Below are 55,449 nucleotides of genomic sequence, written 5' to 3'. Positions count from 1 at the left end.
TGCACGAGACCCCGGCCGCAGGGCCGGGGTCTCGTGAAGCGTCGGGCTGCTGATCAGCTGACGGTGATCCAGTAGGTGCGGGTGACCCGCTTCCACGGGGTGTTCTTGTTCGGGATCAGCTTGACGGTCACCTTGTACCTGCCGGGGGCCAGGCCCTTCGGGCCCTGGATGGTGACGGCGCCGTTCTTGTCGATCTTCTTGACCTTGTTCGAGACGACCGGGCCGCCGACGGCCTTGATGATCATCCGGGTCTTGCCCTTGACGACCGCGTCGCCCTGGGTGCCCCAGACGATGTTGACCTTCGGGCGCTCGCCCTGGTCGACGTTCTTGTCCTTGACAATCTCGGGCTTGGGCTTGATGCAGACGCCGTAGCGGTCGCACTGCTCCGCGTTCGCAGCGGTGCCGGTCGCGCCGACGAAACCGGCGGCCATGAGCACGGACGCGAGCAGTGCGATGATGAGCTTCTTCATAAAGGGCTTCTCCCCATGCGGCGCCCGGGGGGACGCGGTGTGCAAGACGTTCGGCATCCTCGCACAGGTTCTTTGCCCTTATCGCATCGTTCCGCCGTTACCAACGAGTAGTTCACATGACGCGCCGAAAAGGTGCGCGGCCTCACGTCGGCGCGTGCGTGGTCTGGACGGCTCGTGATACGGCTGCGCCGTCGTCGTGGGCGGTGCAGGATCGATCCATGCGGCGGGGGCTCAAGAAGTGGCGGCGACGGGTGAAGTGCCGGATCAAGCACGGGACCTCGTGCCCGCACGTGAGCGGCTACCACTGAACTGACCTCTCGCCAGGCCAGTGGCGAGGGAGCTGATGGGCGGTGGCCAGGGCTGCCGCCGATCAGGGCGCAGTTCTCTTCCCCGGGGCCGACCCAGAGGCCCCTGCTCCCGCGAGGACGAAGCCCACGATGGCCTGGACCTGCGCGCGCAGCTCCTCGTCGCTGAGGTGGCGGCCCTCGCCAGGCAGCAGCAGCCGGTTCATGGTGACCGCGCCGTACAGGCAGAGCACGAGCGTCGTCGCCGGGAGGTCCGCGGGCACCTCGCCGCGGTCCACCGCGCGCCGGAGGATGGGGAGGATGGCGTCGGTGTGGTGGCGGGCGACCTTCTCGGTGAACGAGCCCAGCGAGGACGGCGCGCCCGCGGCGTCGACCGCCATCCGCACGGTCGCCCAGCCGGCCGGGTCGAGGTAGTGGCGGAACAGGTTGGTCGCCAGCTGCTCGAGGTCGCCGCGCAGCGATCCGGTGTCGACGTCCTCGATGCCGGCGGCGCGGGCCCCGACGGCGTCGAGGAGGAGGGCGTCCTTGTCGCGCCAGCGCAGGTAGACCGTGGACTTCCCGACGCCGGCCCGCCGCGCGACGGCGTCCATGGTGAAGCCGGCCCAGCCGCGCTCGCCGTACTCCTCGAGCGCCGCCTCGAGGATCCGCGTCTCCGCCCCGGGCGTGCGCGGCCGGCCGCGAGTGCGGCGCGGCGCGGGCTGGGGGGACGCCATGCGAACGATTCAACCACCCAGTGGGCTACTAGGTTGGGCGCCATGGCAGGGCCGACGGAGCACCCGGTTGAGGACGTGGTGGCGGGCGGGGTGGAGGGCTGGTTCGCCCGCAGCACCCACCACTGGGACGACTGGACGTTGGCCGACCTGGTCGCGGCGAAGGGCTCCCAGCGGGTCAGCCTGGTCGTGCCGGCGCGCAACGAGGCGGGCACCGTGGGGGACGTCGTCTCCCGGGTGCGCGCGGCGCTGGTCGAGACCGTCGCGCTCGTCGACGAGGTCGTGGTGATCGACTCCGACTCCACCGACGCGACGTACGCCGTCGCCAGTGACGCGGGCGCCGTGGTCCACCGCTCGGCGGAGGTGCGCCCCGACCTCGGCTCGCACCCCGGCAAGGGCGAGGCGATGTGGAAGTCGCTGTTCGTCACCACCGGCGACGTGCTGGTCTTCATGGACGCCGACCTGCTCGACTGGGACACCCACTTCGTGCCCGGCCTGCTCGGCCCGCTGCTGACCCGGCCGGAGGTCGCGCTGGTCAAGGGCTTCTACGAGCGGCCGGGGGCCGAGGGACCGTACGACGGCGGCCGGGTCACCGAGCTCGTCGCCCGCCCGCTCATCGCGCTGGAGCACCCCGAGCTGGCCGGGCTGGTGCAGCCGCTCGCGGGGGAGTGGGCGGTGCGCCGCTCGCTCTTCGAGGCGCTGCCGGTGCCGACGGGGTACGCCGTGGAGCTGGCCGCTCTTGTCGACACCGCCGGCCTGCTGGGGCTCGACGCGATCGCCCAGGTCGACCTCGGCCGGCGCGACCACGCCCACCAGGCGCTGCTCGACCTCGGCGCGATGGCCACCCAGATCCTGGCCGCGATGGCGTCGCGGCGCGACGGGGCCGGCGCTAGCGGCGCTCCCGGGGGCTCGGTGGCGCTGCGTCAGTACCGGCCCGGCCCGGCCGGCATCGCCCCCGCCGACCGGGTCGTGCTCGTGGCCGAGCGCCCGCCCGCGAGGTCCGTGGCGTGACCCTTCGACTCGGTCGGCACGCGTTCGCCGACGACGCGACGATCATGATGGCGATCGTCAACCGCACCCCCGACTCGTTCTACGACAAGGGCGCCACCTGGGCCGAGGACGCGGCCTTCGACCGGGTCGCCCAGGTCGTCGACGAGGGCGCCGAGATGGTCGACATCGGCGGCATCAAGGCCGCCCCCGGCGCGGAGATCGACGAGGTCGAGGAGAAGCGGCGGGTCGTCGACTTCGTCGCGCGGGTGCGGGCGGCGTACCCCTCGCTCGTCATCTCCGTCGACACCTGGCGCGCCTCGGTCGGCGACGCGGTCTGCGAGGCCGGCGCGGACGTCCTCAACGACGCGTGGGGCGGCGCGGACCCGCGCCTGGTCGACGTCGCCGCCAAGCACGACGTCGCGCTGATCTGCACCCACACCGGCGGCGCGGTGCCGCGGACGCGGCCCTACCGGGTGGAGTACGACGACGTCGTGCGCGCCGCGGTCGACGACACGGTGGCCTACGCCGAGCGGGCGCTCGCCGCGGGCGTCGCGCGGGAGTCGCTGGTCATCGACCCGGCCCACGACTTCGGCAAGAACACCTTCCACTCCCTGGAGATCACCCGGCGGCTCGACGAGATGGTCGCAACCGGGTGGCCGGTGCTGGTGTCGCTGTCGAACAAGGACTTCGTCGGGGAGTCGCTCGACCTGCCCGTCGGGGAGCGGCTCGTCGGCACGCTCGCGGCGACCGCGGTGTGCGCGCTGGCCGGGGCGCGGATCTTCCGGGTGCACGAGGTCGTCGAGACCCGCCAGGTCGTCGACATGGTCAACACCATCGCCGGGCGGCGGCTGCCGGCGCGAGCGATCCGGGGGCTCCAGTGACGCGGGTCGTGCTGGTGCCCGGGGTGCTGGCGCTGCTGCCGGAGCACGCCTCCCAGGTCGACCCCGTCGCCGAGCTGCGGGCGGCCGCGGTCGAGGCGGTGCGGTGGCTCGGGGACGGCGTGCAGGTGGTCGCCGACGCCCAGGGCGAGCGGGTGGCCGACGCGCTGCTGGCCGAGGCCGGGGTGGCTCGCGGCGGTGCGGCGGCGTACCTCGTCGTCGGCAACGGCTCGGCCAAGCGCTCGGAGAAGGCGCCCGGGCACCTCGACGAGCGGGCCTTCGCCTTCGACGACGCGCTGCGGGCGGCGCTGGTCGCCGGCGACCTGTCCGGTGTCGACTGGACCCTCGCCGAGGAGCTGTGGGCCTCCGTCGACGGCATCCGTCGCGCGGCCGACCTGGTCGCGGGGCCGGCGACGGTGGACTACGACGACGACCCGTACGGCGTGGCCTACTGGGTGATGCGGTGGGGCTCGTGAGGGTCCTGCTGGGGCCGCGCAACGGCGACCTCGCCGACCTGTACGCCGTGCCGCGGCGGCCGTGGCTGCGGGCGAACATGGTCGGAACGGTCGACGGCGCGGCTACCGGGCCGGACGGGCGGAGCGGGTCGATCAACAACGCCGCTGACCAGCGGGTCTTCGCCGTCCTGCGCGCGCAGGCCGACGCGGTCGTGGTGGGCGCGGGCACGGCGCGGGCCGAGGAGTACGGGCCGGCCGACGCCCCGCTGGTGCTGGTCAGCCGGCGGGCAGAGGTGCCGTCGGGGCTGCGTGGGCACGAGCCCGGCCGGGTGCTCGTGGCGACGTGTGCCACCGCCGAGCACCTCGAGGAGGCGCGGGCGCTCCTCGGTGACGAGCACGTGCTCGTCCTGGGCGAGGAGTCCGTCGACCTGGTCGCCCTGCGAGAGACGCTCGTCGGTCGCGGCTGGGAGAGCCTGCTGTCCGAGGGCGGCCCCCACCTGCTGGCCGACCTGCTGGCCGCCGGCCTGGTCGACGAGCTGTGTACGACGGTCGTCCCGCGGGTCATCGCCGGCGACGGGCCGCGGATCACGGCCGGCCCGCCCGTCGACGTACCGATGTCGCTCGAGCTGCTGCTCGAGGAGCGCGGCACGTTGCTCGCGCGGTGGTTCGTCGAGCCCTGACGTCACGCGTCCGCGCTTTCCGCCTCGATTGAGGTGGGCTCGCGAGCCAAGTTCGAGAACCTCGTCTTCGACGTCACCGACTACGGCCTCCGCGCCGAGGGTGCGACCTTCGACAACGCCGACGCACTCGAAGCGCTCATCGCCGGCAAGCCGGAGGGCAGCGCCTTCTGGTTCCCGGCGGTAGGCACCTCCTGGTATGGCTTCGGCCGCCAGGTCGTCGTAGACAAGTCCGTCTCGTTCGTTGGCCCGTCGTGGGGTCGCGGGACCATCAACGGCCCGCTAACTGGGAGCGTGCTCCGCTTCACGACCACCGCCGCCCACCTGGCAGCCCCGTCGCTGTTCAAGGTCACGAAGTCTCGCGTGACCTTCGAGGGCCTTGCGCTCGTGGGGAAGCCCACCCGCGAATCGGCAGCGACAGTGACCGTGAACGGCACCGTCATGCAGTTGTCCAGCATTACCGCCACGCCCGCCTTTGTGGGTGCGCGCGTCGAGGGACCCTACGTCCCGGCGGGCACCACCGTGTCCTCCGTCGACACGGGCGCCAACCGAGTCACGATCTCCAAGGCGTGCGCAGGCACGGCAATCACCGGCGCCACCTCGACAAGCAGTGCACTCACGATCACCTTTAAGGGACCGCACGACCTGGCCCCGGGCTCATCCATCACCCTGACCGGCTTCAGTCCGTCCGCCTGGAACGGAACCTGGGACGTCGCCGCCGTGCCGGACTTCCGGACTGTGACGATCGCCAGCACGGCCAACCCAGGCGCCGCGACCACGCTGGGTGCCTACACCGCCCCGCTCGCCGGCTCGACGGTGTGGTTCGGGGCCGATGGCGTCATCTTCGACGGCGCCGCCGGCGAGCACGCACATGAATGCAAGATGACGAAGGTCAAGGTCGAGCAGTTCAGCGAGGGCCTCGTGTTCGGCGTCGCCGACCACTTCTCCGCGATCGACTGCGAGCTCGGCGGGAACTATGACTCCGTTTGCTACCTGCCGACGAACGAGAACGACTTCATGTTCATCAACACGCTCCTCTCCGGAAACGTCCGCTCCTCGCAGCGGCTCGCCGTCGGAGCCTCGGTGACCAAGGTGCTCGCGGTCGGCTCGCATCACGGTTTCAGCCAGTTCGGAATCTTCCAGGATGTCTCCACCACCGGGCAGGGCTACGCAAGTCTCAACCTCGTCGGATCGCCCATCGAGTACGTCTCGAAGGGGCACGTCCGGATTGCCTGTGGCGGCAACATGACGTTCGACGCCGGGTCCTACTGGACGTGGACGAACGGCACTCCGGCCACGCCGCCGTTCATCATCTACGACCAGCAGAACATCGGGCCGATCCGGTTCGAGCCCCACCTCTACGGATCGAACCCGAATGCGCCCTACCTGGCCTACATCGGCGCCCAGGCTCCCGGCTGCCTGTTTGACTTCAACGCCAACCTTGGAACGTTCGCTGCCGCAGCCTTCCCCTTCAACACCTACGGCTCCAAGGACTTCCGGGGTCAGGTCTTCTTCAACGGGCCGATCTCCACCGGAGGCACGAGCGCCTTCACGGCCGGCGGCGCTGTCCGCCTGAACAACCGGCTACAGGTGCACTCTGTCGGGCGCACGAGCGCCTACGCGACCAGCAATACGACGGACCTCTGGGTCAAGTGCTCTGGGACCTGGACTCTCACCCTGTCGAGTGGAGCCAACGCCGAGCAGGTCGTCATCGCGACCAACACCAGTTCGGGGACGATCACAGTCGCCGCGTCATCGGGATCGATCCTCGGCACCGGAACGCCGACCACCCTCACTCCAGGCCAGACCAGGATGTATCTGTACGACGGGACGAACTGGTTCGCAATGTAGGCGAGACGAGTTAATGTCTGGCGATGCAAAGAGACCGCCTGCGCAAATTCCCCGGCCTGGTCGCCGCGAGCCGCGCGCTCTACTCCCTGCCCTATCGGCGCCGCGCGCTCACCCAAAGGGATGGGAGCCCGAGGATCGAAGTTGCATTTGTCCCCGAGCGACCGCACCCGCTGAACGCAGCATGGAAGATCTGCACGCTCAATGGCTACAAGATCACGAGCACCACGGGGAGTCCGGGTCGCGAGCCGGCACTTGCCGTTCACTTCTCCGGAAGCACCGAGAGGCCGGCGCCGGCCAGCCTCTCTCGCCTGTCCTGCCGCGTGCTGAATCAGGATTGTGACGACATCTCAAAGAGGGCGGTCGAGACCGCCAGTCTCAAGGCGTTCGGATACGGCCTGGCGATCGACCCCTTGACCCATGCGGGTATGTGTGTCGAGAAGTCCGACGCCAACGCCACGCATGACGGCCGGGAGCTCCTCGCACCTCTTGGTGACGACGCCGTCCGGCCGGGGCGCGTGTACCAGCGGGTCGTCGACAACATGACCGACGATGGGACAGAAGTGGTCGACCTACGGCCCGTCGTGATGGGCGACCAGATCGTCCTCGTCTACCGGAAGTACCGGCCCGTGTCTGACCGGTTCAGCAACGTCAACACCCGGACCGAGCTGCTGTCCTCGGCGGAGGCGTTCGACGAGGAGGAGCGCGCGCAGATCCTCACCTTCTGCGCCGCGATGGGCATCGACTACGGAGAGCTCGACGTGCTGCGGGATCGCAGCGACGGCCGGATCTACGTCGTGGACGCCAACCCCACGCCGAACGGGCCCGCGAACCACCTCTCCCCTGCCGACCACTGGTCTGCGCTCGACATGATGTGCGCCGCTTGGCGCGAGGAGTTCATGCCGGCGTAACGCCCCGCGCGGCAACGAGGTCGCCGCCCGCATCTTGGGCTGCGGCCTCGTTCCGCGTGCGCTGAAACTCGCCGCCTTCTTGCGGGAATGACCTGATTGAGCGACTAGTGTTTAGCCGTCCCCGAATGCGAGGTGCACCAGCAGGCGTAGGTGGGCCCTGGGCGAACGCGGAGGCCATCCGCCTGGCCGGGAGTGTGCGCAACGGCCGTGCTGGGGCTGGACGCCGGCGAGGTGGCCATGGTTCACCGGGGTGGCCCACCGCCGACGTACGGCTGTCGCTCGAGGCTCTGCTCGAGGAGCGCGGCACGCTGCTCGCGCGGTGGTTCGTCGAGCGCTGAGTGGCGCTGGTGGGCGAGTGACCGGGTCACTCCACCGTGACGAGTCGGACCTGCTTGTGCAGCGGCGTTGGGCTCCCGGGGTTGGGCACGAAACGTGCGACCAGGCGATAGGTGCCGGCCGGGAGATCGCGCTGGAACCGCGCGGCGCGGTGCTTGTTCGGTGTCTTGGTCTTGTCCCACACGACGCGGCCGCCGGTCCGGACGACGACCCGGAACGTCGCGGGCGAGGCGTCGGCGTCGGACGCGGGAAAGAACTTCATCCGCACCAGGAGGGGCTCGCCTGCCGTCCCGCGGACGTCGACCCGCATCTCCGGAGGCAGCGTCGCTCCGGCCGGCGCGCTCGCGGTGAGCAGCAGGATCGCTGCGAGGGTGGCGGCTCGCTTCATGTGCCGCATCCCTCGCAGCGGCTCTATCGCCGGGACCGAAGGTTTTACTTTGTGACCTAGTGGTCACCCTAGGAACGACGGCGCGGCGGTCTCGGGGACAGCGGCGGCTCCCCGCGCATGGGGGTTCCCGAGGCCGCCGCGTCTCGCTGCCGCCGTCGCGCCGACGCTGGTGGGTCAGCCGGCCGGCGGGGCCGCGGGGTCGGTGACCGAGAGCAGGACGGCGCCTGGGTAGGTCTCCCGGAGGGTCGCCAGGTAGCCCACGAGCACCTCGCGGGTCAGGGCGGCGGTGCCGACCACGACGACCGGTTCGTCGGCCGCGCCCAGGTCGAGCACCAGCTCGTACGCCACGCCGTCGGCGACGTCCGGCACGAGCGCGAGCAGGGTTTCCTCGTCCGCGGGGTCGGTCGGGGCGGCGTCGGTGTCGACCAGGCAGGTCCAGCCCAGCGCCAGCGCGTCTGCGCACGGATCGGCCACCGGCGTGGGCTCGGGCTGGGGGCTCGGCTGCGGCGTCGGGGAGGGGGTCGGCGTCGGGGTCGGCGTCGGGGTGGGCGTCGGCGTCGGGGTGGGCGTCGGCGTCGGGCTCGGCGTGGGGGTCGGCGTCGGCGTCGGCGTGGGGGTCGGCGTGGGAGTGGGGGTCGGCGTCGGCGTCGGGCTCGGGGTGGTCGGCTCGAAGTCGGCGCCGGGGGTGGGGGCGGGGGAGGGCTTGACCGAGTCGAAGTCGGCGCCGTACTGCTCGCCGGAGGACCCCGACGGGGCGCCGGAAGGCCCCGAGGCGAAGTCCGGCGGCGGGACGTAGGACGTCATCGGCGGGATGTAGGGCGGGGTGTACGACGACGGGAACATCAGCGGCGGCGGCGCGGCCGTCAGCCGCGGCACCTTCGCGACGACCGGCGGCGGGAAGAGCCCCATCTCCGGCGCGGCGAGGTCCGGGACGGGGAAGCTCGGGAGCTCACGCAGGGAGGTCGGCGGCACGACCACCGGCTCGACGGCGGTGGTCCTGGGCGGCGCTCCGTCGGCGTACACGACAGCGCCCCCACACCCGAGGGTGAGGGCGACCGCGACCGCCAGACGGGACCTCATGACGCAACCGTACGGGCGTCCTCGCGAGGCGGCACAGTGACCTTTGGGGGGAACACCCACCGGCCATAGGCCCAGTAGCGAAACAGCGTCGCAAGCGCTACGCCGACGAGGTTCGCCGAGACGTTCTCGGCGACCGCGGAGGTCCATCCGAGGGCGTAGGAGGTGATCGCGAGCGGCACCAGGTTGACCGCGAGGCCGGCGAGGTTGACCGCGAAGAACAGCAGGTACGCCGTCGCGAGCCGCCGCTGGTGGCGGCCCTCGAAGGTCCACTGCCGGTTGCCCGCGAAGGCGAAGGTCGCCGAGACGACGAACGCCAGCGTCTTCGAGGTCAGCGGCCCGGTCTCCAGCACCTGGCGGGCCAGGTTGTAGCAGGTCACGTCGACGATGAACGCCAGCCCGCCGACGACGAGGAACCGCCACGCCAGCCCGCCGGTGCCACGCGGCTCGGCCGGCCCCGGCTCGGCGGGCACGGGCACGGGATCGACGGCGGTGCTGGGCATGCGCGCCGGTACCCGCCCGGGCCGCGGGAACACCGAGCGACCGCTCGGTGTTGAGTTGCGCCATGACCCCAGACGACTCACGCCGCGTGTCGCTGCTGCTCGGCCTCCTCTTCGGCCTGGCCGGCATGGGGTCCTCCTCCGCGGCGGTCGCGCTGCCGCTGATGGGCGACGACTTCGGCGTGAGCGTGGGGCTGGCGACGTGGTCGATCAGCCTCTACGCGCTGATGCTCGCGGTGACCACCGCGGTCTACGGGCGGATCTCCGACCTCGTCGGGGTGCGGCTGCCGCTGGCCGTCGGCATCGGATTGATGACCACGGGCGCGCTGGTGGCGGCGTTCGCGCCGACGTACGGCATCCACCTCGGCGGCCGGCTCTTCCAGGGCGCCGGCGCGGCGGCGGTGCCGACGCTGGGGGTCGCGGCGGTGAGCGCGCGGTACGACGGCGCGATCAAGGGCCTCGCGCTCGGCCGCCTCGCCGGCATGGCCGCGTGCGTCTCGTGCCTCGGCCCCCTCGCCGGCGGCCTGGTCGAGCACGCCTTCGGGTGGCGCGCGGTGATGGCGCTGCCGATCCTCGGCGTGCTCGTGGTGCCGTTCCTGTGGCGCGCCCTGACCGGCGAGGGCAGCGGGGCGAGCCTCGACGTGCTCGGCGCCGTCCTCGTCGCGGCCACCGCCGCCGGCCTGGTGCTGCTCGTGCAGTCGCCCTCGACCGGCCTGGTCGTCGCCCTGGTCGGCGTGCTGCTGATGGTGCTGGGCGCGCCGCTCGTCGCAGTGCGGGTACGTCGCCGGCCACACGGCTTCCTGCCGCTCGCCGTGGTCCGCAACGCCACCGTCGTGCGCAGCGCGGTGGCAGCGTCCGCCGTGCCGGCGGCGTGGTTCGGGCTGCTCATCGCGGTGCCGGCCGTCCTGATCGGCCACGGCTGGGCCGCCTGGCAGGTCGGCCTGCTGCTCGTGCCGAGCGCGGTCATCGCGCTCCTCGTGCCCCGGGTCGCCGGCCCGCTGCTCACCCGGATCGGTGGCCCGGCCTCGCTGACCCTCGCGGGACTGGTCGCCTCGGCCGCGCTGGTCCTGGCCGCCGTCGGCACCGCGGCCCCCTCCCCGGTCGTGCTCGGCTCCGCGGTCGTCCTGGTGACCATCGGCTACGGGCTCGGCCAGCCCGCGATGATCGCCTCGGTCGGCGACGCGGTCGCGCTCGACGTCCGCGGGGTTGCGCTCGGGGTCGCCACCTTGTTCTTCCTCGTCGGCGGCTCGGTCGGCTCGGCCGTCGTCGGCGGGATCGGCGACGCCATCGGCACCCCCGGCGCGCTCGGCGTGCTGGCCGTCCTGCCGCTGCTCGGGCTGCTCGCGCTCATCCCCGAGCTGCGGCGGTCCGCCGCGCCCGCGGCCGAGTAGCGGGGCAGCCGGCGGCGGGTCGGCCGGGAGGTCCGCCGGCGGGCTGCGGAGCCCGGTCGCTCGCCCCGTGTCTGCCACAGTTGCAGACGTGCGAGTGGGGATGACGTTGCCCGTGATGGAGCCGGACCTCTGGGACGAGGGGGCCGCGATTCTGGAGGCCTGGGCGCGGGCGGTCGACGACGGCCCGTTCGGCACGCTGAGCTTCGGGGAGCGGATCGCCTTCGACAACCCCGAGACGCTGACCCTGCTCGGCGCGGTCGCGGCGTGGACCCGCCGGGTGGAGGTCGCCACGACGGTGGTCGTCCCGCAGCTGCACGACCCGGTGCTCCTCGCGAAGTCGCTGGCCACCGCCGACCGGCTCTGCGGCGGCCGGCTCACCGTCGGGCTCGGCATCGGCGGCCGCGAGGAGGACTACGCCGTCGTCGGCGCCGACCTCGCGGGCCAGACGATGGGGGAGCTGGCCGAGCGGGCGGCCGTGCTGCGCGCGGTGTGGCGCGGCGAGACCGTCGCCGGCGCGACCCGGACCGTCGGCCCGCCGCCGACCCGGCCCGGCGGCCCGGACCTCCTCGTCGGCACCACCGGCCCGCTGACCGTGCGGCACGCGGCCGGCTGGGCCGACGGCCTCGCGGGGGTCACCCTCGACGTCGACCCCGACGGCGTACGCCGCCTCTTCGACGTGGCCGAGCAGGCCTGGGCCGACGAGGGCCGGGACCGGCGGCCGCGGCTGACCACGTCGTTCTGGTTCGCCCTCGACGACGGCGACGGGTCGGCGCGCGAGCAGGTCCACCGCCACCTGCACCACTACATGAGCTGGCTGCCGACCCACCTGGTCGACGCGATGGCGCCGACCACCGGCTTCGCGGGCACGCCCGCGCAGCTGCGGGAGACGCTGCGCCGCTTCGAGGACATCGGCGCCGACGAGGTCCACCTCATCCCCACCGGGTCCGACGTCGCGCAGGTCGAGGCCGTCGCGGAGCTGCTCGGATGAGCGCCCGCCGGACCGGCGGCGACCTCGGCGGCACCTGGGTCCGCGCGGCGCTGATCAGCGTCGGGTTCGTGGCGCTGCTGTGGCTCATCGAGGCCTGGGACGCGATCTCGCCCCAGGACCTGGACACGTACGGCGTCCGCCCGCGCGACGACGACGGGCTGGTCGGCGTCGCGCTCGCGCCGGTGCTGCACGGGGGGTGGGACCACCTGGCGGGCAACACGCTGCCGGTGCTGGTCCTCGGCTTCCTCGTGCTCGTCGGCGGCACCGCCCGCGGCCTCGCGGCCACCGCGATCATCTGGGTGGTCGGCGGCCTCGGCGTGTGGCTGACCGCGCCGACGTACTCCATCCACCTCGGCGCCAGCGTGCTCGTCTTCGGCTGGCTGGTCTACCTCATGCTGCGCGGCGTCTTCACCCGCAGCGCCGGCGAGATCATCCTCGGCATCGTGCTGTTCCTCGCCTACGGCGGCCTGCTCCTCGGCGTCCTGCCCGGGCAGCCGGGCGTCTCCTGGCAGGGCCACCTCTTCGGTGCGGTCGGCGGCGCGCTCGCGGCGGTCTGGGTCGACCGTCGCTCGCGGCAGGGGTTCGCGGGCTACTGAGGCCACGTCCCTGCGGGGGGTAGTCACGGACGTTCCTGTCCGTGACTACCCCCGCGACGGACAGAAACGTCCGTGACTATCCCGTCGACCCCCGGCCGGAGGTGGTCAGGCCAGGGCGCGGGCGAGCGCGCCGACCTGGTCGAGCGGGGCGGCGTACCCCGGGAAGTAGGCGCACACCCGGTCCGCGACGTCGCCGAAGCGGCGCAGGATCTCCGCGGCGCACTCCTCGGGGGTGCCGACCACCGCGAGGGTGTGCAGCATGTCGTCGGTGACCAGCTCCATCATCGCGCCGACGTCGCCGGTCTTGGAGAGCCGGTTGAGCTCGGGCTGGACGTCGGCCCAGCCCTCCACCTCGAGCACGGGGCGGTACGCCGGCGTGGAGCCGTAGAAGGCGAGCAGGCCGCGCACGCCGAGGGCGGCGGCGTGCTGCTCCTCCGGGGTGCGGCCCATGGCGACGATCGCCTGGGGCAGCACGCGGAAGGTCGGCGAGGCGGGGGTCCCGAGGGCGGGAAGCGTGCGCTCGCGGAAGTGCCGGTGGCTGTGGAACGGCATCACCAGCAGCCCGTCGGCCACCTCGCCGGCGGTGCGGGTCATCAGCGGGCCGAGCGCGCCGAGGAGCACCGGCGGCGGGCTGAACGGGTTCGGGCCGGGCACGAAGGTGGGCGGCATCAGCGTGTGGCGGGTGTGCTCGCCGCGGAAGTCCAGCCGGGTGCCGTCCTGCCAGGAGGCGAGGATCGCCTTGACTGCGAGCACGATCTCCCGCATCCGGGCCGCCGGGGGCGACCAGGTGGCGCCGTACCGGTTCTCGACGTGCGGCTTGATCTGCGAGCCCAGCCCGAGCCGGAACCGGCCGCCGGACATCAGCTGGAGGTCCCAGGCGGTGTGCGCGAGGTGCATCGGGCTGCGCGGCATCGCGATCGCCACGTTGGTCATCAGGTCGGTCCGCACCGCGCCGGCCGCCGCGGCCAGCGGGAGGAAGACGTCGTGCGGGCCCTCGAAGGTGAACAGCCCGGCGACGCCCGCGCCGACCAGCTCGCGGGCGCGGTCGGCCGCGCCGTCGGGGCGGGCATCGAGCTGGACGTCGAGGAGCACGTGCGGAACGTAGCGAGCAACGGGGTCGAGTGCCTCCGGACGCGCCGGACCGCTTGGCCGACCCCGGCAGCGCGAGGATCGCGACGGTCCCGACGGGAGGCTTGGCGGGATAGTCCGCCACGCACGCGCCCTCGAGTGGATAGTCCGCCACGCACGCGCCCTTTCCAGCGGGCTCAAGGGCGCAGGTGTGGCGGACTATCCCGCCCGGAAGCCCCCCGGGCCGGCCCCGGCCGGCGGAGGGTCAGGCGGAGGCCCGCCGCACCAGCCGCGGCGGGAGCAGCACCGAGTCCCCGCCGCTGGCGGAGCCGTCGAGCCGGGCCAGCATCAGGCGGGTCGCCCGCTCGGCCAGCTCGCCGGCGGGGTTGACCACGGTGGTGAGCGGGGGCGTGCAGTGGTCGGCGCCGAGGTCGTCGTACCCCACCACCGCCACGTCGCCGGGCACCGACCGGCCCGCCGCGGCGAGCGCGCGCAGCGCCCCGCGGGCCATCAGGTCCGAGGCGACGAAGAGCCCGTCGAGGTCGGGGTGGGCCGCGAGCAGTCGCGCGCAGGCGGCCTCCCCGCTGGCCTCGGTGAAGTCGCCGTGCTCGACCGGCGCGCCGCCCTCGGGTAGAGCCTCGGGGAGCCGGTCGGGCAGCGCGTCGAGGAACCCCGCCAGCCGGTCCTGCCCGGCAGCCATGTCCGAGGGCCCGGCGACGTGCCCGATCCGCCGGCAGCCGCGCTCGAGGAGCAGCTGGGTCGCCAGCCGCGCGCCGGCGACGTTGTCGGTGTCGGCCCAGGCCACCCGGTCCGCGCCGAGGATCGGCCGGCCGACGAACGCGCACGGCAGCCCGAGCTCGCCGAGGTGCTCGGCCAGGTGGTCGCTGCGGTGGTGGGAGACCACGAGGGCGCCGTCGACGTGCCCGTTGCGCAGGTAGCGCAGCGTGCGGCCCTCCTCCTCGCCGGGCCGCGCGAGCAGCAGCACGAGCTGCAGGTCGCGCTCGGCGAGCACCCGGTTGACCGCGGTCAGCGTGCGGCCGAAGAACGGGTCGGAGAAGACCCGGTCGTCGGGCTCGGGGACGACCACCGCCACCGAGTCGGTACGACGCGTGGCGAGCGTGCGGGCGGCCGGGTTCGGCGTGTAGCCGAGGCTGCGCACCGCCGCCTCGACGGCCGCCCGCGCCCGGTCGCTGACCCGGCTGCCGCCGTTGATCGCGCGGGACGCCGTGGCCCGGGACACCCCGGCGAGCCGGGCGACCTCGTCGAGGGTCGGCGTACCGGGGGCGTCCACGGCCGCAACCTAGCGGGCCTCGGCGGCGCCGAGCCTCCCGGACGCGGCGACGTCGGCGTAGAAGCGGGCCGAGGACTTCGGTGTCCGCACCTGGGTGTCGTAGTCGACGTGCACGATGCCGAAGCGCTTGGTGTAGCCGAAGGCCCACTCGAAGTTGTCCAGCAGGGACCACTGGAAGAAGCCGCGCACGTCCACGCCGGCCTCCATCGCCGCGTGCACCGCGCGCAGGTGGGCGTCGATGAACGCGACCCGCTCGGGGTCGTCGACCGTCCCGTCCGCGGCGACCACGTCGTCGTAGGCCGCGCCGTTCTCGGTGATGTAGAGCGGCGGGGTGCCGTACTCCTCGTGCAGTCGGACCAGCAGCCGGGTGAGCCCCTCGGGCTGGACCTCCCAGTCCATCGCCGTGCGCGGCAGGCCGCGGCTGACGAAGACGACGTCCTCGCAGCCGACGTAGGGGGTGCTCGTGGTGCGGCCGGTCTCGTTCTCGTTGCTGGCCAGCTCGTCGGGGTGCGGGCCCCGGGCGACGGCGTTGCCGTTGTAGTAGTTGACGCCGAGCACGTCGATGGGGACGCCGATGATGTCCAGGTCGCCGTCCTGGATCGCGTCGGTCCAGCTGCCGCGGCCCGGCACCGGCATGGCCTCGGTGTCGGCGACGACGTCGGCGGGGTAGCCGCCGCGGAAGAGCGGGTCGAGGAAGACCCGGTTGAACAGCCCGTCCACGCGGCGCGCGGCGTCGACGTCGGCGGGCTCGCTCGGGTCGTGGGGGTCGGCGACGGTGAAGTTGAGGGTGATGCCGAGCCCGGAGCCGGGGCGGTCGGGGTCGACGCCGACCCCGCGCTTGCGCAGCTCCTCGACGACCAGGCCGTGGCCGAGCAGCAGGTGGTGGGCGGCGACCAGGCCGTTCGCGCCCTCCTGGCGGCCCGGCGCGTGCTGGCCGCCGGTGTGGCCGAGGAACGCCGAGCACCACGGCTCGTTCAGCGTCGTCCACGCCGGCACCCGGTCACCCAGCGCATCGTGCACGGCGAGCGCGTGGTCGACGAACCGGTAGGCGGTGTCGCGGTTGGTCCAGCCGCCGGCGTCCTCGAGGGCCTGGGGGAGGTCCCAGTGGTAGAGCGTCAGCCAGGGCAGCACGTCGTTGGCGAGCAGCTCGTCGACCAGCCGGTCGTAGAACGCCAGGCCCGCGGGGTTGACCGGCCCGGCGTCGGGGCGGACGCGGGGCCAGGAGACCGAGAACCGGTAGGCGCCGAGGTCAAGCTCCTTCATGAGCGCGACGTCCGCGGCGTACCGGTGGTAGTGGTCGCAGGCGACGTCGCCGGTGTGCCCGCCGATGACCGCGCCCGGCACCCGCGCGAACGTGTCCCAGATGCTCGGGGCGCGGCCGTCCTCGGCGGCGGCGCCCTCGACCTGGTACGCCGCGGTGGCCGCGCCCCAGAGGAACTGCGGCGGGAACTGGATCTCGGAGCCGGTCATGCCGGGACTCTAGCCGCAGTGGAAGCGCTTCCACGCGTGGTTGGGCGGGGCCGACCCCGCCTCGTGATGCCCCGCGAGCGCCTGGGCGCACGCTCAGCATCACGAGGCGCGCTCCGCGGGCTCGAGAGCAGGGCCGCTCAGCCCCGGCCGCGGCGGGTGACCGCGGAGGACCGCATCCGCCAGCCGACGAGCGCGAGGTCGAGGGCGGTGCGCACGTGGCGGTTCTCCAGGTCCAGGCCGCCGAGCAGCCGGGCGATCCGCTCCAGCCGCGCATACAGCGTCTGGCGGCGCACGCCGAGCGCCTGGGCGGCGACCGTCTTCGACAGCCCGGCCTCCAGGTAGGCGTCCAGCGTCGGCACCAGGTCCGCGCCGTGCCGCGCGTCGTGGTCGAGCAGCGCGCCGAGCTGGTCCTCCACGAACCGCTCCAGCTCGGCGTCGTCCACGATGCCCGCGAGCAGGCGGTAGACGCCGACGTCGCTGGCCAGCACCGTGCGCGAGGCCGGGGTCAGCCGCGCGGCCAGGTGCAGCGCGTCGCGGGCGGCGGGCAGCGAGCGGGCCAGGCCGGCGGGGTCCTCGACGAGCGGCCCGGCCGCGACGCGTACGACGCCGCCCCCGACGGTCGCGTCGAGCTCGGCGTCCAGGGTCTCGGCGAAGTCGGCGAGCCGGCCCCGCAGCGCGAGCGGCCGCACGGTGGTCGCCACGAGCAGCTCGCCGTCGACCTCGGCGACCAGCGCGGCACCGAACACCGCCTGCGCGGCCTCGGCCGTCGCGGCCAGCCCCGGCCGGGTCGCCCCGGGCAGCCGCAGCGCGACGGCCAGGCCGACCACGAGGCAGCCCGGCGCCGGCGCCAGCCCGGCCGCCCGGGCGCGCACCAGCACGTCGGCGCGGGGGAGGTGCTGGCCGGCCGCCAGCGCGAGCACCAGGTCGGCCCCGGCGCCGGCGCGCCGCCCGGCCCCGCTGGTGGGGCCCAGGCGCAGGTCGACCACGCCCGCGCACAGCGTCGCCAGCCGAGGCAGCGCCGGCTCGCGGGTGTCGGCGAGCGCCAGCACCGCCCACGGGTGGCGGCCGACCGCGGCCTCCACAGGCGGGCCGCCGGCCACCCCCGGCGGGCCTCCGGGCGGGCCCATCGGGCTGCCCAGCGGCCCGCCCGCGCGGACGTCCTCCCCGAGCAGCAGTGTGCCGTCGGGGGAGTAGACCCCGGCCGCGGTGGCGCAGCACTCCGCGACCAGGGCGACCAGCTCGGGGCCGCTGGTGCCGCCGGCGAGCGCCTCGTGGAGCCGGGCGGTGACCTCGTCGACCCGGCGCAGCACGTCGAGCTCGCCGGTGATCAGCAGCGGGTGGACCGCCTCGGTCACCTCGATGAACGGCACCACCCCGTGCAGCACGACCAGCGGCAGCCCGTGCGCGCGCGCCGCGGCCACCAGCCCCTCGGGCGGGGTGGTGAAGGTGCGCCCGAGCTCCAGCAGCAGGGCCGCGACGCCCTGGCCGGCCAGCGAGGCGACGTACGACTCGATCGCGGGGGCGCTCGCGCCGACCAGGCCGAGCCCGGTCGTCAGCAGGACCTCGCCGCCCTTGAGCAGCGGGGAGATCCCGTAGATCTCCGAGGTGTGCACCCAGCGGACCTCGCGGGCGCCCAGGTCGCCGCCGACCAGCACCTCGGGCCGCGCCCGCCGCAGGAGCGGCATTTCGAGCAGGTGCTGCACCGTGAACGCCATGTTTCCGATCCTGGCGGAAACCGGCGTCACGCGACAGGTTGTCAGGTAAAACCCTAGGAAACGCGACGTCGTGTCCCTTGCCGTCCCCCTCGCCGGACCGCTTGACTGGCGACGTCGGCCCCGCCGAGCAGTCCCCGTCCGAGGTCATCCGAGGTGGTCCCCATGAACGTCACTCCCGCATCCCGACCCCGTCGGTCCCCGCTGCGCCGCACCTGGGCCGCCGTCGCGATCGTCGGCGCGCTCGCCCTCTCCGCCTGCGGCGGCGCCACCGGCGAGGAGTCCGACGGCGGCTCCGGGGGCTCCGGCTCCGAGGACCTGCCGCTGATCTACGGCGTGTACGCCACCCCGCTCGAGGAGCCCTGGGACGGCGCGATCCACGCCGCGCTGCAGGAGGCGGCCGACGACGGCGAGATCCGCTACAAGCACGTCGACGACCTCAGCACCTCCGACGCGATGGAGCGCGGCCTGCGCGACATCGCCGCCAACGAGGAGCCCGACGCGATCATCGGCGACGCGTTCGCCGCCGAGGAGGCGGTCCGCAAGGTCGCCGCGGAGTTCCCCGACATCCCCTTCGCCTTCGGCTCCGGCGAGAAGCCGGTCGAGCCCAACATGAGCGTCTTCGACAACTGGCTCCAGGACCCGGCGTACCTCTCGGGCATGCTCGCCGGCGGGATGACCAAGAGCGACACCATCGGCATCGTCGGCGCCATGCCGATCCCCGAGGTCAACCGCATCGTCAACGCCTTCGTGCTCGGCGTGAAGGAGACGAGCCCGAAGGCGACGGTGAAGGTCTCCTTCATCAACAGCTTCTTCGACCCCGCCGCGGCCAAGCAGGCCGCCCAGGCCCACATCTCGGCCGGTGCCGACGTCCTCTTCGCCGAGCGCGACGGCGTCATCGCCGCCGCCGAGGAGGCCGACATCCCGGTGGTCGGCATGATGGTCGACCAGCACGACGAGGCGCCCGGGCACGTGATCACCTCCCTGATCTGGCACATGCGGCCCACCGTGGACGCGGTCATCGAGCAGGCCACCGGCGAGCCGCAGGCCGTCGACCTGGGCGAGTTCTCCTTCATGAAGGTCGGCGGCTCCGAGCTGGCCGAGATCAACACCGACGTGGTCGGCGGCGTGCCGGACGAGCTCGTCGCGAAGGTCGAGAAGGTCAAGGCCGCGATCATGGACGGCAGCTTCACCACCCCCGTGGACGAGGCCGCGCCCGCCAGCTCGATCGACGTGTCGAAGAAGTGACCGGCGGCGCCACGGACACCGTGGCCCGTCCGCTCCTCGAGCTCACCGGCATCACCAAGCGGTACGGCGACCTGCTCGCCAACGACGACGTCTCGCTGCGCGTCGCGCCCGGTGAGGTGGTCGCCATGCTCGGGGAGAACGGCGCCGGCAAGTCCACGCTGATGAAGGTCGTCTACGGCCTGGTCCGGCCCGACGCCGGCACGATCGCCGTCGACGGGACGCCGCTGGACATCGCCTCCCCCAAGGACGCGATGGCCGCCGGCATCGGCATGGTCACCCAGGAGTTCTCCCTCGTGGAGACCATGACCGTCACCGACAACATCGCCCTCTCCGGCGTCGGGCTCGGCCGGGTCGACCGCGCCGAGACCCGCCGCCGGGTGGTCGAGGCGATGGAGCGGGTCGGGGTCACCCTCGACCCCGACCGGCTCGTCGGCTCGCTCTCGATCGGCGAGCGGCAGCGGGTGGAGATCGTCAAGGCGCTCTTCCACGACTGCCGGGTGGTCATCCTCGACGAGCCGACCGCGGTGCTCACCCCGCAGGACGTGCGCGCCCTCTTCGAGACCGTACGTCGCCTGCGGACCGCGGGCCTGGGCATCCTGCTCGTCTCCCACAAGCTGCGGGAGGTCGCTGAGATCTCCGACCGCGTCGTCGTCCTCCGCCGCGGGCGGCTGGTCGGGGAGCGGGCCACCGCGACCGTGCGCGACGAGGAGCTGGCCGCGCTGATGATGGGCGGCAGCACCGACGAGGTCGCGGCCACCACCGCGAGCGGCGACGGCGAGGCCACCGAGCTCGAGGCGGCTGTGGGCATGGCCGGAGGCCCGGCCCCGGCGACCCGCCGTCCCCACCCGGCCGCCGCTGCCGAGCCGGTGCTCCGGCTGAGCGGGCTGACCGTCAGCCGCGGTGGCCGCGACGTGCTCCGCGGCATCGACCTCACCGTCCGCGGCGGCGAGATCGTCGGCCTGGCCGGCGTCTCCGGCAACGGCCAGACCGAGCTGGTGGAGGTGCTCAGCGCCACCCTGCCGGTCACCTCCGGCACCCTCGAGGTCGCCGGGCAGGACGTCACCTCTGCCGGGGTCGGGGAGCGGCTGGCCGCCGGGCTCGGCCGGCTCACCGAGGACCGCCGCGGCAGCGTCGTGCCGCAGATGAGCGTGGAGTACAACCTGGTCCTCGAGGACCTCCCCGCCTACACCCGCCGCGGCCTGCTCGACCGCACGGCGGTCCGGGCCCACGCCGAGGCGATGATCGAGCGCTTCGACATCCGCGCCCGCCCGATCGACGCGGTCGCGACGCTCTCGGGCGGCAACATGCAGAAGGTCCTGCTGGCCCGCGCCCTCGCGCGCCGCCCGCGGGTGCTCGTCGTCGCCCAGCCCACCCGCGGCCTCGACATCGGCGCCTACCGCTACGTCCACCAGCAGCTCGACGAGCTGCGCTCGGAGGGCGCCGGCGTGCTGCTGGTCTCCGAGGACCTCGACGAGCTGCGCGCGCTCAGCGACCGCGTCGTCGTGCTGTTCGGTGGCGAGGTGGTCGGCGAGCTGCCGGTCGCCGAGGCCTCCCCGGACCGGCTCGGCGTCCTGATGGCCGGAGGAGGATCGGCATGAAGTTCGTGCTGCGCGGCCACGAGCCGCGCTGGCTGGCCCCGGTGGCGGTGCTCGTCGCCGTCCTGGTCACCCTCGCGCTGACCGCGGTGCCGATCCGGCTCGCGGGGGCGGCGCCGCTGGCGGCGTACGAGCGGTATCTGGTTACCCCGCTCACCTCGACCAACGGCCTCTACGAGGTGCTGCTGACCGCGACCCCGCTGCTGTTCACCGGCATCGCGGTGGCGGTCGCGTTCCGCGCCGGCTACTGGAACATCGGCGCGGAGGGGCAGTTCCTCCTCGGCGCGATCGGCACCACCTGGGTCGGCACCACCTTCACCGACCTGCCCCCGGCCGTCGCGCTGCCGCTCGGCTTCCTCGCCGGCATGGCCGGCGGGGTGCTGTGGGCGGTCGTCCCGGCCTGGCTCAAGCGCCACGCCGGCATCGACGAGGTCGTCACCACGCTGCTGCTCAACCCGGTCGCGCTGCTGGTGGTCCAGGGCCTGCTCAACGGCCCCTGGCGCAACTCCAGCAGCGGGTTCACCGACTCCGACCGGCTCGGGTCGGGCTTCGACCTGCCCGCGCTCGTCCCGGGCAGCCGGGTGCACTGGGGCTTCGCGGTCGCGATCCTCGTCATCGTGGTCGCCGGCGTCGTGCTGGCCCGCACCGCGGTCGGCGTACGGATCAAGGCCGCCGGGCAGTCCCCCCGCGCCGCGGAGTTCAGCGGCGTGGACGTCGGCCGGCTCCAGTGGCGCTGCGCGCTGGTCTCCGGCGGCATCGCCGGGCTCGGCGGCGCCTCGCAGGTGATGGGCGTGCAGCACCAGCTCACCGCCGGCATCAGCGACGGCTACGGCTACACCGGCGTCATCGTCGCCACCCTCGGCGGCCTCGCCGCGATCGGCGTCGTGCTGGTCGCGCTGCTGCTCGGCGACATCTCGGTCGGCGCGCAGAACGTCTCGCTGGTCCTGCAGGTCCCCGCGCAGCTCGGCGCGATGTTCAGCGCCCTGCTGCTCCTGGCGGTGCTCTCGGCGATGAGCTGGCGCCGCTACCGGCTCCAGTGGCGGTCCCGATCGCGATCAGGAGGCTCCCGATGAGCATCAACCTGCTGGCGCTCATCGGCGCCATGCTCACCATCGCCACGCCCCTCGTGTGGGCGGGCATCGGCGAGCTGATCACCGAGCGCAGCGGCGTGCTCAACCTGAGCATCGAGGGCACGATGTACCTCGGCGCGTTCATCGGGTTCCTCGCCGCCGCCCGCAGCGGCTCGCCGTGGATCGGCCTGCTCGCAGCGGTCGTCGGGGGCGTCCTCGCCGGGGCCCTGATGGGCTTCTTCGTGGTCACCCTCGGGCTCAACCAGCACGTCTCCGGCCTCGGCCTGACGCTGCTGCTCATCGCGATCTGCGAGTTCACCTTCCGGCTGCTCTACGCCGGCGACCGGCCGACCCTGGACGACAAGTTCCGCGTCCTCTTCCGCGGCAACGAGGTGCTCGGCCAGCACTGGCTGACCTACGTCGGCTTCCTCGTGCTCGCGCCGGCCGCCTGGTGGGTGCTGCGCTCGACCGGGCTCGGCATGCGCCTGCACGCGGTGGGGGAGAGCTTCGAGGCCGCCGACGTCGCCGGCATCTCGGTGACCGCCACGCGGTACGTCGCCCTCATGGTCGGCAGCGCGCTGATGGCCATCGGCGGGGCGTTCCTCACCCTCGCGGTGCTGGGCAGCTTCACCCTCGACATCGTCAGCGGACGCGGCTGGGTGTGCATCGCGCTGGTCATCTTCGCCCGCTGGCGGGTCTGGCCGGCCGTCCTCGGCGCGCTGATCTTCGCCGGGACCGACGCCCTGCAGCTGCAGCTGGCGATCACCTCGGCCTTCGACGGGGTCCCCGGCGAGCTGATGCTCGCGCTGCCGTACCTCGCCGTCATCGCCGCCCTCGCCATCGGCGGGCGCACCGTGCGCTACCCCGGCTCCTACCTCAAGGCCTACCGCCGCGCCTGAGGCCGTCCCGGCCCACCCATCCCCCTCGCACCCCCCTCGAACGGAGACCCACCGTGCCCGACTCCGACCTGCTCGCCTCCGCCCTCGCCCGCGCCGTCGCCGAGGCCCGCACCGGCCTCGCCGAGGGCGGCATCCCCATCGGCGCCGCCCTCGTCCACGACGGCCGGGTGCTCGGCACCGGCCGCAACCGCCGGGTGCAGCTGGGCAGCCCGACCCGCCACGGCGAGACCGACTGCCTGGAGAACATCGGCCGGCTCCCGGCCAGCGTGTACGCCGCCTCGACGATGGTCACCACGCTCTCGCCGTGCGACATGTGCACCGGCGCGATCCTGCTCTACGGCATCCCGCGCGTGGTGATCGGGGAGAACCGCAACTTCCTCGGCGGCGAGGACTACCTGCGTTCGCGGGGCGTCGAGGTCGTCGTGCTCGACGACGCCGAGTGCGTGGCGATGATGGGCGGTTTCATCCGCGACCAGCCGACCCTGTGGAACGAGGACATCGGCGTCGAGGCCTGACTCGGCGTACCTGAGCCGAAATGCCGACCGCCTCGTGATGCCGGGCGTGCGCCGGAGCGCACGCTGGGCATCACGAGGCGGCTGCGGGCCTCGAGCGGAGGGCTACTTCGACTTGCGCGCCCGGCTGGCGATCTTCGCGCGCTCGTTGGCGTCGAGGATGACCTTGCGGATGCGGACCATCTCCGGGGTGACCTCGACGCACTCGTCGTCGCGGCAGAACTCCAGGCACTGCTCCAGCGAGAGCTTCTTCGGCGGGATGAGCTTCTCGAAGTTGTCGGAGGTGGCGGACCGGATGTTGGTCTGCTGCTTCTCCTTGGTGATGTTGACGTCCATGTCGTCGGCGCGGGAGTTCTCGCCGACGATCATGCCCTCGTAGACCTCGGTGGTCGGCTCCACGAACATCACGCCGCGCTCCTGCAGCGAGGTCATGGCGTACGCCGTCGCGGCGCCCTTGCGGTCGGCCACCAGCGAGCCGTTGTTCCGCGAGCGGATCTCGCCGGCCCACGGCTCGTACTTCTCGAAGATGTGGTGGGCGATGCCGGTGCCGCGGGTGGTGGTGAGGAACTCGGTCCGGAAGCCGATGAGGCCGCGCGCCGGGACCAGGAACTCCATCCGCACCCAGCCGGTGCCGTGGTTGGTCATCTGCTCCATGCGGCCCTTGCGGGTGGCGAGCAGCTCGGTGATCGAGCCGAGGTGCTCCTCGGGGGCGTCGATGGTCAGGCGCTCGACCGGCTCGTGGACCTTGCCGTCGATCTCCCGGGTGACCACCTGCGGCTTGCCGACAGTCAGCTCGAAGCCCTCGCGGCGCATCTGCTCCACGAGGATCGCCAGCGCCAGCTCGCCGCGGCCCTGGACCTCCCAGGCGTCGGGGCGCTCGGTCGGCAGGATGCGCAGCGAGACGTTGCCGATCAGCTCGGAGTCGAGGCGGTCCTTGACCAGGCGCGCGGTGACCTTGGAGCCCTTGACCCGGCCCACCAGCGGGCTGGTGTTGGTGCCGATCGTCATCGAGATCGCCGGCTCGTCGACGTGGATGAGCGGCAGCGCGACCGGGTTCTCCGGGTCGGCCAGCGTCTCGCCGATGGTGATGTCGGGGATGCCCGCGATCGCGACGATGTCGCCGGGGCCGGCGGACTCGCCGGGCTTGCGCTCGAGGCCCTCGGTGACGAGGAGCTCGGTGATCTTGACCCGGTTGACCGAGCCGTCGCGCTTCATCCACGCGACCTGCTGGCCCTTCTTCAGCTCGCCCTGGTGCACGCGCACCAGCGCGAGGCGGCCGAGGAACGGCGAGGAGTCGAGGTTGGTGACGTGGGCCTGGAGCGGCGCGCCCTCGTCGTACGTCGGGGCCGGGATGGTCTCCAGGATGGTCTTGAACAGCGGCTCGAGGTCGGGGCTGTCCGGCAGCTCGCCGTTGGCCGGCTGCTCGAGGCCCGCGACGCCGGCGCGGCCCGAGGCGTAGACGACCGGGAAGTCGAGCGCCTCCTGGCTGTGGCTGTCGTCGAGCAGGTCCATGAACAGCTCGTAGGTCTCGTCGACGACCTCGGCGATCCGCGCGTCGCCGCGGTCGGTCTTGTTGACGACCAGGATCACCGGCATGTCGGCGTTGAGCGCCTTGCGCAGCACGAAGCGGGTCTGGGGGAGCGGGCCCTCGGAGGCGTCGACCAGCAGCACGATGCCGTCGACCATCGACAGGCCGCGCTCGACCTCGCCACCGAAGTCGGCGTGGCCGGGGGTGTCGATGATGTTGATCGTCATCGGCTGGCCGCCGGCGGCCGGGCCGGCGTAGTGGACCGCGGTGTTCTTCGCGAGGATGGTGATGCCCTTCTCGCGCTCGAGGTCACCGGAGTCCATGACGCGCTCGGCGACGCTCTCGGCCTGGTGCGCGGTGAAGGCGCCGGCCTGGCGGAGCATGGCGTCGACCAGGGTGGTCTTGCCGTGGTCGACGTGCGCGACGATCGCGACGTTGCGCAGGTCCGTGCGGGCGGTGGTTCCGGGCATGGGAGTGGTACGTCGCTTCCGTCGGGAGTCAAGTCGGTGGTGCAGGGCCGCAAGAGGGCCTCGCCGAGTCTAGAGGCGCGAGCGGCATCGGCCCGCATCGCGAGGAGTGGCCCCGGGCACCGTGTGGGCATGCCCACGATCGCCACGAACACCCGCGTCCAGCTGCCCGAGCTGCTCGACTTCGCCCGCACCCGGCACCACCTCGTGCTGGTCACCCACCGCGCCGACGGCCGCCCGCAGGTCTCCCCGGTCACCGGCGGCGTCTCGGCCGAGGGGCACATCGTCATCTCGACGTACCCCGACCGCGCCAAGGCGGTGAACCTCCGCCGCGACCCCCGCTGCTCGGTCCTCGTCCTCTCCGATGAGTGGAACGACGCCTGGGTGCAGGTCGACGGCACCTGCGAGGTGCTCGACATGCCCTCCGCCGAGGCCGAGGACGGGCTGGTGGAGTACTTCCGGTGCATCTCCGGCGAGCACCCCGACTGGGAGGAGTACCGCGCCGCCATGCGCACCCAGGGCAAGTCGCTGCTCCGGATCACCCCCACCTCGTGGGGCCCGGTCGCCACCGGCGGCTTCCCTCCCGACCGCGTGCCGGGATAGTCCGCCACGCCTGCGCCCTTGGCCGGACCGGAAAGGGCGCGCTGGTGTCGGACTATCCCGCCAAGGGCGCTCCTGTGCCGGACTACCCCGAGAATCAGCCCCGAAGATCAGCCCCGCGAACGAGCGCCGACCCGAGAGAAGGGTCAGGCGAGCGCGCGGTCGAGCGCGGCGGCGACGTGCAGGGTGGTGCAGGGGAAGACGGGGATGTCGGCGTCGGCCTGCTTGACGAGCAGCTCGAGCTCGGTGCAGCCGAGGACGACACCGGCGGCGCCGGCGTCCCACAGCTCGTCGATGATCGACACCACGCCGCGGCGCGAGGAGTCCAGGACGCGGCCGTGGACGAGCTCGCCGTACACGACGTCGTCGAGCTCCTGGTGGTGCTTCTCGTCCGGCAGGTGGACGGTGATGCCGTGGCCGGCGAGCCGGTCGGTGAAGAACGGCCGGGTCATCGAGAACTTCGTGCCGAGGAAGCCCACCGAGGAGACCCCGGCCTCCTTGCACGCCTCGGCGACGACGTCGGCGAGGTGGAGGACGGGGACGTCGACGGCGGCCTCGACCTGCTCGAAGACCTGGTGGTACGCCGTCGTGCACATGAGCAGGAAGTCCGCCCCGGCCCGCTCCACGCCCTGCGCGGCGGCCACCAGCACGGCGGCGACGTCGTCCCAGCGCTCGGCAGCGGCGAGCTCGGTCACCTCGGCGAACTCCACCGACGCGAGCACGGTCCGCGCGGAGTGGAGCCCGCCGAGCCGCTCCTCGACGCCGCGGTTGAGGGCCTCGTAGTAGACGGCGCTGCTCTTCCAGCCGAGCCCGCCGAGAAGTCCGATGGTCTGCATGGCGCTCACCTTTCCACGGTTCGCGCCGCTCGGGGACGTGCAACGGGCCACACCGCGGCACAGCGGCCGGAAAGCCGGCGCTGCCCGCGGAAGACCCCGCGAGAGGCGATCAGTCCAGGACGCGGTGCACCTTGTGCTGCGCGGCCTGCGCGCGGGGCCGGATGACCAGCTCGTCGATGTTGACGTGCGGGGGCCGGGTGACCATCCAGGTGATCGCGTCGGCGACGTCCTCGGCGGTCAGCGGCTCGGCGACGCCGGCGTACACCGCCTCCGCCTTCTCCCGGTCGCCGTCGAACCGCACGAGGGAGAACTCGTCGGTCTTGACCATCCCGGGCGCGATCTCGCAGACGCGGACCGGCTGGTCCCACAGCTCCAGGCGCAGGGTCTCGGTGACGACCTGGGTGCCGTGCTTGGCGGCGGCGTACCCGCCGCCGCCCTCGTAGGCGATCCGCCCGGCGGTCGAGCCGACGTTGAGGACCACCCCGGCGCCGCTGGCGACCAGCGCGGGCAGCAGCGCGCGGGTGACCTGCATCAGGCCGATGACGTTGACCTCGTACATCCGGCGCCACTCGTCGCTGTCGGCCTCCGCCACCGGCGCGGACCCGAAGGCCCCGCCCGCGTTGTTGACCAGTATGTCGAGCCGGTCGCCGACCAGCTCGGCCAGGGCCGCCACCGACTCCTCCGAGGTCACGTCGCAGACCACGGCGGTGCCGCCGATCTCCGCAGCGAGCGCCTCGACCCGGTCCGCGCGCCGCGCCGCGCAGACGACGTGGAAGCCCTCCGCGGCCAGGCTGCGGGCGGTCGCCGCCCCGATGCCGCTGCTGGCGCCGGTGACGACGGCGGTACGACGGGCGGGGGCAGCGGGGCTCTCGGGGCTGGTCGGCTCGCTCATGCGGACCATTGTGGTGAGTGTCGGTCGCCGCTGGCACACTGGCGTGCCGTGTCCCAGCACCGCCTCCTCGTGCTCGCCCGGGCCGCCGGACTGCTCGGCGGCCTCGCCTGGCTGGCGCGCTGGCCGCTCGGCAGCGGCGCCGCCGGCGACACGGCGTACTGGCTAGGTCTGCTCGCCCTGGCCGTCGCGCTCGCGGCGTACGGCGCGTCCCTGGTGAAGATCGGCTGGCTCCGGGTCGTCGTCGGTGCGGCGTTCCCGGTGCTGGTCGGGTCGGTGCTGGCGGTCCTGCGCGGTGGCGGCGACGGGCTCGCGCTCGGCGGCGTCGTCGGCCTCGTGGCGCTCCTGGTCGCGGGCGCCACCACGCTCCGCGCCCGCCGGCAGCAACGGCGGGAGCCGCAGCACGAGCCCCAGCGCCGGGCCCAGCGACCGAGTCATCGACCAGACCATCGACCGGACCATCGAGCCGACCATCGTCCAGACCATCGACCAGACCATCGAGCCGACCAGCGACCGGGCCAGCGGCGAACGGGCACCGGAAGCCACGCCCGATGACGGGAACAACCCGCGCCCTCCACGGGTTGACCACCGGAGGCACGGTGGACGGCGGAAGGACGAGCGTGGACCCGATCAGGCGGTTGGCGATGATCAGCCTGCACACCTCCCCGCTCGACCAGCCGGGCACTGGTGACGCCGGCGGCATGAACGTCTACGTCGTCGAGGTCGCCAAGCGGCTCGCCGGCCACGGGGTCGAGGTCGACATCTTCACCCGCGCGACCAGCTCGGCGCTGCCGCCGGTCGTCGAGGCGTACGACGGGGTCTCGGTGCGCAACGTGCACGCCGGCCCGTTCGAGGGGCTGACCAAGGCCGAGCTGCCCGGCCAGCTGTGCGTCTTCGCCCGCGAGGTGCTCCGCGCGGAGGCGGTCCAGCCGGTGGGCCACTACGACGTCGTGCACTCCCACTACTGGCTCTCCGGCCAGGTCGGCGCCCTCGCCCGCGACCGCTGGGGCGTGCCGCTGGTGCACTCGATGCACACGATGGCCAAGGTCAAGAACGCCGCGCTCGCCGCCGGCGACGCCCCGGAGCCCGCCGCCCGGATCATCGGCGAGGAGCAGGTCGTCGAGGCCGCCGACAGGCTCATCGCCAACACCGACCTCGAGGCCAAGCAGCTCATCGAGCTGTACGACGCCGACCCGGCCCGCGTGGACGTCGTCCACCCCGGCGTCGACCTGTCGGTCTTCTGCCCGGCCGACCAGGCCGCCGCCCGCGCCGCGCTCGACCTGCCGCGCGAGGCCGCCGTCCTGCTCTTCGCCGGCCGGATCCAGCCGCTCAAGGCCCCCGACGTGCTGCTGCGCGCCGTGGCCGAGCTGCTCCGCCGCTCCCCGCACCTGCGCTCGCGGCTCGTGGTCCCCGTCGTCGGCGGCCCCTCGGGCTCCGGCCTGGACCGCCCCGAGTCGCTCGCCGCGCTCGCCGCCGAGCTGGGGATCACCGACGTGGTGCGGTTCGTCCCGCCGGTCGACCAGGCCTCGCTGGCGCGCTGGTACGCCGCCGCCACGGCCGTCGCCGTGCCGTCGTACAACGAGTCCTTCGGGCTGGTCGCCGCTGAGGCCCAGGCCTGCGGCACCCCCGTGCTCGCCGCCGCCGTCGGCGGGCTGACCACCGTCGTCCGCGACGGCCGCAGCGGGATGCTCATCGAGGGCCACGACCCCCGCGACTGGGCCACCGCGCTCGAGCGGGTCGTCACCGACCCGGTCCTGCGCGACCGGCTGGCCGCCGGCGCGCTCGCCCAGGCCCGGGAGTTCTCCTGGGAGGCCACCGCGGCCGCGACCCTCGAGGTCTACCGCCAGGCCCGCTCCGGCATGCGCGTGGTCGCGGCGTGAACGCCGAGGCAGCCGAGACCGTCCGCGCCTACCTGGCCGAGAACGACATCGAGTTCGAGGAGACCCGCGAGGGGCTCATCTCCTTCACCCTCCCCGGCGAGAAGAAGCTGCAGACCGCCGTCCGCCTCGACGTCGGCGAGCACGCGCTGGGGGTGCACGCCTTCGTCTGCCGCAACCCCGACGAGAACCACGAGCGGGTCTACCGCTGGCTGCTCGAGCGCAACCTGCGGATGTACGCCGTCTCCTTCGCCGTCGACCGCACCGGCGACATCTACCTCGACGGCCGGCTGCCGCTCTCCTCGGTCGGTCCCGAGGAGCTCGACCGGCTGCTCGGCTCGGTGCTGACCTACGCCGACGAGTCGTTCAACGCGATCCTCGAGCTCGGCTTCGCCTCCTCCATCCGCAAGGAGTGGGAGTGGCGCAAGCTGCGCGGGGAGTCCACCCGCAACCTCGAGGCGTTCCGCGGCTGGCTGGAGTCGGGCGAGGAGCCCGACCCCGACCCCGACCGCCTCGGCTAGCGGCTCGACCAGCGCCTCAGGCAGCCGCCGCGGGCTCCTGCGCGACCGTCCGCGGCTTGCGCCGGGCGACGGCGACGCCGACGAGCGCGAGCACGCCGCCGACGTACGCCATGGCCGGCGGGGCCTCGGAGAGCAGCAGCACGCTGAGCACGATGGTGATCGGCGGGACCAGGTAGGTGGTGATGCCCAGGCTGGAGGCGGTCATGTGCTGGAGGGCGAAGGCGTACGTCGTGAACGCGATCGCCGTCGGGAAGACGCCGAGGTAGACCACCCACAGCACCGAGGTGGTCGGGGCGTCGCGCACGTCGCCGACCAGCTCGCCGAGCCACGGCAGGCAGGCGACCGCGCCGATCGTGCAGGCCAGCCAGGTGACGTGGAGCGCGGAGAGCCGGGCGACCAGCGGCTTCTGCAGCACCAGGCTGATCGAGTAGACGAGCGCCGCGACCAGGCACAGCACGACGCCGAGCGGGTCGCGGTCCTCGGCCTCGGAGGTGGAGAACGCGATGACGGCCACCCCGGCGAAGGCGAGCGCGAGGCCGAGCGCGAGGTAGGGCGTGAACCGCTCGGCGAGGAACACCGCCGCCAGCAGCGCGATGAGCACCGGCGAGACCTGGATGAGCATCACCGCCGTGCCGGCGTCGACGCGCTGCTCCCCGGCGTTGAGCGCGACGTTGTAGACGCCGTACCAGAGCACGCCGATGGTCACCAGCGAGACCCACTGCCGGCCGGTGGGCCGCGGGAGCCGCCGGCCCGCGACGAACGCGCCGAGGACGAGCGAGCCGACCAGGAGCCGCCCCAGCGACAGCGACCCGGGGCCGAAGTCGTCGGCGAGGTGGCGGATCGCGACGAACGCCGAGGCCCACAGCACGAGCGTCACCCCGACCGCGGCCACCGGCAGCCACGCCGGGCCGGGCGTGGCGGGAGCGGGGGCCGAGGAGGAGGTCGCCGTACCGGTCGTCACCGGGCAAGCCTAGGAGCGGGCGCCGACACCGGACACGCGGTTTCCGGACGTGGATGCGCGATCGGCTGCCAGGTTCGGCCGGCTACAGGTCGAGCTTGTAGCCCAGCCCGCGCACGGTGACGAGGTAGCGCGGCTCGCCGGGGTCGGGCTCGAGCTTGGCGCGCAGCCGCTTGACGTGGACGTCGAGGGTCTTGGTGTCCCCGACGTAGTCCGAGCCCCACACCCGGTCGATGAGCTGGCCGCGGGTGAGCACCCGGCCGGGGTTGCGCAGGAACAGCTCGAGCAGCTCGAACTCCTTCAGCGGCAGCCGCTGCTCCTGGCCGTCGACGGTCACGACGTGCCGCTCGACGTCCATCCGCACCGGGCCGGCCTCCAAGGTGGCGGGCGCGAGGTCGGCGGGCTCCTGCCCGCGGCGCAGCACCGCGCGGATCCGGGCGACCAGCTCGCGGGGGGAGTAGGGCTTGGTGACGTAGTCGTCGGCGCCGAGCTCGAGCCCGACGACCTTGTCGACCTCGTCGTCCTTGGCGCTGACCATGATCACCGGGACGTTCGAGGTCTGCCGGATGGTGCGGCAGACCTCGGTGCCGGGGATGCCGGGGAGCATCAGGTCGAGCAGCACGATGTCCGCGCCGTGGCGCTCGAACTCCGCGAGCGCGGCGTGGCCGTCGGCGGCGATCGCCACCTCGAAGCCCTCCTTGCGCAGCATGTACGAGAGAGCGTCGCTGTAGCTCTCCTCATCCTCGACGACGAGTACCCGGGTCACGGGCATTCCTCCTGGTTGACGGGGTCCGAGACGTGCGGTTCGGCGCGGTCGGCGGCCTGCGGCAGGGTCAGGGTGAACGTGGACCCCTGCCCCTCGACCGACCAGACGCGGACCTCGCCGCCGTGGGTGGCGGCGACGTGCTTGACGATGGACAGCCCGAGGCCGGTGCCGCCGGTCGAGCGGTGCCGGGCGGGGTCGACGCGGTAGAAGCGCTCGAAGATCCGCTCGATCTCCCGGCTGGGGATGCCGATGCCCTGGTCGACCACCGAGATCTCGACCATGCCGTCCTCGGCCTTGGTGGAGACCAGGACGGTGGAGTCGGGGTCGGAGTACGACACCGCGTTGGCGACCAGGTTGGAGACCGCCGCGGTGACCTGCTCGGCGTTGCCGAGGACGCGGAGCCCGGTCGTGCCGCCGGTGACGACGGTGATCTGCTTGGCGTCGGCGTCGATCGCGCTGGTGTCGACCGCGACCTCGATGACCTCGTCGACCGGCACCGGCTGCGGCGCTTCGAGCGGGTCGTCGCCCTGGAGCCGGGAGAGCTCGAGGATCTGCTGGACCAGCTGCCCGAGCCGCTCGCTCTCCACCAGCATCCGGGCGGAGAAGCGCTTGACCGCCTCGGGGTCCCCGGCGGCGTCGGCGACGGCCTCGGAGAGCAGCCGGATCGCGCCGACCGGCGTCTTGAGCTCGTGGCTGACGTTGGCGACGAAGTCGCGGCGCACCGCCTCCACCCGCCGCTCCCGGGTGCGGTCCTCGACCAGCACCAGCACCAGCCGCGAGCCCAGCGGCGCCACGCGGGCGGTCACGTTGCGCGAGGGGGCGCCGGTGCGGGCGATGATCAGCTCGGTCTCCCGGATCTGCCCGTCGCGGCGCACCTGGCGCACCAGGTCGGCCAGCTCCTCGGAGGTCAACGCGGTGCCGCGGACCAGGCCCATGGAGTACGCCGGCGCGCTGGCCTTGAGCACGGTGTCGGACTCGTCGACGACCACCGCGCTGCTGCGGAGCACCGACAGCACGGTCGCGACGCCCGGCGGGACGACCGGCTCCTCGGCCGGGGGGAGCCGGTGCTGCTGCCGCTCGCTGACCGCCCAGGCCAGCACGGCGGCGCTACCGACCAGCGCCCCGATGATCGCGGCGAGGAACGCCTGCATCGTCGGGTCCACGCTGCGATCGTACGGCGGCCAGGTCGGCCCACCCGCCGATCGGGGGCCCGGTCCACCAACGTTCACCCCGCGTTCACCCCGCGCCCGCCGCCCGTTGCTCACCGTGGCGGACCCTCGTCCCATGCGCGATGTCTTCCATGAGCAGCTCGAGTCCGTCTTCGTCGATCTCGCCGGCATCTGCGGCCGCGTCGAGCTGGCCGTCGGCGACGCCAGCCGCGCGCTGCTGACCGGCGACGCCGAGCTCGCCGAGCGGGTCATCAGCGGCGACGTCGAGATCGACCGGGCCCGCGAGGAGGTCGAGGAGTCGGCCTTCCAGCTGCTGTCCCTGCAGGCCCCGGTCGCCCGCGACCTGCGCACCGTCGTCGCGGCGCTGCGGATGGTCAGCGAGCTCGAGCGGATGGGCGACCTGTCGGTCCACGTCGCCAAGATCGCCCGCCTGCGCGTGCCCGGCATCGCGGTCCCCGAGGAGGTGCGGCCCACCATCGAGCAGATGGCGACCGTCGCCGAGGACATGGTCCGCCGGGTCGCGGAGATCATCATCCGCCGCGACGTCGCCGCCGCGATCGCGCTGGGCCGCGCCGATGAGGAGATGGACCAGCTGCGCCGCCGCAGCTTCACCGAGCTGCTCGCCGAGGACTGGGGCCACGGCGTGGAGGCGGCCGTCGACATCGCCCTGCTGGGGCGCTACTACGAGCGGATCGCCGACCACGCCGTCTCGGTCGCCAACCGGGTCGTCTTCGTGGTCACCGGAGACAACCCCACCTCGGTCACCGCCTGAGGTGGGCTGCCCCGCCGGTCGAGCAGGGAGACGCGCCGGCGCCGACCGTGTCGAGGCCCGGCGAGAGGCCCGGCGAGGGGCCCGGCGAGAGGCCCAGGGCCTCAGCCAGAGGTCACCGGATCTCGACCCGCCGGTCGCGACCTCGTTCCTCGGTCGCGCGGCTTGCTCGATCTCCCTGAGCCCACGGAGCGGGCTCGTTCCTCGCCCGCTCCTGCTCAGCGACCCTGGTTGGCGACGGCGGCGGCTGCCGCGGCGGCCGCCTCGGGGTCGAGGTAGCGACCGGGGGCGGTGGGCCGCATGTCCTCGTCGAGCTCGTAGACCATCGGCATGCCGGTAGGGATGTTCAGCCCGGCGATGTCCTCGTCGCTGATCTGGTCGAGGTGCTTGACGAGCGCACGCAGCGAGTTGCCGTGCGCGGCGACGAGCACGACGTTGCCGGCGCGGAGGTCGGGGACGATCGCGGACTCCCAGTAGGGGAGGAACCGGCCGATGACGTCCTTGAGACACTCGGTGCGGGGCATCTCCTCGCCGAGGTCGGCGTACTGCGGGAGCCCGACCTGGGAGTACTCGGCGTCGTCGTCGAGCGGCGGCGGGGGCACGTCGAAGGAGCGGCGCCAGAGCATGAACTGCTCCTCGCCGAACTCCGCGAGGGTCTGCTTCTTGTCCTTGCCCTGGAGGGCGCCGTAGTGGCGCTCGTTGAGCCGCCAGGACCGGCGCACCGGGATCCAGTGCCGGTCGGCGGCGTCGAGGGCGAGGCCGGCGGTGTTGATCGCCCGGCGCTGCAGGGAGGTGTGGACGACGTCGGGCAGGACGCCGGCCTCACGCATGAGCTCGCCGCCGCGGACGGCCTCGGCGCGGCCCTTCTCGGTCAGGTTGACGTCCACCCAACCGGTGAAGAGGTTCTTCGCGTTCCACTCGCTCTCGCCGTGGCGGAGCAGCACCAGGGTGGAGGTCACTCGGTCTCCGCCTCCGGCGCCTCGGAGCCCTCGGTGCCGTGCGGCTCGACCGAGACGGCGGCGCAGTCGTAGGGCTCGGCGTCCGACGGGGCGGTGCCCGCGGCCTGCGGGGCGTCGTCGAGGCCGTCGTACTCATCGCACGCGGGGACGACCGGGACGGTCACCGAGACCTGCTCGCCGGAGGAGAAGCCGATGGTCAGCGGCACGAAGTCGCCCGGGTCGAAGTCGCCGGTCAGGCGGACGCCGCCGTCCTGCAGCAGCGAGACCAGGCCGCCCTCGGCGAGCGCGTAGGGCTCGAACTCGGCGGCCTCGACGGCCGCGCCGGAGCCGGCGGAGATCGACTCGATCTCGGTGGCCTCGGCGCCGGGGTTGTTGGAGAACGTCGTGAGGAACGTCCCGGAGCCGGCGCGCTCGGACACGATCACCGCGCCGATGACGTCCACGGAGCCGGAGCGTTCGTTCCCGCTCATCGAGATCGTGTTGACCCGGTCCGTCGCGGGGTTGAACCCACAGGAGGACAGGACGGGGACGGTCAGCACGAGCGCGCCGAGGGCGAGCGTGGTGTTGCGTCGGAGCAGCATGTTCTGGAGCCTCGCAGGGTGAGCGGCCGAAGGTGGGCCTCAGCCTAGCGGTGGCTAGCGGGACAGCCCGACCGAGGTGCCGGCGAAGGCCAGCGCGAGCAGCACCACGCCGAGGTAGACCGAGGTGACGGTGAGCAGCCGCGCGGCGCCCAGGCGCAGGCCCAGGCGCAGCGGCAGGTAGGTCCAGCCGTCCTTGTTGTCCGGCACCAGCCCCCACAGCGCGCGCAGCACGTGGACGCCGACCCCGAGCAGCGCGAAGAGCACCACCACGGCGACCTCGGGCGGGTTGCCCTCGTGCTGGCCGCCCCAGCCGCCGTAGGAGAGGTAGGCCGGGTAGAGCGCGAACGACGCCGCCCAGGGCAGCCAGGAGAGCAGGCCGCGGCGGAGCGCGACATTGGCGAGCAGGCCGATCGCGACAGCGAGGAGGTAGCAGCTGCCGGCCGTGATCCCGGTCGAGACGGCCAGCGGGACCAGCAGCAGCGCGGCGCAGGCGATCGCGAACCACACCGAGCCCGGGTCGAGCCGGCCCTGCGCGACGGGCTTGCCCGGCAGGTCGTGCCGGGCGTCGCGGCCCCGGTCGACGAGGTCGTTGTGCCAGCCCAGGATCGTCTGGCCGACCAGCACGGTCAGCAGCACGACGCCGACCTCGCGCAGCTCCCGGCCCGCGAGCGCTGCGCACGCGGCGATGCCGAGCGCCGTGACGGCCGCCTGCTTGGGGTGGGCGGCCCGGAGCAGCAGCACGGGCTCGAGGTCGCCGACCCCGCGCCGGCGCCGTACGACGGGTGCGGGCCGCGCCGCGGCCACCGGCTCGGGCTCCCTCGTCCGCTCCTCGACGGCCACCGCGGTCGCGCCGCCCTCGGGCGTCGCGATCTCCGTCCCATCCGCCCCGGACGTACCACTTCGGCGCCGGAGGCGCTCCCTCATCGCCATGTCCGCAGTATCGCCTCCGTCACGTCCGGGAACGGGCGAAACCACGCGGTTCACCTGCGGTTTCGTGTTTTCGGGGCCACCCCGTGGGGCCCTCTCCTGCACACCGAATCCGGTCTGTCAAGACCGCATTGTGGCTCTGACCTGCGAGAACGCAAGGGGAGGTGGTCCAGACGCGTGTTAGGATGGCCCTCTAGGAAGGGGTACCTGACATATGACTTTCACCGTCGGCGAAACGGTTGTTTATCCGAACCACGGGGCCGCTGTCATCGAGGACATCGAGATGCGGACCATCAAGGGAGAGGACCGGCAGTACCTCGTCCTGCGGATCGTCGCCCAGCAGGACCTGGTCGTGCGCGTCCCCGCGTGCAACCTCGACCTCGTCGGAGTGCGCGACGTCGTGGACAAGGCCGGCCTCGACCGCGTGTTCGACGTCCTGCGTGCCGCGCACGTCGAGGAGCCGACCAACTGGTCGCGTCGCTACAAGGCCAACCTGGAGAAGCTGCACAGCGGTGACGTCATGAAGGTCGCCGAGGTCGTGCGCGACCTGTGGCGCCGCGAGCGTGACCGCGGTCTGTCCGCGGGCGAGAAGCGGATGCTGGCCAAGGCCCGGCAGATCCTGGTCTCCGAGCTCGCGCTCGCCGAGAAGACCAACGAGGACAAGGCGGAGGCCCTCCTCGACGAGGTGCTCGCTTCCTGACGCACCTCACCACCGCGTGACACGAGGCCCCCGGGTGAATCACCCGGGGGCCTCGTCGCGTCCCGGCCCGGTGCCGGCTGCGGGTGCTGGCCCGGTGCCGGTTGAGGGCCGGGCGTGGGTCCGGGCGTGGGTCCGGGGCCTAGGGTCGGGGCGTGGACGTGGACTGGGACGACGAGGACGGAGCGCTCCGGGCGCTCGGCACGGTCGTGGAGACCGGCCGCGGCTCGCTGCCCTTCGCGCTGGTGCACGGCGAGGCGCTCGTGGTGGCGGCGTCCTGGGCGCTGGGCGAGGCCGAGGTGACCCTCGTCGACGTCGGGACCGAGTGGGCCGCGCTCGTGGAGGCCGGTGAGCCGCTGGTGCTGCACGACGCGCTGTGCCCGATGACCCCCGCCGACTTCCTGCGCGCCTGCCTGGAGCGCGCGGTCGAGCGGGACACCGTCGTGGTCGGCATCCGCCCGGTGACCGACACCGTCAAGGAGACCTCCGGCGGGTACGTCGGCGCCACGGTCGACCGCGCCGGGCTCGTCGTGGTCACCTCGCCGGTCGTGCTGCCCGCGAGCGTGGTCGCCCGGCTCGACGGGCTGCCGTCGACGGACTTCGTGGAGCTGGTGGAGGACCTGCGGGCGCAGTTCCCCGTCGAGCTGGCCGACGCGCCGCCGTCGGCCCGCCGGGTCGCCTCGGAGGACGACGTACGCCTGCTCGAGGCGCTCACGACCCCGGGCTAGAGGCCCTCGGCCAGGGCGAGCGCGAGCGCGACGTCCTCGGGGAAGGTGATCTTGAGGTTGCGCGAGGTGCTCGGCACGGCCGCGATCCGCACCGGGTGCTCGGGGTCGGGGTAGCGCTCCAGGCAGCTGGCGGTGTCGGTGCCCTCGAAGCCGTCGGCCTCGGCGCGGCGGTACGCCGCCAGCAACGCGTCGGCGCGGAAGGCCTGGGGCGTCTGCACGCCGGCCAGCCCGGCCGGCAGCGGGTCGCCCGCCACCGAGAGCACCCCGGAGACCGGGACCACCGGGATCGCCCCGCCGTGCTCGCGGGCGGCCCGGATCGTGCGGTCGAAGAGGTCGGCCCCGGCCAGCGGGCGGGCCCCGTCGTGGACCGCGACCACGTCGATCGCGCCGGACCCGATGTCCTCGGCGAGGGCGCGGAGGGCCTGCCACTCCGAGGCGTGCCGGGTCGCGCCGCCGGCGACGACGCGGACCTCGCGGTCCCCGAGGTGGGGGACCACCGCGTCGGCGACGGCCTGCTCCTCCCCGGCGCGCACGACGAGGACCACCCGGGCCACGTCGTCGAGCGCGAGCACGTCGCGCACCGACCAGGCCAGCACGGCGGCCGGCCCGAGGGGGAGGAGCACCTTGTTCACGTCGGCACCCACCCGGGTGCCGGAGCCCGCGGCGAGGACGACGACGGCGGCTGGCACGCGGCGCAGGTTACCGCCCGGTCCGGGGCACCGGTGCGCGGCACGATTTACATGGCTGTTGCACGACGAAACCGGGCGCGAACATGGCGCACCTACGTTGCGACCGTGACCCCGCGACCCGCGCACGACGAGTGGCAGCCGGTCTGCGCCCTCGCCGAGCTCGAGGTCGACCGGGCCGCGACCGCGCTCGTGCACGGGCAGGCCATCGCGATCTTCCGGCTCGCCGACGACCGGGTCTTCGCCCTGGGCAACCACGACCCGTTCGCGAAGGCCTCGGTGATCGCCAAGGGGATCGTGGGTTGCCGCGGCGACGTCCCGTTCGTGGGGTCGCCGGCGCACGGCCACGCCTTCGACCTGCGCACCGGGAGGTGCCTCGACGACCCCGCCGCGGCGGTGCCGGCCTACGACGTCAAGGTCGTCGACGGCATGGTGCACGTGGGGCAGCGCAAGGCGGTGGCGGCGTGAGGACGCTGGTGACCGTGGCCGAGACCTCCTGCCCCGTGGTCCGGGAGGTGACCCGGCGCGCGGGCATCCGGCTCGGTGCCCCGGCGGTCGCGACCGCGGCGGCCGACCTGCCGGCGGTGCTGGAGCGGGTGCCCGGGTCGGCCGTGGTCGTCCCGCTGCTGCTGAGCGACGCCGCGGGTCTCGGGCCGCCGCTCGGCCCCCACCCGCTGCTCGCCGCGGCGCAGGCCTCCCGGCTGATCGCCGCCGGCGTCCGCCCCGGCCGACCGGTCGTGATGGCCGCCGCCGGCACCGACGACCCGGTCGTCCAGGAGCGGCTGGTCCGGGCCGCCGCGCTGCTGGCCGACACCTGGACCGGGCCGGTGGTGCTGGCGACGACCGACGGCCTCGGCCCGCGACTGGAGGACGTGGTCGGCCGCGGGGCGGTCGTCTCGACCTACGCGCTCGGCCCGGGTGCCGAGGCCGAGGAGCTGCGCGACCGGGTCGCCGCGGCCGGGGCTTCGGTGCTAGCCGAGCCGATCGGTCCCCATCGCTTCGTGGCCGACCTGGTGGGCCGCCGCTTCCGCGCCCTCCAGCAGTCGGTGGCCGCCTGAGCGCTCCGCGCGGGCGCCCTCGACGAGCGCCACGAGGTGCTCGCTGACCAGGTCGGACCGCTCCAGCGGCAGGTAGTGGCCGGCCCCCGGCGCCACCAGCAGCCGCGCCCCGCGGATGCCGCCGGCCAACCGTCGGGCGTGCGGCGGCGGGGTGAGCCGGTCGGCGCTGCCGACCAGGACGACCGCCGGCACGTCGTCGTACGCCGCCAGGCCGGCGAGCCGCTCGTGGGCCATCAGGTCGCGGTAGAAGCCCTCCATCGTGGCCGGCGGGCAGCAGATCAGCTGGTCGGTGGCCAGCCCCGCGTCGCGCAGCCGCAGCGGCTCCCCGAAGAGCAGCCGGTTGACGACGTACCGCTCGATGGAGGGGGTGCGCCGCCGCTCGCGCCGGGTGAGCAGCCGCGCGCGGAGCGCCAGGACGTGCGGGATGAGCTTGCGGGCCGAGCCGACGTCCGGCAGGCCGAGCGTGACGCTGCCCAACTCGCCGGAGGAGGTCGAGACGAACAGCAGGCCGCGGATGCGGTGCACCAGGTCGGGGCGGATCTCGGGCAGCGCCATGAGCGTCATGCCGCCGATGGAGTGCCCGGCCAGCACGAGCGGGCCGTTCGCGGCGTGGGCGTCGACGACGGCGCCGAGGTCGCGGGCGAGGTTCTCGATGGTGCACGCCTCGAGCGGCGCCTTCTCGGAGCGGCCGTGCCCGCGGGCGTCCCAGGTGACGACGCGCAGGTCGGCGCCGTATTGGTCGAGCAGGTCGCGCACCTGGTAGTGCCAGACCTCCTCGTCGGCGGTCCAGCAGTGGGCCAGCAGCACGGTGACCGCGGCGTCCGCGCGCCCGTGGGTCGTGACGTGGAGGGTCAGCCCGTCGTGAGTGGTCAGCGTGTGCCTCATGCGTCCGCTCCCAGGATCAGCGCCGTCGCGATCGCGGCCACGCCCTCGCCGCGGCCGGTGAGCCCCAGGCCGTCGGTGGTGGTCGCCGACACGGTGACCGGGCCGCCCGCGGCGGCGCTCAGCGCCGCCTCGGCCTCGGCGCGGCGCGGGCCGAGCCGGGGCCGGTTGCCGATCACCTGGACCGCCACGTTGCCGATCTCCCAGCCCGCGGCGCGCACCCGCCGGGCCGTCTCGCCGAGGAGGGCCGCGCCGGACGCGCCGGCCCACTCCGGCTCGGCGGTGCCGAAGTTCGTGCCCAGGTCGCCCAGGCCCGCCGCGGAGAGCAGGGCGTCGCACGCGGCGTGGGCGGCGACGTCGGCGTCGGAGTGGCCCTCGAGCCCCTGCGGCTCGTCGGGCCAGGCCAGCCCCGCCAGGTGCATCGGCACCCCGTCGACGAGGCGGTGGACGTCGGTGCCCGTGCCGACGCGGATCCGGGCTGCGAGGTTCGGTGGCACGCGGCGATCATGCCTGAGCAAGAATCACCCCGTGCGGACGTCTCGCGGTGCGTGGTCGCTCGCCGGTCTCGTGGCTGGCGCGGCGGGTCTGGCGACGTCGTACTGCGTCGCGATGGTGATGACCATCCGCGACTCCCCGGTCGTCGCGGTGGCCGAGCAGATCATCCGGCTGGTGCCCGGCGGGGTGATCGAGAAGGCGATCCGGCTCTTCGGCCCCCTCGACAAGCCGCTGCTGATCCTCGGCGTCATCGCGGGCCTGGTCGCCGTCTTCACCTGGACCGGCCGGCTGGCCCGCCGCTCGTGGTGGCGGCCGGTGGTCGTGTACGCCGTGCTCGCCGCCATCGGGGCCGTCGCGGTGCTCGCCCAGCGCGGCGCCGGGCCGGTCGACCTGCTGCCGGTCGGCGTCGGCCTCGGCACCTGGGTGGTCGCGCTGATCGTCCTCGCCGAGCCGTTGCGCCGCGCCGAGCTCGTCGCGGCCGAGGCCGCCGAGCGACCGGCCGGCGAGGGCGGCGACCTGGACTCCCTGCACCGGCACACCCGGCGCGGGTTCGTGCTGCGCGCGGGCCTGCTGACCGCGCTGGGGGCGGCGGTCGCGGTCTTCGGGCGCTCGGTCGGCGTGGGCCGGCGCGCGGTGGAGAAGAGCCGCCGCCTGCTCAAGCTCGACGGGGTCACCGAGGGCCAGGTGCCGCCGGGGGCCCGGGTCGACCTGGAGGGCATCTCCCCGTGGCGCACCCCCAACGACGACTTCTACCTGATCCACACCGCGCTCGTGGTGCCCGCGATCGAGCCGGCCGACTGGACGCTGCGGATCACCGGGATGGTCGACCGGCCGCTGGAGATCACCTACGCCCAGCTTGTCGCCCGTGAGATCACCCAGTCCTGGGTCACCCTGACCTGCGTCTCCAACGAGGTCGGCGGGGGCCTGGTCGGCAACGCCTGGTGGAGCGGCGTCCGCATCGCCGACCTGCTCGCCGAGGCCGGCGTGCAGGAGGGGGCCGACGCGGTCAAGCAGACCTCCGACGACGGCTGGACCTGCGGCACGCCGCTCGAGGCGCTCACCGACGACCGCGGCGCGATGCTGGCGGTGGCGATGAACGGCCGCCCGCTGCCGGTCGAGCACGGCTTCCCCGTGCGCACGGTCGTGCCCGGGCTCTACGGCTACGTCTCGGCGACCAAGTGGGTCCGGGAGCTCGAGGTCACCCGGTTCGAGGACTTCGAGGCGTACTGGACCACCAAGGGGTGGGGCGAGCGCGGCCCGATCAAGATGGCCTCCCGGATCGACGTGCCCCGCCAGGACGCCGAGGTCCCGGCCGGGACCGTGCGGTTCGGCGGGGTCGCCTGGGCGCAGACGACCGGCGTCGCGGAGGTCGAGGTCGCCGTCGACGGCGGGCCGTGGCTGCCCGCCGAGGTCGCCGACCCCGGCACCGACGACACCTGGGTGCAGTGGGTCGCCCAGGCCGACGTGGCCGAGGGCGACCACGTCGTCCGGGTGCGGATGACCGACAAGGACGGCGCCGTGCAGACCGGCGTCGAGGCCGACGTCGTCCCCGATGGCGCGACCGGCTGGCACGAGCGGTCGTTCCGGGCGGTCGAGGCGTGAGCGAGGTTGCGGGTGGCCCCGCTGGTGACTTCTCCGGGGACTTCGCCGGCCGGCCCGGGTGCGCACTGGTCGTCGGCGGGAGCGGCGGGATCGAGGCGAACCGACGGACGGTTCGGCTGCATACCTTGATGAAGCGTCACTCCCCTCGGTGAGCTCACCCTGGGGAGTGACGGTTCGCCTGCATACCTAGGGGAAACAACCGCCTCGGGAGCGAGCCGCCCCGAGAACGAGCCGCCGGGCTACCAGGTGCCGTTCGAGGACGGCAGCGGGTGGGCGTCGTCGTGGATGACGTAGGCCAGGCCGCCGGAGGTGGGCAGCCACACCGACTCGAACTGCGCACGGTCGTAGGTGCGGCGCACGCCGGCGCTCGAGGAGGCGGCGGGGTCGTTGACGACGACGTCGCCGGACTGGGTGAACCCGACGATCACCAGCAGGTGGCCGTTGGTCGCGGAGATCGGCGCCCCGGAGAGCTGGCCGCGGCCGAAGGAGACCGACGCGACGACCGGGATCCCGGCCTTGATCAGTCGCTCGGCCTCGCGGAGCGAGCGCAGCCGGGTGACGAACGCGTGGCCGGCCAGCGGGGCGGCGTACGCGGTGTTGAAGGGCCAGTTGCCGGTGCCGCGGTACGCCGCGTCGTAGGTCATCCGCGCGGCGTGGTCGACCCAGGGGTCCTGGTGGCCCGCGCCGACCCAGGCGTGGTCGGCCGCCTTCGGCAGCGCGCCGTAGTAGCCGAGCACCATCGAGGTCGACGTCGGCGAGCACCACGCCTGGCCGCCGCCGCCCCACTGGGGGGAGTGGCCCTGGTGGATCATCTGGCTGTAGCGCGGCACGTCGAGCACGATGCCGCGTGCGACGCCGGGCTTGGAGGTGGTGACCGGGCCCGACGGCAGCCGCGAGGCGACCGCGCCGACGGTGTCGACGACGGCCTTGGCCTTGGTGCCGGCGCGGCGGGCGAGGGAGACGCGCAGCTGGTAGGACGCCATGCCCCGCGGGGCCTTCCAGGTGTCGACGTTGACGTCGGCGAGGTCGTCGCCCTGGCCGCCGACGCTGGTGCGGCGGGTGAACGTGTCACCGGAGGTCCACCGGCCCAGCACGTCCCAGCTCGACTGCCCGCCGCCGGCGGCGCGGCCGCGCACCGACACCTCGATCCAGCTGTCGCCGGTGGTCGTCGCCGACCAGGAGCCGATCAGCTCGGTGAGCGCGAACCCGGGCTTGGTCCACGGGGAGAGCCAGTGGCCGAGCTCGTAGGCGGTGCCGTCGACCTTCCGGCGGCCGGAGGGCGCCTTGGTCTGCACGATCGTCCCGCGGGTGACCCGGGTGTCGACGAGCCGGCCGCTGCGCAGCTCGGCCGGGGTGTCCCACTGGGTGTAGGCGATCGGCCGCGCCGGGGCGGCGGAGGCCGGGGCCGGGACCGCCGCGAGGAACGAGCCGGTGAGCACGAGGGAAAGAAGGGGGAGGAGCCGCCGCATGACCCCCACGGTAGGTCACATCCGTCCCACCAGTCACAGGATCGGGCGGGGGTGCGGGCACGTAGCCGGGGATGCGGGTCGCGCCCGGCACCGTCCCTAGACTGGCGGGGTGACCCTGAGGCTCTACGACACCGCGACGCGCGAGGTGCGCGACTTCGTCCCCCTCGTGGAGGGGCGGGCGAGTGTCTACGTCTGCGGTCTCACGGTCCAGTCCGAGCCGCACGTCGGCCACGTCCGCTCGGGGGTCAACTTCGACGTCCTCCAGCGGTGGCTGCGGCACAGCGGCTACGACGTCACGTTCATCCGCAACGTCACCGACATCGATGACAAGATCCTCGGCAAGGCCGAGGCGCTCGGCCGCCCGTGGTACGCCCACGCCGCGATCATGAAGCGCGAGCTCGACGCGGCGTACGCCGCCCTCAACGTCGCCCCGCCGACCTACGAGCCCGCCGCCACCGGCCACGTGCCCGAGATGGTCGAGCTGATCGAGGCGCTCATCGAGCGGGGCCACGCCTACGCCGCCGCGGACGGCTCCGGCGACGTCTACTTCGACGTCCGGTCCTGGCCGGCGTACGGCGAGCTGACCTCCCAGCGCATCGAGGACATGGAGGCCGCCGAGGACGCCGACCCGCGCGGCAAGCGCGACCCGCGCGACTTCGCGCTGTGGAAGGGCCACAAGGAGTCCGAGCCGCTCACCGCGTCCTGGCCCAGCCCCTGGGGCCGCGGCCGGCCCGGCTGGCACATCGAGTGCTCGGCGATGGCCGGCAAGTACCTCGGCAGCGCCTTCGACATCCACGGCGGCGGCGTCGACCTGCGCTTCCCCCACCACGAGAACGAGCAGGCCCAGTCGCGCGCCGCGGGTCACCCGTTCGCGTCGTACTGGATGCACAACGCCTGGATCACCACCGCCGGCGAGAAGATGTCCAAGTCGCTCGGCAACAGCCTCACCATCCCCTCGGTGCTCCAGCGCTTCCGCGGCATCGAGCTGCGCTTCTACCTCGTCGCCGCGCACTACCGCTCCCACGTGGAGTTCAGCTTCGAGGCGCTCGAGGAGTCCGCGGCCGGGTTCGGCCGCATCGAGGGCTTCCTCGACCGCGTCGGCGGCGCCGCCGAGGTCGAGAAGGGCGCGCTGCCGCAGGCCTTCGCCGACGCCATGGACGACGACCTGGGTACGCCGGCGGCCGTGGCCGTCCTCTACGACGCCGTCCGCGAGGGCAACCGCCTGCTGCAGGCCGGCGACGCGGCGGGCGCGCGCGAGCAGGCCGGCGCCGTGCGCGCCATGCTCGACGTGCTGGGCCTGGACCCCGCCGACCCCGCCTGGAGCAGCGCCTCGGGCGGCTCGGAGAAGGCCGACGCACTGACCACCGCCGTGGACGTCCTCGTCCGCGGCCTCCTCGACCAGCGGGCCCAGGCCCGCGCGGAGAAGGACTTCGCCGCCGCCGACGCGATCCGCGACCGGATCAAGGCCGCCGGCATCGAGGTCGAGGACACCCCCGACGGCCCGCGATGGTCGCTGAACGCAGGGAGCACCGTCTGATGCCAGGGAACAGCCAGCGCAAGGGCGCGATCCGCAAGAGCGGCAAGGGCGCCACGATCGGGTCGGGCGGCCGCGTCAAGCGCGGCCTCGAGGGCAAGGGTCCGACGCCCAAGGCGAAGGACCGGCCCTACCACAAGGCCTACAAGGAGGCGCAGCGCAGCGAGCGCCGCGCCCCCGTCCGCACGCGCAAGAAGACCAGCGACGTCGAGTGGATCGCCGGGCGCAACGCGGTCGTCGAGGCGCTGCGCGAGGGCGTGCCGGTGACGGCCGTCCACGTCGCCGAGGGCGCCGAGCGCGACGGCCGGCTGCGCGAGGCGTTCCGGCTGGCCTCGGAGAAGGGCATCGGCCTGCTCGAGGTGCCCCGCGGCGAGCTCGACCGGATCACCAGCGGCGCGGTCCACCAGGGCCTGGTCGCCAAGATCCCCGCCTACCAGTACGCCCACCCCGAGGACCTGCTCGACCGCGCGGCCGAGGCCGGCGAGAAGCCGCTCATCGTGGTGCTCGACCAGATCACCGACCCGCGCAACCTCGGCGCGATCGTGCGCTCGGCCGCCGGCTTCGGCGCCCACGGCGTGGTCATCCCCGAGCGGCGCGCGGCCAGCATGACCGCCGCGGCGTGGAAGACCAGCGCGGGCGCGGCCGCCCGGATCCCGGTCGCGCAGACCGTCAACCTGGTCCGCCAGCTCAAGGCCTACCAGGACGCCGGCTGCATGGTGATCGGCCTGGCCGCCGACGGCGACGTCTCGCTGCCCGACCTCGACCTCGCCGACGGCCCGCTGGTCGTCGTGGTCGGCGCCGAGGGCGGCGGGCTGTCCCGGCTGGTCGCGGAGACCTGCGACCAGATCGTGTCGATCCCGATGGCCAACACCCTGGAGTCGCTCAACGCCGGCGTCGCGGCCTCGGTGACCCTCTACGCGATCGCCCAGGCCCGCGCCTGAGGATGCCCCGGCTGCCCGGACGTCGTCGCGTCCTCACCACCACCGTCGCGGTGGTGGTGTGGGCCGTCCTCGCCGTGGCGATCGGCCTCGCCTTCTTCCTCGGTGAGAGCCGCTCGATCTCGCTGGCCAGCCACGACGCCGAGGTGCGCCCGACCCTCGACGGCACGGTGGTCGTCCGGACCGGGCCGGTGCTGCCCGACCTGCGGCTCGACGCGGGCTCGCCGATCGGGGTGGACGTCCAGCTCGGCAAGACCGAGGCCACGACCCTCGACGAGCTCGTCCAGCGCTACGCCTACATCGGCAGCCAGCCCGAGGGGCCGCGGGCCCGGGTCACCGGCGCGGTCGGCTCGATGGCCCGCGACGCCGCCGTCCGCGGCGCCGTGCTGGCCCTGGTCCCGCTCGTGCTGTGGGCCGCCGTCGGGCGGGAGCGGCGCCGCGCCCTGCTGCACAGCGCCCGCTCCTGGCGCGGCGCGGTCGCCGTGGTCCTCGTCGGCGGGCTCGTGGTGGTGCTCCTCGAGCCCTGGCAGGACGACGACCGACCGGTCGACGCCGCCCGCGAGTGGGTGCCGCTGGGGGAGTGGCTGGGCGCCGCCGTCCCGCTGCCCGACGAGGTCGCCGGGCTCGAGGTGCGCGGCGACGTGACCACCAGCCAGACCAAGCGGCTCATCGAGAGCGCGGTCGGCACCTACACCCAGAGCAAGGAGTGGTACGCCGCCGCGGCGGAGGACGCCGCCGAGCTCGACCTGCGCCGGCCCGCGGAGGACGAGACCGTCGTGCTGCTGGTCTCCGACCGCCACGACAACATCGGCATGGACGCCGTGGCGCGGGCGATCGGCGACGCCGGCGGCGCGACAGCGGTCTTCGACGCCGGGGACGACACCTCCACCGGCAAGCCGTGGGAGGCATTCTCCCTCGACTCGGTCACCGCCGCCTTCGAGGACCTCGACCGGTTCGGCGTCGCGGGCAACCACGACAACGGCACCTTCGTCCGCGACTACCTCGCCGACCGCGGCTGGCGGATGGTCGACAGCTCGGAGGGCGACGTCGTCGAGGGCCCCGGCGACGCCCCGCTGATGGGCCTCGACGACCCGCGCTCCAGCGGCCTCGGCGCCTGGCGCGACGAGAGCGGCCTGTCCTTCGCCGAGGTCGGCGAGCGGCTCGCCGACGTCGTGTGCGACGCCGACGACCGGGTCGCCACGGTGCTCGTCCACGACGCCAACCTCGGTCGCGAGGTCCTCGACCGCGGCTGCGCCGACCTCGTCGTCGGCGGCCACACCCACGTCGCCAGCGGGCCCGAGCAGGTGGTCGGCGAGAACGGTGAGATCGGCTACCGGTTCACCACCGGCACGACCGGCGGGGCGGCGTACGCCATCGCGATCGGCTCGAAGATCCGGCGCACCGCCTCGGTCACGCTGATCACCTACCGCGACGGGCGCCCGGTCGGGCTGCAGGAGATCGACCTCCAGACCAACGGCGTCTTCGTCGTCCGCGACTACGCCGAGCTGACCTACGGCGACGAGGGCCGCGTCGAGGCGGCCCCCGCCCGGGGGAGCGCCCGGGGGAGCGCTCAGGAGTAGTCGCGCACGTGCGCCGGCCGCCCGCCCTCCCCTCCCGGGTCGTGTGCCCCACGCCGAGGTCGCGTTCGGCTCACGGGGCTTCGGCACGCTCGCTGGCGCTCGCTGCTCAACCAGCGGGGGTCGAGCGTGCCCGCCCTAGGCTGGCCCGCATGCCGACGAACGTGGACAGGCTCCTGCCGGGTGAGGACGCCGAGGCGCTGCTCGACCTCGCCCGCTCCATCGCGACCGAGAAGCTCGCGCCCCAGGTCGCGGAGATGGAGGAGCGCGCGGAGTTCCCCGCCGAGGCCTACGCCCTGCTGGGGCGCGCCGGGCTGCTGAGCCTGCCGTTCCCCGAGGACGTCGGCGGCGGCGACCAGCCCTACGAGATCTACCTCCAGGTGATCGAGGAGATCGCGACCGCCTGGCCCAGCGTCGGGGTCGGCGCGTCGGTGCACTCCCTGACCGCGACGGTCGTCGCCGCGAACGCCACCGCCGAGCAGCGGGCCACCTGGCTGCCGCAGATGCTCTCCGGCGACTGGCTCGGCGCGTACGCGCTGTCGGAGCCCCAGGCCGGCTCCGACGTCAGCGGCATCGCCACCAAGGCGGTGCTGGAGGGCTCCCCCGAGGACGGGGAGTACGTCGTCACCGGCACCAAGCAGTGGATCAGCAACGGCTCCCACGCCGACTACTACATCCTCTTCGCCCGCACCGGCGAGGACCCCAAGCGCGGCCTCTCGGCGTTCGTGCTGCCCGGCGACACCCCGGGTGTCTCCTTCGGCGCTCCGGAGAAGAAGCTCGGCCTGCACTGCGACGTCACCACCCAGGTGATCCTCGACGGCGCTCGGATCCCCGCCGCCAACCGGATCGGCGCGGAGGGCGCCGGGATGAAGGTCGCGCTCTCCGCCCTCGACGCCGGCCGGCTCGGTATCGCCGCGGTCGCCACCGGCATCGCCCAGGCCGCGCTCGACCACGCGGTCGCCTACGCCCGCGAGCGCCGGCAGTTCGGCCGGGCGATCGGGGAGTTCCAGGGGCTGCAGTTCCTCCTCGCCGACATGGGCGCCGAGGTGGAACGGGCGCGGGCGACGTACCTGCACGCGGCGCGGCTCAAGGACGCCGGTCGCCCGTTCTCCCGCCAGGCCAGCATCGCCAAGCTCACCGCCAGCGACGCCGCGATGCGCGTGGCCACCGACGCGGTGCAGGTGCTCGGCGGCAACGGCTACACCCGCGACTACCCCGTCGAGCGGCTCTTCCGCGACGCCAAGATCACCCAGATCTTCGAGGGCACCAACCAGATCCAGCGGATGGTCATCGGGCGCGACCTGCTGCGCTGAACGGCGCACCCTGAGCCCGGTCGAGACAAACGTGTGGGCGCCGTCACCTTTCCGGGGAGGCCTCGTTAGGAACTAGTACCTGTTCTAGTTCCGGGAGGACCCTTGCCCAGCCTTCGCCGTCACCGCGCCCGCCGTCGAGCCGGATCGGCCGCCCTCGGCGTCCTGGCCGGCGCGCTCACGATCAGCCTCGCCGCGTGCGGCTCGCAGCTCGACCCGAACCAGGTGGTGGGGGCCGGCGGGACCGTGGTCGGCGCCGACGGCAGCGTGGCCACGGGCGGTGAGGTGCCCGGCGCCGGCGCGGCGGGCGGCGACCTCGGCGCGGGCGGGACCTCGACCGGCGGCAGCACCGGCGGCACGACCGGTGGGAGCGCGGGCGGCGCCGACGGCGGCGCGGGCGCGGCCGGCGGTGGCGGCGGTGGCGGGGCGACCCAGCCCGGCGGCGAGAACGCCGCCGACGGCGGCACCAAGGCCGGCTCCTGCGACGGGTTCAAGAACCAGGTCGGGATCACCGACGACACCATCACCATCGGCAACTCCTCCGACATCTCCGGCCCGGTGCCGGGCATCTTCGAGTCCAGCCAGGACGCGGTGAAGGCCTACGTCGCCTACTTCAACGCCTCCACCGACATCTGCGGCCGCAAGCTCGCGCTCAAGGCCTACGACAGCCGCACCGACGCCGCCGCCGACCAGCAGGCCTACTCCGATGCCTGCGAGAACGTCTTCGCGATGATCGGCTCGATGTCGGCCTTCGACTCCGGCGGCGCTGCGGCGGCCGACGGCTGCGGCCTGCCCGACATCCGCTCCGCGGCGGTCACCGGCGACCGGGCGTCCTGCAAGAGCTGCTTCGGCGCCCAGTCGACGGTGGCCAACCAGTTCCAGAACGCCGTCCCGGACTACGTGAAGAAGAACTTCCCCGACGCCGCCGCCAACGCCGCGATGCTCTACATCAACGCCGGCGCCGCCTCGGAGAACGGCAAGATCCAGGCCGCCGCGATGGGCAAGCGCGGGATGAAGTTCGCGATGGTCCAGGGCATCGACATCGCCGAGTTCAACTACGCCCCCTACGTCCAGCAGATGAAGGACAAGGGCGTGAAGTACGTCCAGATGATCGCCCAGCCCGCGCAGTTCGTGCGGCTCGCGGACGCCATGCAGCAGCAGGGCTTCAAGCCCGACGTGTTCATGATCGACCCCTCGGCCTACAACTCCGAGTACGTCGAGAGCGGCGGCTCCGCGGTCGACGGCACGACGGTGTTCCTGAACTTCGTGCCCTTCGCCGAGGCCAGCAGCAACAAGGAGATGCAGACCTACGTCAGCTGGCTCAACCAGGTCCGCCCCGGAGCCGAGCCGACGTTCTTCGGCGTCTTCTCCTGGTCGGCCGCCCGGCTCTTCGTCGAGCGGGCGGTGACCCTGGGCGGGAAGCTGAGCCGCCAGGCGCTGGTCGCCGACCTCGGCAAGGTCTCGGAGTGGACCGCCAACGGCATGCACGCGCCGCAGTACCCCGGGCCGCGGCGTACCGGTGACTGCTGGCGCTTCCTCAAGCTCGAGGGGTCGACCTGGGCTCCCACGGGTGGCGCGAAGTACACGTGCGCCGGGCTCACCACGGCCTGACCTGGCTGCGACGAGCGACGGCGACGAGGCACGCGATCCCGATGGTGGGTGCAAGGAGATCCGCAGGCTGTGACCGGCGTCACCCTGCCCCCCGTCCCTCGTTCTACCGGTACCCGTCCCACCTCGCGGAGGACTCCATGACCACCTCGCTGTGCACCCGCTCCCGCGCCTCACGGGCGCGCCGGGGCGTGGTGCTGCTCGTCGTGGTCGCCGCCGCGTCGCTGGCCGCCTGCGGCTCGCGGGTGGCCCCCGCCACCATCGCGGGGAGCAGCGGCAGCGGCGTGGCGGGCGTGGCCCCGGGCACCGACGGGGGCCTCGACGGCGCGACCCCCGGCTCCGGCACCGGCCCGGCCTCCGCCGGCGCGGGCGGCTCCGACGGTGGTCCCGGCTCGACCTCCGCGGGCGGAACGGGCACCGGCACCGCCCCCGGCGCCGCGCCGGGCGCCGGAGGCGGCGGGGAGGCCCCGGGCGCCGGCGCCCAGGGCGAGGGGGAGAACGCCGCCGACGGCGGGGTGAAGGCCGGGTCGTGCGACGGGTTCGAGAACCAGGTCGGCATCACCGACGACACGATCACCGTCGCGAACGTCTCGGACATCTCCGGCCCGGTGCCGGGCATCTTCGAGTCCGCCCAGCAGGCGACCCGGGCCTACGCGGCGTACGTCAACGCCACCGGCGACATCTGCGGGCGCTCGCTGAAGGTGCTCGACCTCGACAGCCGCTCCGACGCCGGCGCCGACCAGCAGGCCTACGCCCGGGCGTGCGAGCAGGCCTTCGCCGCGGTCGGGTCGATGTCGGCCTTCGACTCCGGCGGGGCGAGGACGGCCGAGGAGTGCGGCCTGCCCGACATCCGGTCCTACTCCGTCAACGGCGACCGCACCGCCTGCACGACCTGCTTCGCGGCGTACGCCGTGCAGCCCGACCTCGTGCCGAACGCGATGCCGCAGTACTGGGCCAAGAAGGCGCCCGAGGCCGTGAAGTCCGTCGCGATGTTCTACGTCAACGCCGGCGCCGCCCCCGCGAACGCCGCGAGCTTCCGCGCCGCGTGGGAGAAGAACGGCTGGGACGTGAAGGTCTTCGAGGCCATCGACACCGCGGAGTTCAACTACGCGCCCTACGTCCAGCAGGCCAAGGACGCCGGCGCCCGGCTGGTCAACTACACCGGCCCCTACCAGTTCACCGTCCGGCTCCAGCAGGCCATGAAGCAGCAGGGCTTCGAGCCGGAGATCTTCCTCCAGGACGCCACCGTCCAGGACCAGCGGTACGTCGACGAGGCCGGCGCGGACGGCGAGGGCACCTACGTCTACTCCCAGACGCCGCTCTTCGACGACTACTCGGTCGCGGAGATGAAGCTCTACCGCTCCTGGCTGCAGCAGGTCGACCCCGGCGCCCAGCCCAACACCTACGGCGTCTTCGCCTGGTCCGCGGCGCGGCTCTTCGTCGAGCAGGCGATCGCGCTGGGCGGCCGGCTGACCCGCGACGCGCTGGTCCAGCGGATGGCCCGCGTCGAGGACTGGACCGGGAACGGCATCCACGTCCCGCAGCAGGTCGGCGCGGAGACCACCGCCGACTGCGCCTCGATCATCCAGCTCCGCAACGGGACGTGGAAGAAGGTCTCGCCGGGCGAGTACCTCTGCGGCTCGATGACGAACACCGGCCTGGGAGGCTGACCGATGAGTTCCCTGTTCTCCTTCACCATCCTGGGGCTGTTCACCGGGGCGGCGTACGCCATCGCCGCCTCCGGCCTGGTGCTGACCTACACCACGACGCGGGTCTTCAACATCGCCCACGGCGCGTTCGGCATGGTGCTGGCCTTCGTGTTCTGGGACTTCTCCCAGCGCCAGGGGCTCAACCTGTTCCTCTCCCTCTTCCTCGTGCTGGGCGTCATCGCGCCGGCCATCGGCTGGGGGATCCAGCGGTTCGTGACCAAGGGCCTCGGCGAGGGGCCGGTCGCGGTCGCGCTGGTCGTGACCGTCGGCCTCTTCGTCGGGCTCATCGGCCTGGCCCAGCAGGTCTGGCCGCCCGAGCCGCGCACCGTCCCGCCGTTCATGGCCTCCTCCGGCGTCCAGCTCGGCGACACCTACATCACCGCCCACCAGATCATCACGATCATCATCTCGATCGGCGTCGCGCTGGCGCTCTACGTGCTGCTCAACCGCACCCGCATCGGCACCGCGATGCGCGCCTCGGTCGACAACCCCGAGCTGCTGCGGCTCTTCGGCGGCAAGCCCGACACCGTCGCCGCGCTGTCGTGGGCGATCGGCACCAGCCTCGCCGCGCTCGGCGGCATCCTGCTCTCCAGCGTGATCGGGCTGTCCTACTACGACCTGACCCTGCTGGTGATCAACGCCTACGCCGCCGCGATGCTCGGCCGGCTCAAGTCGCTGCCGCTGACCTTCGTGGGGGCGATGGGGCTGGGCATCCTGCAGTCCTTCGCGGTGGCCTACCTGCCCAGCGACGGCTTCCTGGCGGGGACGCGCGCGGTCGTGCCGGCGCTGTTCCTCTTCGTCGTGATCGTCTCGATGCCGCAGGCCCAGCTGCGCATCGGCCAGGTCAAGGGCATCGTGTCCGCGCCGCTGCCCTCGATCACGAAGTCCTTCGCCTGGGGCGGCGCGCTGCTCGTCCTCGTCGCGCTGCTGGTCGGCGGCGGGATGTCGACGGCCAACCTGCTGCTGGTGGGGACCGCGGCGACGTACGCCATGGTCATGCTGAGCCTGGTGCTGCTCACCGGCTACGGCGGGCACGTCTCGCTGGCCCAGTTGACCTTCGCCGGCGTCGGTGCGCTGGCCTACGCCAAGCTCGAGCAGCCGAACCTCGCCGGGCTCTTCCTCGCCGCCGCGATCGCCGCGGGCGTCGGCGCGCTGGTGGCGCTCCCGGTGCTGCGGCTGACCGGGCTCTACCTCGCCCTCTCCACGCTCGCCTTCGGCGTGCTGATGGACAAGATGATCTTCCAGGCGGAGTTCGCCTTCGGGTTCAACGGCACCCTCCAGGCCAGCCGGCTCTCGATCCTCGGCAACGCGATCGAGTCCACCGGCGGCTACGTCCTGGTGATGACGCTGTTCCTGGTGCTCATGGGGATCGCGCTGCTGCTCCTGCGGCGCGGCGCGCTGGGCCGGGTGCTCATCGCGATGCGCGACAGCCCGGCCGCCTGCGGGACCCTCGGGCTGGACATGCGGTGGTTCCGCGTCGGCCTCTTCGGCCTCTCCGCCGGCATGGCGGGCCTGGCCGGGGCGCTCTTCGCCGGGCTGCGCGGCACCATCGGAGCCGCCGACTTCCAGTTCTTCAACAGCCTCCCGCTGCTGCTGCTGGCCGTGGTCTTCGGCGTCACCTCGGTCACCGGCGCCACGCTCGGCGGCATCGGGCTGATGCTGCTGCCGGTCATGCAGGCCAACAACCCCTCCATCGCCGGGCTGATCTTCGCGGTCCTCGGCTTCGGCGCGGTGGCGCTGGGCCGCGACCCCAACGGCCTGTCCAACCTGCTCTTCGGCCTCGGCCGGCGGATCTGGGCCCTGCTCCTGCCGCAGCTGCGCGAGCGGCTCCCCGTGCTGCCCGGCCGCCGCGACGCCGAGGCCGAGGACGCCGGCCTCGACGTCCTGCCCGACTCCCCGGGGAGCCCCGAGACCCCCGAGATCCCCGAGACCCCCGACAGCACCGGGAAGGTGCCCGCCCATGTCTGACCAGCTGCCCGCCGGCGGGGCGCACGTGCCGCTCCTCGAGGTCGACCACGTGGTCGTCCAGTTCGGCGGCGTCACAGCCGTCAACGAGGCCGCCTTCGTCGCCGAGGCCGGCCAGGTCACCGGCCTGATCGGCCCCAACGGCGCCGGCAAGACGACCTGCTTCAACGTGATCTCGGGCCTGCAGAAGCCGACCCGGGGCAAGGTCCGCTTCCGCGGCCGCAACGTCACCGGAGCGCCGGTCCACCGCCGCTCGAAGAAGGGGATGGGCCGCACCTTCCAGCGCCTGGAGGCGTTCGGGTCGCTGACGGTGCGCGACAACGTCCGCGTCGCCCACGACATCCACCGCGGCCTGGCCGGGCTGCTGCGCCCCGGCGCCAAGGACATCGACGCGCTGCTGGACCGGGTCGGCATCGCCGAGTACGCCGACGAGCGGGCCGACTCCATCCCGACCGGCACCGCGCGGCTCCTCGAGCTCGCCCGCTGCCTGGCCGGCGACCCGAAGCTGCTGCTGCTCGACGAGCCGTCCTCGGGTCTCGACGAGTCCGAGACCGACGACTTCGGCGACCTGCTGCGCGACCTGGCCGCCGAGGGCCGGGGCATCCTCATGGTCGAGCACGACATGGACCTGGTGATGGGCGTGTGCGACACCATCCACGTCCTCGACTTCGGCTCGGTCATCGCCTCCGGCACCCCGGCCGACATCCGCCGCGACCCCGCGGTCCAGCGGGCCTACCTCGGCTACTCCGACGAGGTGCCCGCCTCCGAGCTCGTCTCCTCGGCCGCGGGTGCGGTCGAGGAGACCCGCACCGACCTGCAGCCGGTGGGCGTCGCCGCCGACGTCACCACCGTCATCCCCGTCATCCCCGCCGCCCCGGCCGGGCCCGCCGAGCGCCAGGAGCCGCTGCGATGAGCATCCCCATCCTCGAGGTCGTCGACCTCCACGCGGCGTACGGCCG

General features: G+C 73.5%; 55 protein-coding genes (1 of these 55 only partly in view). 32 read left to right on the top strand and 23 right to left on the bottom strand.

From position 1 onward, the window contains the following. Positions 1-53: 53 nt before the first annotated feature. The gene (locus HPC71_RS18290; protein WP_154615294.1) at positions 54-470 is read right to left on the bottom strand and encodes a hypothetical protein; all 417 of its coding nucleotides are present in this window, start codon (positions 468-470) and stop codon (positions 54-56) included. A gap of 370 nt (positions 471-840) precedes the next feature. Next, the gene (locus HPC71_RS18285) at positions 841-1,488 is read right to left on the bottom strand and encodes a TetR/AcrR family transcriptional regulator (RefSeq protein ID WP_154615295.1); all 648 of its coding nucleotides are present in this window, start codon (positions 1,486-1,488) and stop codon (positions 841-843) included. Between the two features lie 42 nt (positions 1,489-1,530). On the opposite strand from HPC71_RS18285, the gene HPC71_RS18280 reads away from it, so the two are divergent. From HPC71_RS18280 to HPC71_RS18255, 6 genes are read left to right on the top strand one after another with little or no spacing between them, the layout of a single operon-like run. Continuing rightward, positions 1,531-2,496: a glucosyl-3-phosphoglycerate synthase gene (locus tag HPC71_RS18280; protein ID WP_154615296.1), complete on the top strand. Its 966-nt coding sequence runs from the start codon at positions 1,531-1,533 to the stop codon at positions 2,494-2,496. Then, entirely contained in the window at positions 2,493-3,356 is an 864-nt protein-coding gene (gene folP, locus HPC71_RS18275; RefSeq protein WP_216656457.1) for a dihydropteroate synthase, read from the top strand. Before HPC71_RS18280 ends, folP begins: the two co-directional genes overlap by 4 nt. Further along, positions 3,353-3,829, top strand: coding sequence for a class III extradiol ring-cleavage dioxygenase family protein (locus tag HPC71_RS18270; protein WP_171897023.1), 477 nt, complete (start codon positions 3,353-3,355; stop codon positions 3,827-3,829). The genes folP and HPC71_RS18270 overlap by 4 nt, the downstream gene beginning before the upstream one ends. Further along, the gene (locus tag HPC71_RS18265) at positions 3,826-4,488 is read left to right on the top strand and encodes a dihydrofolate reductase family protein (protein ID WP_171897022.1); all 663 of its coding nucleotides are present in this window, start codon (positions 3,826-3,828) and stop codon (positions 4,486-4,488) included. The genes HPC71_RS18270 and HPC71_RS18265 overlap by 4 nt, the downstream gene beginning before the upstream one ends. Before the next feature lie 33 nt (positions 4,489-4,521). Next, positions 4,522-6,336: a hypothetical protein gene (locus HPC71_RS18260; protein WP_154615297.1), complete on the top strand. Its 1,815-nt coding sequence runs from the start codon at positions 4,522-4,524 to the stop codon at positions 6,334-6,336. A 23-nt stretch (positions 6,337-6,359) separates the two neighbouring features. Next, the gene (locus HPC71_RS18255) at positions 6,360-7,244 is read left to right on the top strand and encodes an ATP-grasp domain-containing protein (protein WP_154615298.1); all 885 of its coding nucleotides are present in this window, start codon (positions 6,360-6,362) and stop codon (positions 7,242-7,244) included. Between the two features lie 364 nt (positions 7,245-7,608). On the opposite strand, the gene HPC71_RS18250 is transcribed toward HPC71_RS18255, so the two are convergent. The 3 genes from HPC71_RS18250 to HPC71_RS18240 form a co-directional block, all read right to left on the bottom strand. Then, positions 7,609-7,968 (bottom strand): hypothetical protein, encoded by a 360-nt coding sequence (locus HPC71_RS18250; RefSeq protein ID WP_154615300.1) that lies wholly within the window; start codon positions 7,966-7,968, stop codon positions 7,609-7,611. Between the two features lie 174 nt (positions 7,969-8,142). Continuing rightward, positions 8,143-9,048 carry a hypothetical protein gene (locus HPC71_RS20970; RefSeq protein ID WP_216656670.1) on the bottom strand — a complete coding sequence of 302 codons (906 nt, stop codon included), beginning with the start codon at positions 9,046-9,048 and terminating at the stop codon, positions 8,143-8,145. Continuing rightward, entirely contained in the window at positions 9,045-9,548 is a 504-nt protein-coding gene (locus HPC71_RS18240) for a GtrA family protein (protein WP_154615302.1), read from the bottom strand. Before HPC71_RS18240 ends, HPC71_RS20970 begins: the two co-directional genes overlap by 4 nt. A 62-nt stretch (positions 9,549-9,610) precedes the next feature. Between HPC71_RS18240 and HPC71_RS18235 the strand changes: the two genes are divergently transcribed. The 3 genes from HPC71_RS18235 (at position 9,611) to HPC71_RS18225 (ending at position 12,520) form a co-directional block, all read left to right on the top strand. Continuing rightward, positions 9,611-10,936 (top strand): MFS transporter, encoded by a 1,326-nt coding sequence (locus tag HPC71_RS18235; RefSeq protein WP_154615304.1) that lies wholly within the window; start codon positions 9,611-9,613, stop codon positions 10,934-10,936. Positions 10,937-11,036: 100 nt separating this feature from the next. Further along, positions 11,037-11,924, top strand: a complete 888-nt coding sequence (locus tag HPC71_RS18230; protein ID WP_154615306.1) for an LLM class flavin-dependent oxidoreductase — start codon at positions 11,037-11,039, stop codon at positions 11,922-11,924. Then, a complete protein-coding gene (locus HPC71_RS18225; RefSeq protein WP_154615308.1) occupies positions 11,921-12,520 on the top strand; it encodes a rhomboid family intramembrane serine protease in 600 nt (199 codons plus the stop codon). The genes HPC71_RS18230 and HPC71_RS18225 overlap by 4 nt, the downstream gene beginning before the upstream one ends. A gap of 105 nt (positions 12,521-12,625) precedes the next feature. Here HPC71_RS18225 and HPC71_RS18220 read toward each other — a convergent pair whose 3' ends face one another. The 4 genes from HPC71_RS18220 to HPC71_RS18205 all read right to left on the bottom strand — a co-directional run bounded on the left by HPC71_RS18220 (position 12,626) and on the right by HPC71_RS18205 (position 18,064). Then, complete coding sequence (locus tag HPC71_RS18220) at positions 12,626-13,612, bottom strand: TIGR03617 family F420-dependent LLM class oxidoreductase (protein ID WP_171897021.1); 987 nt, start codon at positions 13,610-13,612, stop codon at positions 12,626-12,628. 241 nt (positions 13,613-13,853) lie between these two features. Next, positions 13,854-14,879 (bottom strand): LacI family DNA-binding transcriptional regulator, encoded by a 1,026-nt coding sequence (locus tag HPC71_RS18215; protein WP_171897020.1) that lies wholly within the window; start codon positions 14,877-14,879, stop codon positions 13,854-13,856. Positions 14,880-14,888: 9 nt separating this feature from the next. Then, on the bottom strand, positions 14,889-16,349 hold the full coding sequence (locus HPC71_RS18210) for a GH1 family beta-glucosidase (protein WP_154615310.1): 1,461 nt from the start codon (positions 16,347-16,349) through the stop codon (positions 14,889-14,891). A 137-nt stretch (positions 16,350-16,486) separates the two neighbouring features. Further along, the gene (locus tag HPC71_RS18205) at positions 16,487-18,064 is read right to left on the bottom strand and encodes a PucR family transcriptional regulator (protein ID WP_154615312.1); all 1,578 of its coding nucleotides are present in this window, start codon (positions 18,062-18,064) and stop codon (positions 16,487-16,489) included. 162 nt (positions 18,065-18,226) lie between these two features. Between HPC71_RS18205 and HPC71_RS18200 the strand changes: the two genes are divergently transcribed. From HPC71_RS18200 to HPC71_RS18180, 5 genes are read left to right on the top strand one after another with little or no spacing between them, the layout of a single operon-like run. Then, positions 18,227-19,309 (top strand): BMP family protein, encoded by a 1,083-nt coding sequence (locus HPC71_RS18200; RefSeq protein WP_154615314.1) that lies wholly within the window; start codon positions 18,227-18,229, stop codon positions 19,307-19,309. A 20-nt stretch (positions 19,310-19,329) separates the two neighbouring features. Then, positions 19,330-20,907, top strand: coding sequence for an ABC transporter ATP-binding protein (locus HPC71_RS18195; RefSeq protein WP_253943779.1), 1,578 nt, complete (start codon positions 19,330-19,332; stop codon positions 20,905-20,907). Then, positions 20,904-21,977, top strand: coding sequence for an ABC transporter permease (locus tag HPC71_RS18190; protein ID WP_154615316.1), 1,074 nt, complete (start codon positions 20,904-20,906; stop codon positions 21,975-21,977). Before HPC71_RS18195 ends, HPC71_RS18190 begins: the two co-directional genes overlap by 4 nt. Then, positions 21,974-22,873 carry an ABC transporter permease gene (locus tag HPC71_RS18185; RefSeq protein ID WP_154615318.1) on the top strand — a complete coding sequence of 300 codons (900 nt, stop codon included), beginning with the start codon at positions 21,974-21,976 and terminating at the stop codon, positions 22,871-22,873. The genes HPC71_RS18190 and HPC71_RS18185 overlap by 4 nt, the downstream gene beginning before the upstream one ends. A gap of 53 nt (positions 22,874-22,926) precedes the next feature. Beyond that, positions 22,927-23,388, top strand: coding sequence for a nucleoside deaminase (locus HPC71_RS18180; protein ID WP_253943778.1), 462 nt, complete (start codon positions 22,927-22,929; stop codon positions 23,386-23,388). A 102-nt stretch (positions 23,389-23,490) separates the two neighbouring features. On the opposite strand, the gene typA is transcribed toward HPC71_RS18180, so the two are convergent. Continuing rightward, positions 23,491-25,383 carry a translational GTPase TypA gene (gene typA / locus HPC71_RS18175; protein ID WP_154615320.1) on the bottom strand — a complete coding sequence of 631 codons (1,893 nt, stop codon included), beginning with the start codon at positions 25,381-25,383 and terminating at the stop codon, positions 23,491-23,493. A 129-nt stretch (positions 25,384-25,512) separates the two neighbouring features. On the opposite strand from typA, the gene HPC71_RS18170 reads away from it, so the two are divergent. Beyond that, the gene (locus HPC71_RS18170; RefSeq protein ID WP_154615322.1) at positions 25,513-25,983 is read left to right on the top strand and encodes a PPOX class F420-dependent oxidoreductase; all 471 of its coding nucleotides are present in this window, start codon (positions 25,513-25,515) and stop codon (positions 25,981-25,983) included. 143 nt (positions 25,984-26,126) lie between these two features. On the opposite strand, the gene HPC71_RS18165 is transcribed toward HPC71_RS18170, so the two are convergent. The 3 genes from HPC71_RS18165 to HPC71_RS18155 all read right to left on the bottom strand — a co-directional run bounded on the left by HPC71_RS18165 (position 26,127) and on the right by HPC71_RS18155 (position 28,251). Beyond that, the gene (locus HPC71_RS18165) at positions 26,127-26,816 is read right to left on the bottom strand and encodes an aspartate/glutamate racemase family protein (RefSeq protein WP_154615674.1); all 690 of its coding nucleotides are present in this window, start codon (positions 26,814-26,816) and stop codon (positions 26,127-26,129) included. 109 nt (positions 26,817-26,925) lie between these two features. Further along, positions 26,926-27,708 (bottom strand): SDR family oxidoreductase, encoded by a 783-nt coding sequence (locus HPC71_RS18160; RefSeq protein WP_154615324.1) that lies wholly within the window; start codon positions 27,706-27,708, stop codon positions 26,926-26,928. 162 nt (positions 27,709-27,870) lie between these two features. Beyond that, positions 27,871-28,251: a hypothetical protein gene (locus HPC71_RS18155; RefSeq protein WP_154615326.1), complete on the bottom strand. Its 381-nt coding sequence runs from the start codon at positions 28,249-28,251 to the stop codon at positions 27,871-27,873. A 98-nt stretch (positions 28,252-28,349) separates the two neighbouring features. Here HPC71_RS18155 and mshA point away from each other — a divergent pair, with 98 nt between their 5' ends. Together mshA and HPC71_RS18145 are read left to right on the top strand one after the other, a co-directional pair. Then, complete coding sequence (mshA, locus tag HPC71_RS18150; protein WP_230084376.1) at positions 28,350-29,585, top strand: D-inositol-3-phosphate glycosyltransferase; 1,236 nt, start codon at positions 28,350-28,352, stop codon at positions 29,583-29,585. Further along, positions 29,582-30,103, top strand: coding sequence for a type III secretion system chaperone family protein (locus HPC71_RS18145; RefSeq protein WP_171897018.1), 522 nt, complete (start codon positions 29,582-29,584; stop codon positions 30,101-30,103). Before mshA ends, HPC71_RS18145 begins: the two co-directional genes overlap by 4 nt. A gap of 16 nt (positions 30,104-30,119) precedes the next feature. Here HPC71_RS18145 and HPC71_RS18140 read toward each other — a convergent pair whose 3' ends face one another. The 3 genes from HPC71_RS18140 to HPC71_RS18130 form a co-directional block, all read right to left on the bottom strand. Beyond that, positions 30,120-31,064, bottom strand: coding sequence for a DMT family transporter (locus tag HPC71_RS18140; RefSeq protein WP_253943777.1), 945 nt, complete (start codon positions 31,062-31,064; stop codon positions 30,120-30,122). Between the two features lie 82 nt (positions 31,065-31,146). Further along, the gene (locus HPC71_RS18135) at positions 31,147-31,827 is read right to left on the bottom strand and encodes a response regulator transcription factor (protein ID WP_171897017.1); all 681 of its coding nucleotides are present in this window, start codon (positions 31,825-31,827) and stop codon (positions 31,147-31,149) included. After that, positions 31,824-32,990, bottom strand: coding sequence for a sensor histidine kinase (locus HPC71_RS18130; RefSeq protein ID WP_171897016.1), 1,167 nt, complete (start codon positions 32,988-32,990; stop codon positions 31,824-31,826). The genes HPC71_RS18135 and HPC71_RS18130 overlap by 4 nt, the downstream gene beginning before the upstream one ends. 121 nt (positions 32,991-33,111) lie before the next feature. Here HPC71_RS18130 and phoU point away from each other — a divergent pair, with 121 nt between their 5' ends. Next, positions 33,112-33,768, top strand: coding sequence for a phosphate signaling complex protein PhoU (phoU, locus tag HPC71_RS18125; protein WP_154615334.1), 657 nt, complete (start codon positions 33,112-33,114; stop codon positions 33,766-33,768). A gap of 215 nt (positions 33,769-33,983) precedes the next feature. Here phoU and HPC71_RS18120 read toward each other — a convergent pair whose 3' ends face one another. From HPC71_RS18120 to HPC71_RS18110, 3 genes are read right to left on the bottom strand one after another with little or no spacing between them, the layout of a single operon-like run. Next, a complete protein-coding gene (locus HPC71_RS18120) occupies positions 33,984-34,724 on the bottom strand; it encodes a phosphoglyceromutase (protein WP_171897015.1) in 741 nt (246 codons plus the stop codon). Next, a complete protein-coding gene (locus HPC71_RS18115) occupies positions 34,721-35,305 on the bottom strand; it encodes a hypothetical protein (protein ID WP_154615338.1) in 585 nt (194 codons plus the stop codon). The genes HPC71_RS18120 and HPC71_RS18115 overlap by 4 nt, the downstream gene beginning before the upstream one ends. Positions 35,306-35,359: 54 nt before the next feature. Beyond that, the gene (locus tag HPC71_RS18110; RefSeq protein WP_154615340.1) at positions 35,360-36,229 is read right to left on the bottom strand and encodes a UbiA family prenyltransferase; all 870 of its coding nucleotides are present in this window, start codon (positions 36,227-36,229) and stop codon (positions 35,360-35,362) included. Between the two features lie 217 nt (positions 36,230-36,446). Here HPC71_RS18110 and HPC71_RS18105 point away from each other — a divergent pair, with 217 nt between their 5' ends. After that, positions 36,447-36,932 (top strand): CarD family transcriptional regulator, encoded by a 486-nt coding sequence (locus HPC71_RS18105; protein ID WP_154615342.1) that lies wholly within the window; start codon positions 36,447-36,449, stop codon positions 36,930-36,932. 152 nt (positions 36,933-37,084) lie between these two features. Next, positions 37,085-37,657: a 2-C-methyl-D-erythritol 4-phosphate cytidylyltransferase gene (locus tag HPC71_RS18100; protein ID WP_171897014.1), complete on the top strand. Its 573-nt coding sequence runs from the start codon at positions 37,085-37,087 to the stop codon at positions 37,655-37,657. Here HPC71_RS18100 and HPC71_RS18095 read toward each other — a convergent pair. Then, positions 37,654-38,346, bottom strand: coding sequence for an IspD/TarI family cytidylyltransferase (locus tag HPC71_RS18095; RefSeq protein WP_171897013.1), 693 nt, complete (start codon positions 38,344-38,346; stop codon positions 37,654-37,656). The two genes, HPC71_RS18100 and HPC71_RS18095, sit on opposite strands and share 4 nt — an antisense overlap. Positions 38,347-38,451: 105 nt before the next feature. Here HPC71_RS18095 and nirD point away from each other — a divergent pair, with 105 nt between their 5' ends. Together nirD and HPC71_RS18085 are read left to right on the top strand one after the other, a co-directional pair. Then, a complete protein-coding gene (gene nirD, locus HPC71_RS18090; protein ID WP_253943776.1) occupies positions 38,452-38,811 on the top strand; it encodes a nitrite reductase small subunit NirD in 360 nt (119 codons plus the stop codon). Continuing rightward, on the top strand, positions 38,808-39,401 hold the full coding sequence (locus HPC71_RS18085; RefSeq protein ID WP_154615346.1) for a sirohydrochlorin chelatase: 594 nt from the start codon (positions 38,808-38,810) through the stop codon (positions 39,399-39,401). Before nirD ends, HPC71_RS18085 begins: the two co-directional genes overlap by 4 nt. Here the strand turns inward: HPC71_RS18085 and HPC71_RS18080 are convergent. Together HPC71_RS18080 and ispF are read right to left on the bottom strand one after the other, a co-directional pair. Then, the gene (locus HPC71_RS18080; RefSeq protein ID WP_154615348.1) at positions 39,315-40,286 is read right to left on the bottom strand and encodes an alpha/beta fold hydrolase; all 972 of its coding nucleotides are present in this window, start codon (positions 40,284-40,286) and stop codon (positions 39,315-39,317) included. The genes HPC71_RS18085 and HPC71_RS18080 overlap by 87 nt on opposite strands. Further along, on the bottom strand, positions 40,283-40,780 hold the full coding sequence (gene ispF, locus HPC71_RS18075; protein WP_284438244.1) for a 2-C-methyl-D-erythritol 2,4-cyclodiphosphate synthase: 498 nt from the start codon (positions 40,778-40,780) through the stop codon (positions 40,283-40,285). Before ispF ends, HPC71_RS18080 begins: the two co-directional genes overlap by 4 nt. A gap of 31 nt (positions 40,781-40,811) precedes the next feature. On the opposite strand from ispF, the gene HPC71_RS18070 reads away from it, so the two are divergent. Next, positions 40,812-42,380, top strand: coding sequence for a molybdopterin-dependent oxidoreductase (locus HPC71_RS18070; RefSeq protein ID WP_253943775.1), 1,569 nt, complete (start codon positions 40,812-40,814; stop codon positions 42,378-42,380). A gap of 239 nt (positions 42,381-42,619) precedes the next feature. Here the strand turns inward: HPC71_RS18070 and HPC71_RS18065 are convergent, their stop codons facing one another. After that, a complete protein-coding gene (locus HPC71_RS18065; protein ID WP_154615352.1) occupies positions 42,620-43,849 on the bottom strand; it encodes a C39 family peptidase in 1,230 nt (409 codons plus the stop codon). Between the two features lie 109 nt (positions 43,850-43,958). On the opposite strand from HPC71_RS18065, the gene cysS reads away from it, so the two are divergent. The 9 genes from cysS to HPC71_RS18020 all read left to right on the top strand — a co-directional run. Beyond that, complete coding sequence (gene cysS, locus HPC71_RS18060) at positions 43,959-45,386, top strand: cysteine--tRNA ligase (protein ID WP_171897012.1); 1,428 nt, start codon at positions 43,959-43,961, stop codon at positions 45,384-45,386. Next, a complete protein-coding gene (gene rlmB, locus HPC71_RS18055) occupies positions 45,386-46,324 on the top strand; it encodes a 23S rRNA (guanosine(2251)-2'-O)-methyltransferase RlmB (RefSeq protein WP_154615354.1) in 939 nt (312 codons plus the stop codon). Before cysS ends, rlmB begins: the two co-directional genes overlap by 1 nt. 2 nt (positions 46,325-46,326) lie before the next feature. Then, positions 46,327-47,901: a metallophosphoesterase gene (locus tag HPC71_RS18050; protein ID WP_195849527.1), complete on the top strand. Its 1,575-nt coding sequence runs from the start codon at positions 46,327-46,329 to the stop codon at positions 47,899-47,901. Between the two features lie 149 nt (positions 47,902-48,050). Continuing rightward, positions 48,051-49,211: an acyl-CoA dehydrogenase family protein gene (locus HPC71_RS18045; protein WP_154615356.1), complete on the top strand. Its 1,161-nt coding sequence runs from the start codon at positions 48,051-48,053 to the stop codon at positions 49,209-49,211. Positions 49,212-49,313: 102 nt separating this feature from the next. Then, positions 49,314-50,819, top strand: a complete 1,506-nt coding sequence (locus HPC71_RS18040) for an ABC transporter substrate-binding protein (protein ID WP_154615358.1) — start codon at positions 49,314-49,316, stop codon at positions 50,817-50,819. Positions 50,820-50,956: 137 nt separating this feature from the next. Continuing rightward, positions 50,957-52,486: an ABC transporter substrate-binding protein gene (locus HPC71_RS18035; RefSeq protein ID WP_154615360.1), complete on the top strand. Its 1,530-nt coding sequence runs from the start codon at positions 50,957-50,959 to the stop codon at positions 52,484-52,486. 3 nt (positions 52,487-52,489) lie between these two features. Further along, positions 52,490-54,493 carry a branched-chain amino acid ABC transporter permease gene (locus HPC71_RS18030; protein ID WP_154615362.1) on the top strand — a complete coding sequence of 668 codons (2,004 nt, stop codon included), beginning with the start codon at positions 52,490-52,492 and terminating at the stop codon, positions 54,491-54,493. After that, positions 54,486-55,403, top strand: coding sequence for an ABC transporter ATP-binding protein (locus tag HPC71_RS18025; RefSeq protein ID WP_154615364.1), 918 nt, complete (start codon positions 54,486-54,488; stop codon positions 55,401-55,403). The genes HPC71_RS18030 and HPC71_RS18025 overlap by 8 nt, the downstream gene beginning before the upstream one ends. Further along, positions 55,400-55,449, top strand: partial view of an ABC transporter ATP-binding protein gene (locus tag HPC71_RS18020; RefSeq protein WP_154615366.1) — the 5' portion only. Its footprint extends 658 nt past the window's final position; 50 of the gene's 708 nt are visible here — the first part of the coding sequence; its start codon is at positions 55,400-55,402; its stop codon lies beyond the right edge, outside the window. Before HPC71_RS18025 ends, HPC71_RS18020 begins: the two co-directional genes overlap by 4 nt.

The sequence above is a fragment of the Nocardioides marmotae genome (genome assembly GCF_013177455.1).
Taxonomy (GTDB): Bacteria; Actinomycetota; Actinomycetes; order Propionibacteriales; family Nocardioidaceae; genus Nocardioides; species Nocardioides marmotae.
The sequence above is the reverse complement of the archived record's forward strand: the minus strand, read 5'-3'. Positions and strand labels throughout refer to the sequence as shown.

Coding starts and splice junctions, on each gene's coding strand:
- HPC71_RS18290 (WP_154615294.1), bottom strand. CDS start 470: ATGAAGAAGCTCATCATCGCACTGCTCGCGTCCGTGCTCATGGCCGCC.
- HPC71_RS18285 (WP_154615295.1), bottom strand. CDS start 1,488: ATGGCGTCCCCCCAGCCCGCGCCGCGCCGCACTCGCGGCCGGCCGCGC.
- HPC71_RS18280 (WP_154615296.1), top strand. CDS start 1,531: ATGGCAGGGCCGACGGAGCACCCGGTTGAGGACGTGGTGGCGGGCGGG.
- HPC71_RS18255 (WP_154615298.1), top strand. CDS start 6,360: ATGCAAAGAGACCGCCTGCGCAAATTCCCCGGCCTGGTCGCCGCGAGC.
- HPC71_RS18250 (WP_154615300.1), bottom strand. CDS start 7,968: ATGAAGCGAGCCGCCACCCTCGCAGCGATCCTGCTGCTCACCGCGAGC.
- HPC71_RS20970 (WP_216656670.1), bottom strand. CDS start 9,048: ATGAGGTCCCGTCTGGCGGTCGCGGTCGCCCTCACCCTCGGGTGTGGG.
- HPC71_RS18240 (WP_154615302.1), bottom strand. CDS start 9,548: ATGCCCAGCACCGCCGTCGATCCCGTGCCCGTGCCCGCCGAGCCGGGG.
- HPC71_RS18235 (WP_154615304.1), top strand. CDS start 9,611: ATGACCCCAGACGACTCACGCCGCGTGTCGCTGCTGCTCGGCCTCCTC.
- HPC71_RS18230 (WP_154615306.1), top strand. CDS start 11,037: ATGACGTTGCCCGTGATGGAGCCGGACCTCTGGGACGAGGGGGCCGCG.
- HPC71_RS18225 (WP_154615308.1), top strand. CDS start 11,921: ATGAGCGCCCGCCGGACCGGCGGCGACCTCGGCGGCACCTGGGTCCGC.
- HPC71_RS18210 (WP_154615310.1), bottom strand. CDS start 16,349: ATGACCGGCTCCGAGATCCAGTTCCCGCCGCAGTTCCTCTGGGGCGCG.
- HPC71_RS18205 (WP_154615312.1), bottom strand. CDS start 18,064: ATGGCGTTCACGGTGCAGCACCTGCTCGAAATGCCGCTCCTGCGGCGG.
- HPC71_RS18200 (WP_154615314.1), top strand. CDS start 18,227: ATGAACGTCACTCCCGCATCCCGACCCCGTCGGTCCCCGCTGCGCCGC.
- HPC71_RS18190 (WP_154615316.1), top strand. CDS start 20,904: ATGAAGTTCGTGCTGCGCGGCCACGAGCCGCGCTGGCTGGCCCCGGTG.
- HPC71_RS18185 (WP_154615318.1), top strand. CDS start 21,974: ATGAGCATCAACCTGCTGGCGCTCATCGGCGCCATGCTCACCATCGCC.
- typA (WP_154615320.1), bottom strand. CDS start 25,383: ATGCCCGGAACCACCGCCCGCACGGACCTGCGCAACGTCGCGATCGTC.
- HPC71_RS18170 (WP_154615322.1), top strand. CDS start 25,513: ATGCCCACGATCGCCACGAACACCCGCGTCCAGCTGCCCGAGCTGCTC.
- HPC71_RS18165 (WP_154615674.1), bottom strand. CDS start 26,816: ATGCAGACCATCGGACTTCTCGGCGGGCTCGGCTGGAAGAGCAGCGCC.
- HPC71_RS18160 (WP_154615324.1), bottom strand. CDS start 27,708: ATGAGCGAGCCGACCAGCCCCGAGAGCCCCGCTGCCCCCGCCCGTCGT.
- mshA (WP_230084376.1), top strand. CDS start 28,350: ATGATCAGCCTGCACACCTCCCCGCTCGACCAGCCGGGCACTGGTGAC.
- phoU (WP_154615334.1), top strand. CDS start 33,112: ATGCGCGATGTCTTCCATGAGCAGCTCGAGTCCGTCTTCGTCGATCTC.
- HPC71_RS18115 (WP_154615338.1), bottom strand. CDS start 35,305: ATGCTGCTCCGACGCAACACCACGCTCGCCCTCGGCGCGCTCGTGCTG.
- HPC71_RS18110 (WP_154615340.1), bottom strand. CDS start 36,229: ATGAGGGAGCGCCTCCGGCGCCGAAGTGGTACGTCCGGGGCGGATGGG.
- HPC71_RS18105 (WP_154615342.1), top strand. CDS start 36,447: ATGACTTTCACCGTCGGCGAAACGGTTGTTTATCCGAACCACGGGGCC.
- HPC71_RS18080 (WP_154615348.1), bottom strand. CDS start 40,286: ATGAGGCACACGCTGACCACTCACGACGGGCTGACCCTCCACGTCACG.
- HPC71_RS18065 (WP_154615352.1), bottom strand. CDS start 43,849: ATGCGGCGGCTCCTCCCCCTTCTTTCCCTCGTGCTCACCGGCTCGTTC.
- rlmB (WP_154615354.1), top strand. CDS start 45,386: ATGCCAGGGAACAGCCAGCGCAAGGGCGCGATCCGCAAGAGCGGCAAG.
- HPC71_RS18050 (WP_195849527.1), top strand. CDS start 46,327: ATGCCCCGGCTGCCCGGACGTCGTCGCGTCCTCACCACCACCGTCGCG.
- HPC71_RS18045 (WP_154615356.1), top strand. CDS start 48,051: ATGCCGACGAACGTGGACAGGCTCCTGCCGGGTGAGGACGCCGAGGCG.
- HPC71_RS18035 (WP_154615360.1), top strand. CDS start 50,957: ATGACCACCTCGCTGTGCACCCGCTCCCGCGCCTCACGGGCGCGCCGG.
- HPC71_RS18030 (WP_154615362.1), top strand. CDS start 52,490: ATGAGTTCCCTGTTCTCCTTCACCATCCTGGGGCTGTTCACCGGGGCG.
- HPC71_RS18025 (WP_154615364.1), top strand. CDS start 54,486: ATGTCTGACCAGCTGCCCGCCGGCGGGGCGCACGTGCCGCTCCTCGAG.